Source organism: Acidovorax cavernicola (genome assembly GCF_003581445.1).
On record NZ_QXMN01000007.1, the window covers coordinates 112622 to 161612 of the forward strand.

Below are 48991 nucleotides of genomic sequence, written 5' to 3' on the forward strand. Positions count from 1 at the left end.
CGCGCTGGGCTTCTCGGCCGGCCTGCCGCTGCTGCTGGTGCTGGGCACGCTGAGCTTTCGCCTGCGCGAGGCGGGCATCGACCGCACCACCATCGGCTACCTGAGCTGGGTCGGGCTGGCCTATGGCTTCAAGTGGGTCTGGGCGCCGCTGGTCGACCGACTGCCGCTGCCGCCGCTGACCACGCTGCTCGGACGCCGGCGCGGCTGGCTGCTGCTGGCACAGGGCATGGTGATTGCCGGGCTGATCGGCATGGCGGTGAACGATCCGCGCCTGGGGCTGCAACCGCTGATCTGGTGCGCGCTGCTGGTGGCCTTCGGCTCGGCCACGCAGGACATCGCGCTCGACGCCTTCCGCATCGAATCGGCCGAGACACGCAAGCAGGCCGCGCTGGCCGCCGCCTACCAGACCGGCTACCGGCTGGCGATGATCTGGGCCGGCGCCGGCGTGCTGTGGGTCGCGGCCTGGGCCGAGGTGGTGCCCGCCGTGGCGGCCACCGGCGCGGCGGCCTACCAGAACGGCGCCTGGAAGACGGCCTACCTCGTCATGGCGGCCTCGATGGCGGTCGGCGTGCTCACGGTACTGCTGTCGCCCGAACCCGCGCAGCGCGCGCTGCCGAAGGCGAAGAACGCCGGCGAATGGCTTCGCAGCGTGCTGATCGAGCCGTTTGCCGACTTCATCCGCCGCTATCGGTGGCAAGCGGCGCTGATCCTCGCGCTGATCGCCATCTACCGCATCAGCGACGTGGTGATGGGCATCATGGCCAACCCCTTCTACGTGGACATGGGCTTCACCAAGGACCAGGTGGCCACGGTCAGCAAGATCTACGGCGTGATCATGACGCTGGTGGGTGCCTTCGTGGGCGGCGTGTTGTCGATGCGCCTGGGCGTGATGCGGGTGCTGATGCTGGGTGCGGTGCTGAGCGCCGCGAGCAACCTGCTGTTCGCCTGGCTGGCCACGCGCGGGCACGACCTGACGGCGCTGATCGCGGTGGTGTCGGCGGACAACCTGGCCGGCGGCATCGCCTCGGCGGCCTTCATCGCCTACCTGTCGAGCCTGACCAACATCAGCTACTCGGCCACGCAGTACGCGCTGTTCAGCTCGCTGATGCTGCTGCTGCCGAAGTTCATCGCCGGCTATTCGGGCGCCTTCGTCGACGCCTACGGCTACAGCACCTTCTTCACCGCCACCGCGCTGCTGGGCGTGCCGGTGCTGCTGCTGGTGGCGCTGGCCGCGCGTTCGGCGACCCGCACAGGCGCCGGCGAGCGTCAATAGGGCCTGCGCCCGAGCTGTCATCTATAGGAAACAGCCGACGCAATCGGAGACACAACGCTGGTAGGCTGCGACATTCATTGCGTGAAAATTGCGCTTTTCCGCGTTTTCCTCTGTCGCCGACGCTTTTTCGCCTGTCGCCCGCCCCCACAACCATCGTGCCGTCCCGAATTTCTCCCCTTCAAATCAGCGCCTACACGGCCACCTCGGCCGTCGGCGTCGGCAAGGAAGCGCACGCCGACGCGCTCGCGCACTCGCGCAGCGGCCTGCGTGCCAACGATTTCGGCGATGCGCCGCTGCCGACCTGGATCGGCCGGGTCGACGGCCTGGAAGACGTCCGCCTGCCCGAGTCAGCGATGGCCTGGGACTGCCGCAACAACCGGCTGGCCTGGCTGGGCCTGCAGGCCGACGGCTTCCTCGAGGCGGTCGCAGCCGCGCGCCAGAAGTACGGCGCCTCGCGCATCGCGCTGGTGCTCGGCACCTCCACGGCCAGCATCGGCGAGACCGAGCTGGCCTACACACAGCTCGACGCCGACGGTAATTTCCCGTCGGACCAGCGCCGCCCCGCCGTGCACACGCCGCATTCGCTGGCCATGTTCGTGCAGCAGGTGCTGGGCATCGACGGGCCGAGCGAAACGATTTCCACCGCGTGCTCCTCCAGCGCCAAGGTATTCGCCTCGGCCGAGCGCCTGATCCGCCTGGGCCTGGCCGACGCGGCCGTGGTCGGCGGCGCCGACACGCTGTGCGGCAGCGTGCTGTTCGGCTTCAATTCGCTCGAACTGGTGTCCACCGAGCCCTGCCGCCCCTTCGATGCCGCCCGCAAGGGCATCAGCCTGGGCGAAGCGGCCGGTTTTGCACTGGTCGAGCGCGTGCAAGCTGGCGGTAACGCCTCGCAGCTGCTGGGCTACGGCGAGGCAAGCGACGCGCACCACATGTCGACCCCGCACCCCGAAGGCCTGGGCGCCGAGCGCGCGCTCGACGACGCACTGGCGCGGGCGGGCCTGGCGGCCGACGCCATCGACTACATCAACATGCACGGCACGGCGAGCCAGAAGAACGACGAGGTCGAAGGCGCGCTGGTGGCACGCCGCTTCCCCGCGCGCACGCACGCCAGCTCGACCAAGGGCTTCATGGGCCACACGCTGGGCGCCGCGGGCATCGTCGAGGCCGTGGTCTGCCTGCTGGCGATCGAGCGCGGCCTGATGCCGGGCACGGTCAACACGCGCGCGCTGGACGAGGGCTTCGGCCCGCAGATCAGGCTCGAACCCGCGACGGGCGAGGTGCGCTATGCGCTCTCCAACTCCTTCGGCTTCGGCGGCAACAACTGCGCGCTGGTCTTCGGCAAGGCGGTGGCTGCATGAACTACACGCCCACGCCCCCGACGCTCTACATCGAAGGCCCCGCCTTCTGGACCCCCACGCTGCCCGGCTGGGAGGCCGCGCGCGCGGCCTTCCGCGGCGAAGGCGCGCTGGCCGATCCGCCCGCCAAGCGGCCCTCGCCGCAGGTGCTGGCCCCGGCCGAACGCCGTCGCGCGCCCGACACCGTGGCGCTGGCGCTCGAAGTCGCCGCCGCGGCCATCGCGGGTACGGACCGCAACGCGGCCGACGTGCCCTGCGTGTTCACGTCGGCGCACGGCGACCTGTCGATCAACGACTACATGTGCAGCACGCTCGCGGGCGACCCGAAGATGCTGTCGCCCACCAAGTTCCACAACTCGGTGCACAACGCGGCCGTGGGCTACTGGACCATCGGCACGGGCTGCATGGCGGCCAGCAACGCCGTCTCGGCCTACGGCCACAGCTTTGCCGCCGGCCTGCTCGAAGCAGCGGTGCAGTGCGCGGCCGACCAGATGCCGGTGCTGCTGGTGGGCTACGACGCCCCCACGGTCGGCCCGCTGGCCTCGGTGACCGACAGCCGCGGCCTGCTGGCCGTGGCGCTGGTGATCGCGCCCGAGCGCACGGCACGCACGGTGGCGAGCCTCGACTGGTCGCTGGTCGGCGATGCATCCGGCACGCCGACCGCTCCGCGCTCGGCCGCCGCCGCCACGCTGAAGGACATCAACCCGATGGCCGACGCCCTGCCCCTGTTCGAGGCGCTGGCCCAGGCGCCAGGCAGCGCGGATGCGCCCGTCGACCTGCCGCTGTCGGCCGCGCTGGCCCTGCGACTGCGACTGCGCCTGCAGGCCGCAGGCTGAGCGGACGCGGCCGATCGACACCGCAGCGCGAGGCTCCACAAGGGCTTCGCGCCGGGTTGGAGTGAAATCGCCTCATGGCGCCCGTGGGACTTGCGGGCGTCGCTATGTTTTCCGCAGCATGTCAGGTTGACAGGGTGATGCTGCGTTTACCCAACTTTACGGAGCGTTCAAGCCCGCTTGCTCCCGGTGAACGACCATGAAGCGCATGAGCACCCCCCAACTCCTGATGATCGAAGACGACGCCCGCCTGGCGCAGATGGTGGGCGAGTACCTGACGCAGTCGGGCTTCGCCTTCACCCACGCCGGCGACGGCGCCAGCGGCCTGGAGCAGCTGCAGCAGCACGCGCCCGACCTGGTGATCCTCGACCTGATGCTGCCCGACACCGACGGGCTCGAAGTCTGCCGCCGCATCCGCGCGCTGCCCGGCCCACTGTCGAAGGTATCGGTGCTGATGCTGACCGCCAAGGGCGACCCCATGGACCGCATCATCGGCCTGGAGATCGGCGCCGACGACTACCTGCCCAAGCCCTTCGAGCCGCGCGAGCTGCTGGCGCGCATCCGCGCCGTGCTGCGCCGGCGTAGCGAGAACGCCACCGAGGCCGAGGCCTCGACCGTGATGCGCTTCGGCACGCTCGAGATCGACCGCAACGCGCGCACCGTGTCGGTGGCCGGCGCGCTGGCCGACCTCACCTCCTACCAGTTCGACCTGCTGGTCGCGATGGCCGAGCGCGCCGGCCGCGTGCTCACGCGCGACCAGATCATGGAAGCCGTGCGCGGCCGCGAGCTCGAAGCCTTCGACCGCTCCATCGACGTGCACATGGGCCGCATCCGCGCCGCCATCGAGGTCGATGCCAAGAACCCCAAGCGCATCCTGACGGTGCGCGGCGTGGGCTACGTCTTCGCCAAGCAGCAGGACTAGCCCGGCGATGCTGCGCAGCCTCTACCGCCGCCACCTCTACGTCCGCATCTGGCTCGCGGTGGTCGGCGGCGTGGTCATCCTCACGCTCATGGCCAACTGGATCGTGCGCGTGGCCGCCGAGGCCGAGCGCGAGCGCCTGGCGCCCGTGCCGCGCGAGGTCGTCGTGCTCGACGCGCAGGACCGCACCATCGGCACGGGCAAGGCCATGCGCGTGCCCGGCCAGGGGCTGGAATTCGACGTGACGCTGAGCGACGGCCGCGACCTGACGCTGCGCGTGGCGCCGCGCGAGCGGCCCACCGGCACCGGCGGCTTCGCGCCCTGGCGCACGCCCTTCGGGCTGGGCTGGATGATCGCGCTGGTCGGCGTGGCGGTGGCACTGGGCGTCTACCCCATCGTGCGGCGCATCACCCAGCGGCTCGAAACCTTGCAGCGCGGCGTGCAGCGCTGGGGCGAGGGCGACCTCTCGGCGCGCGTGATCGAGGAAGGACAGGACGAAGTGGCCGATCTCTCCAAGCGTTTCAACGCCTCCGCCGAACGCATCGAACAGCTCGTGCGTTCCCACAAGTCGCTGCTGGCCAACGCCTCGCACGAGCTGCGCTCGCCGCTGGCGCGCATCCGCATGGGCCTGGAGCTGATGGGCGAACAGCCCAACCCCACCGCCCGCGCCGAGATCTCGCGCAACATCGGCGAACTCGACCAGCTCATCGACGAGATCCTGCTGGCCAGCCGGCTCGATGCCAGCGAGGCCGACATGGGCACCATCGAAGCCGTCGACCTGACCGGCCTGGCCGCCGAGGAATGCGCGCAGGTGAATGCCGAACTCGATCTCGTCGAAGGTACAGACAACGCGGCGCTCACCGTGCCGGGCGTGTCGCGCCTGCTGCGCCGCGCGATCCGCAACCTGCTGGAAAACGCGCGCCGCTACGGCGCCGGCGAGATCAGCGTCGAACTCGGCAGCGCGGGCGGCTACGCCACGGTGCGCGTCAACGACCGTGGGCCGGGCGTGCCGCCCGCGCTGCGCGAGCGCATCTTCGAACCCTTCTACCGCCTGCCGGGCGCCAGCGAGCGCAACGGCGGTGTCGGCCTCGGGCTGGCGCTCGTGAAGTCGATCGCGGAGCGCCACGGTGGCTCCGTGCGCTGCGAGGACCGCCCCGGCGGCGGCGCGAGCTTCGTGATTCACCTGCCCGCCAAGGCCAGCGCCGCTTCGCACTGAGTGCCAGCAGACGCACAGGGGCAAGTCAGGTTCGGCTGAGGGGCCGCACCCTAGAATCCCGCCCCTATGCAGAGATCGCACATCGTTCGGCCCGCGGCCATGTTCTGGGGGCTGGTGGTGTTCATGCCGGTCGGCGTCACCTACCTGTCGGCCATCCTGTTGATGCTCACCCTGCTGCTGGCCGGCGGCCTGCGCGAACGCTATGCGCGGCTGCGCGCCAACCCGCTGTGGTGGCCGGTGGTGGCGTACCTGGCCTGGACCTTCATCGTGCTGGCCGTGCGGCCGCACTACCCCGAGACCCCTTCCAACCTGTTCCACGGGCTGCGCATCGCCTTCACCCTGCTGATGGCGATGGCGCTCACGCGCGAGGAAGCGCTGTGGACGCTGCGCGGTTTCCTGCTGATCGCGGCGCTCAACATCGTGCTCATCGTGCTGCACTACGCCCTGGGCCTGCCCGTGCCCGGCGCGCTGCGCGGCGTGGTGATGGAGGTGGGCAACAAGTCGATCAGCAACGCGCTGCTGTTCAGCATCGTCGCGGCCAGCGCGGCGGTCTACGGGCTGTCGCAGATCACGGGGCACCGGCCCTGGCGCGCGCTGGCGGCCTTTGCACTCGTGCTGGGGCTGGGCGTCGTCGTCGCGCTGCCGCTCACGTCGCGCACCTCGGTGCTCGCGCTGCTGCTGGTGATTCCGGTGGTCTGCCTGCACCAGTGGAAGAACCACCTGAAGGCGCTGTCGGCCGCGCTGATCCTGGGTGCCGTGGTGATCGGCGCGGGGCTGTACCAGCTGCCGCAGCTGCAGCAGAAGGTCGAGACCGGCATCGAGGAACTCGAGAAGGCGCAGACCGGCGCCGTGTTCCACGGCAGCTGGATCATCCGCTACTACATGTACCGCGACACCGGCGCCATGATTGCCGACCAGCCGGTCGCCGGCTGGGGCATCGGCGGCTGGACCGACCAGTGGCACAAGCGCGGTCCGGCGCTGTTCGCCGACTCCAACATGCCGCACAACGACTTCCTCTGGATGGGCGCGCAAAGCGGCATCCCGGGCATCCTGAGCCTGCTGGCGATCATGCTCGTCGCCGTCTGGCAGGCGTGGCGCCGGCCCGACATCGCCGGCCGCTACGCACTGGCCGCCACGCTGATCGCGCTCATCGCCTCCAGCGTGAACTCGGCGATGCGCGATGCGCAGATCGGCCTGGCGGTGCTGTGGATCGCGATGGTCTACCTGCGGCTGGCGCAGGAATCGCAAGATCCTGATCCGTGGCGCGGCCTGTGGCCCACGGCCCGGCAAAGCTGAAACAAAAAACCGGCCACGAGGGCCGGTTTCTTTTTTCCGTCTTGCCGCTCAGTGGCGGTTCGACACGGTCTCGCCCGCCTTCAGGCGGTACACCGTGCCGCAGTACGGGCACTTGGCTTCGCCGGTGCGCGCCACGTCGAGGTAGACCTTCGGGTGGCTGTTCCAGAGCTTCATGTCGGCCTTGGGGCTGGGGCAGAACACGCCGCCCTGGTGGTTGAGCTCCTTCGCGAGGAGTTCGACGACTGCATTGGTGGACATGTTTTTTCTCAGACCTTCGTGAGCCAGTGGGCGTACTTGGGATTCTTGCCGTTCACGATGTCGAAGAAGGCCGACTGGATCTTCTCGGTGACCGGGCCGCGCGAGCCGCCGTCGCCGCGGTTGCCGATCTCGATGCGGTCGAGCTCGCGGATGGGCGTGACTTCGGCGGCCGTGCCGGTGAAGAAGGCTTCGTCGGACACGTAGACCTCGTCGCGCGTGATGCGCTTTTGCACCAGCTCGATACCCAGGTCCTTGCAGATGTGCAGGATGGTGTTGCGGGTGATGCCGTTCAGGGCACCGGCCGACAGGTCGGGCGTGTAGACCACGCCGTTCTTGACGACGAAGATGTTCTCGCCCGCGCCTTCCGACACGAAGCCGCTCGCGTCGAGCAGCAGCGCCTCGTCGTAGCCGTCGTCCAGCGCTTCCATGTTGGCCAGGATCGAGTTGGTGTAGTTGCTGACCGACTTGGCCTGCGTCATCGTGATGTTCACGTGGTGGCGCGTGTAGCTGGAGGTCTTCACGCGGATGCCGCGGCGCATGCCTTCTTCGCCGAGGTAGGCGCCCCAGGACCAGGCGGCGACCATGGCGTGGATCTTGTTGCCCTTGGGGCTCACGCCCAGCTTCTCGGAGCCGATCCAGATGAGCGGGCGCAGGTAGCAGCTTTCGAGCTTGTTCTCGCGCACGACCTGCTTCTGGGCTTCGTTGAGCTGCTCCTGCGTGAAGGGGATCTTCATGCGCAGGATCTTGGCGCTGTTGAACAGGCGCTCAGTGTGCTCGGCCAGGCGGAAGATGGCGGTGCTGCCGTCGGCCGTCTTGTAGGCGCGCACGCCCTCGAAGGCGCCGCAGCCGTAGTGCAGCGTGTGGCTCAGCACGTGGATCTTGGCGTCGCGCCAGTCCACGAGTTCGCCGTCCATCCAGATCTTGCCGTCACGGTCGTCCAGCGAGGGGGGGATCGAGCTCATTTCCTGATTCCTTTGGGAGCGGTGTGGGGGTGCGACCCGCGTGGGAAGTCGCAAAAGCTTTCGATTTTACGGCGACGACCGGAATCGGGTGCCCGACAATGGCCGGTTGTGCCAACCAGTGGAAAAAGGGTTCCCGTGTCCGTATTCAAGAACGTCATCGTCTATCGCATCGAACCTGCCTGGTCCCAGACACTGACCGAGGCAGAAGAAGGGCTCGGCAAGCAACGCTTCGTGCCTTGCGGCCCCTCGCAGGAAAAGTCCGCCGGCTGGGTCGAGCCCCGCGGCGAAGCCAACGGCCCGCTGGTCGAATCCATCGACGGCCAGTGGCTGGTCGAGTACATGATCGAAAGCAAGCAGGTGCCCGGCTCGGTGGTGCGCCGCAAGGTCGACGAGCGCTGCGCCCACATCGAGGCCACCACCGGCCGCAAGCCCGGCAAGAAGGAAAAGAAGGAGCTCAAGGAAGACATCACCCTCGAGCTGCTGCCCATGGCCTTCACGCGCAGCGCGCGCGTGACGGTGTGGATCGACAAGGCCGAGAACCGCCTCGTCATCAACTGCGGCAACGCCGCGCGCGCCGACGAAGTGGTCACCAGCCTCGTGAAGTCGCTCGATGGCTTTGCCGTGGCGCTGATCAACACGCAGATCGAGCCGGCCGCCGCCATGGCCAACTGGCTGCTGACGCAGGAGCCGCCGGCTGGCTTCAGCATCGACCGCGAGTGCGAGCTCAAGGCCTCCGACGACTCCAAGGCCGTGGTGCGCTACGCCAAGCACGCGCTGGACATCGACGAAGTCAAGCAGCACATCACCGACGGCAAGCGCCCCACCCGCCTGGCGCTCACCTGGGACGACCGCGTGTCCTTCGAGCTGACGCACGGCATGCTGATCCGCAAGATCACCTTCCTCGAAGGCACGGGCGACGGCGCGGCAGGCGGCAAGAAGGAAGACAACTTCGACGCCGACGTGGCCATTGCCACCGGCGAACTCGGCCAGCTGGTGCCGGCGCTGCTCGACGCGCTGGGTGGCGAAGCGGCGTTCTCGGCGGCACCGCCGGACGAAGCGCCGAAGGCTGCGCCTGCCGCCACCGCGCCTGCGGCGCAGGCCGACACGCCCGAGGAAGAAGACGCGCCGTTCTGAGTGAGGCGACGCGCCCGCGCCGCGTTCAGGCGGCGGGCGTGTCCTCGTCGGCCGGCGTCTCGGGCCGTGTGAGCGTCCAGCTCTGCAACTTGCCGCCGTTGAACACGGCATCGACGTAGGAGCCGCCGGCATCGGTCCAGCGGTACAGCTCGGGCTGCTCGTTCTCGGGCGTGCGCAGTTCGCCGAGCGCGCGCGTCATCGCAATGACGTGCATCAGCGTCACGCCGGGCTTGAGCTTGGCATTGAGCATCACGGAACTCGCCACGGTGCCGATGGGCCGGTCGGCGGCCCGCTTGAGCACCTGCATCGTGCGGTTGAAGTTCATCAGCAGGAACATCACGATCGCGCCGCCGGCGAACGCCACGCCGCCCCATCCGTATTGGCGCCACGACAGGCCGAGGAGAACGACGGCCCCCACGGGCACCAGCAATTTCTGGAAATTCATGGCGCGCATTGTCGCCGCCCGGCAGAAGGCCCCCGCAGGCCGATGCAGTTGCCCCAGGGGTCGCGCACCTGCGCCATGTGCTCGTCGCCCTCGAGCCGCAGCGGGCCGCGGTACAACGCCGCACCGCACGACTGCAGGTGGGCCAGCGCGGCATCGAAGTCGGCGACGTTCCAGTACACGACCGATCCGAAGGCGCCCGCGCCGACCTTCGCGTCGGCTGGCACGAGCTCCAGCAGCACGCCATGGACCGACAGGCACTCGAAGGCCGGCGAACCGATCGACAAGGGCACGGCTTCGAGGAAGGCGTCGGTGTACCAACGCAACGCGGCGTTCACATCGGTGACGTGGACCATGACGGCGGCAATGGGGGGAACGGTGGATTTCATTCGGCGACTGCGGAAAACGGGCCGCGATTGTGCAGCCCCGGCCCCGCCGCAGTAGCGACCGTGGCTACCACCGGGCGCAGAAAGCGGTACTCGCGGCGAAAAGCACAGGGTGCAGCGACGGGTGCGGGCACATTTCGCCGCACGGGCATCTGCCCGGGCCACCGAGATACGCATGAACATCCCGCGTTCCGTCAGTCTGGTTCGACTCACCCTTGCCGCCGCACTCGCGGGCACCGTCCTCAGCGGTTGCTACGTGGTGCCGCTCGGACAACCCGCTCCCGCCGCGCCGTCGCAGCAAAGCTACGCCATCGCACCGGGGCCGGTGTCACAGACCTTCAGCGCGCGGCTCTATCCGTCGAACGCCGAAGCCGCGCGCTACGGCGCCGTCGGAGGCACGGTGACCAACGACATGAACGGCCGTGGCCACTTCAATGCGCAGATCGGCGCCGAACAGTTTCAGGGAGAGGCGACCCGCGTGGCCGGCTCGCGCACGGCCGGGGTGGCGAACGCCACGGGCAGTCGCGGCGGCAACCTGAGTTGCCAGTACACGATGAACTCCGCCACCTTGGGCAGCGGCCAGTGCGTGCTCAACAACGGGCCGGCGTTCACGATGCACATCGGAAGCTAAGCAAAGAACACAGAAGGCCAGGGAGGCCAGGGAAGGTAGGGAGGGTATGCCCGGCGCGTCCACCACGCGCCGGGCATTTTTTATGCGGCCTACCAGTTCACGAGCTGGCGCATCTTGCGTCGCAGCTCGCGTTCGCGCTTCTGCTCGGCGTTCCAGTCGTCGCGGATGGCCAGCGTGACCGACAGCGCCATCAGCAGGATCACGAACGCAAACGGCAGGGCGAACACGATCGTCGCCGTCTGGATCGCCTTGATGCCGCCCGCGAACAGCAGGCTCAGCGCAATCGCCGCCACCAGCACACCCCAGGTGATCTTGACGCGCGCCGGCGGATTCGGATTGCCCTTGGTGCTCATGATGCCCAGCACCAGCGTCGCGGAGTCGCCCGAGGTCACGAAGAACACGAACACCAGCACCGTGGCCACGATCGACAACAGCCCGCCCATGGGCATCGCCTTGAACATCACGAACATGGTGGTCGACACGTCGGCCTTCACCGATTCGACCAGCGGCACGCCCTGGAAGATCTCGAAGTTGAGCGCGGCGCCGCCGAACACCGAGAACCACGCGAAGCCCACCAGCGTGGGCGCGATCACCGTGCCCAGGATGAACTGGCGGATCGTGCGACCGCGCGAGACACGCGCAATGAACAGGCCCACGAATGGCGACCACGCCAGCCACCAGGCCCAGTAGAACAAGGTCCAGTCGGCCACCCACGAGCTGTTGCGGAACGGGTTCATGCGCAGGCTCATGCGCACGAACTCGGCGAGGTACGAGCCCAGCGTGTTGGTGAAAGTCTCGACGATGGCGATGGTCGGCCCCACGACCAGCACCGTGAGCGCCAGCAGCGCCGCCAGCACCAGGTTGCCCATCGACAACCACTTCACGCCGCGCTCGACACCGGTGACCGCCGAGGTGATGAACAGCACCGTCGTCACCACGATGATCACCGCCTGCGTCCAGCGACCGATGTCCGCGCCGAAGGCCGCATGCAGCCCGCTGTTGATCTGCGTCGCGCCCATGCCCAGCGAAGCCGCCACGCCGAAGGCCGTGGCCACCACCGCCAGCACGTTGAAGGCGGGCGACAGCCGCTGCACGAAGCGCCACGGCAGCGCCTCGGTGGCCGAGCTGACCAGCGGCAGCGCCTTGCGACGGAAGCTGAAGAAGGCGATCGACAGGCCGACGATGCCGTAGATCGCCCAGGGGTGCAGTCCCCAGTGGAAGAAGGCGTAGCGCATGGCCACGCCGGCGGCATCGGGCGTGCTGGCGATCACGCCCGGTGGCGGGCTTGCGTAGTGCGAGACCGGCTCGGCCACGCCCCAGAACACCAGCCCGATGCCCATGCCGGCCGCGAACAGCATCGCGAACCAGGCGCCGATGGAAAACTCGGGCTCGTCGTCCTCGTCGCCCAGCTTCAGGTCGCCGAAGCGGCTGAAGGCCAGGAAGACGGCCAGCACCACCAGGCCGAGCACCACCCACAGGTAGAACCAGCCGAAGTTGCGCGTGATGTCGGCCAGCGCGGTGCTGAACACCCGGTCGAGCGACACGGGAGAAATCAGACCCCAGAGCACGACCAGCGCGATCAGGCCGGCAGAGACGATGAGTTGCATGGCGCGGACCCTCCCAGTGAGTTGAATGACGAACCGTCGCGGCGCACTCAGTCTCAATCGAGGCGCCGCACCACCTCCATCGCTTCCTCGATGCGGTCGACCGCGTGAATGGTCAGGCCCTCGATCTCCTTGCTGCCCTTGCGCGGTGCGTTCGCCTTGGGCACCACGGCCACACTGAAGCCCAGCTTGGCGGCCTCGCGCAGGCGCTCCTGGCCGCGCGGCGCAGGGCGCACCTCGCCGGCCAGGCCGACTTCGCCAAAGGCGATGAAGCCCTTGGGCAACGGCTTGCCACGCAGGCTCGACGTGATCGACAGCATCACGGCCAGGTCGGCCGCGGGCTCGCTGATGCGCACACCGCCCACCGCGTTGACAAACACGTCCTGGTCCATGCAGGCCACGCCGGCGTGGCGGTGCAGCACGGCCAGCAGCATCGCGAGGCGGTCGCGGTCCAGGCCCACCGACAGGCGGCGCGGGCTCGGGCCGCCGTTGTCGACCAGCGCCTGGATTTCCACCAGCATCGGCCGCGTGCCCTCGAGCGTCACCAGCACCACGCTGCCGGGCACCGGCTCGGCATGCTGGCTCAGGAAGATCGCGCTCGGGTTGGTCACGCCCTTCAGGCCGCGCTCGGTCATGGCGAACACGCCGATCTCGTTCACGGCGCCGAAGCGGTTCTTGATGGCGCGTACGAGGCGAAAGCTGGAGTGCGTGTCGCCCTCGAAATACAGCACGGTGTCGACCATGTGCTCCAGCACGCGCGGGCCCGCGAGCGCGCCTTCCTTCGTGACGTGGCCCACCAGCACCACCGCCGTGCCGCTGGTCTTGGCGAAGCGCGTGAGGTGCGCCGCGCATTCGCGCACCTGCGCCACCGAACCGGGCGCGGAGGTGAGCTGGTCGGAGTACACGGTCTGGATCGAGTCGATCACCGCGATGGCCGGGCGCGTGGCGTCGAGCGTGGCGATGATCTTCTCCAGCTGGATCTCGGCCAGCACCTGCACCTGCGAGTGATCGAGCCCGAGCCGCTTGGAGCGCAGCGCGACCTGCGAGCCGCTTTCCTCGCCCGTCACGTAGAGCGCGTTCTGCCCCGCACGCTGCAGCGCGTCGACCGCCTGCAGCAGCAGCGTCGACTTGCCGATGCCCGGGTCGCCGCCGATCAGCGTGACCCCGCCCGACACGATGCCGCCGCCAAGCACGCGGTCGAGTTCGTCGAGCCCCGTGGGTGTGCGCGCGACATCGGTCGCCTCGATTTCCGACAGCGTGGTGAGTTCCGACGCGCCCGCGAGCGACGCGAACTGCGTGCCGAAGCGGTTGTTGGCCGGTCCGCTGGCCGCGCCGGCGACCTGTTCGATGAGTGTGTTCCACGCCCCGCAGCTGGGGCATTTGCCGAGCCACTTGGGGCTGGTACCGCCGCATTCACTGCAGACGAAAGTTGTTTTGTCCTTGGCCATGCGCAGAGTTTAGGTGGACCCCACCTCAGCCGATGGCGAATTCGCGCACCAGCAGGTCCGCGAACGCCTGTGCGGCCGGCGACAGCGATCGGCCCTGCCGCGTCACCACCGAGATGTTGCGCGCCACGGTCGGGCGGATCAGTCGCCGCGCGACCAGCCGCTCGTGGTCGGCGTGCGCAAGGATCGACGCCGGCAGCAGCGCCGGGCCGAGCCCGCTGGCCGCCATCGCGAGCGCGGTGGTCAGCAAGGTCACCTCGTAGGCGATGTCCAGCCGCACGCCGGCGCTCGCCGCCGCCACATCGATGCTGCTGCGCACGCCGTAGCCCGGCTTGACCGTGATCAGCGGATGGTCGACCAGCTGCCGCCAGGTGATGCGGTCGGTGCCGGGCAGGCGCAGGTCGCGGTCGGCGACGACCGCGAGGTGATCGTGCAGGAACACGCGCTGGTCGAGCCCCGGGGTGCGCGCCTGCAGCGTGCCGACGCCGAAGTCGACCTGCTCGCCGAGCACCTTCTCCACGAACTGCCCGGGCGCGCAGTCTTCGATCGCAACCTTCACGCCGGGGTGCAGGTCCAGGTAGCGGCGCAAGGCCTTGGGCATGAGCGTCTGCGCGATGGTGGAGGTGGCCGCGATGCGCACGCGCCCGCGCCGTCCCGCCGCCAGCTCGGCCATGCCGGTGCCCAGCGCATCGAGTTCGGCCAGCACGCGCTCCGCATGGCCGATGGCCTCGTTCGCGGCCTCGGTGCGCTGCAGCGAGCGCGTGGTGCGGTCGAACAGGCGCACGCCGAGCCGGTCTTCCAGCTCGCGCAGCAGCACGCTGACCGCCGGCTGCGTCAACGACAGCGCGACCGCCGCGCTCGACAACTGGCCGCTGTGATACACGGCCACGAACGCGCGCAGCTGCCGTACAGAGGGGACGCCACGCATTGATAACGGATTTTTATGAATGGCCATGAAAGTTTCACTTTTTCTGCGGACCGGTTCGGCACTGTAATGGCGCCTCGCAAGAATCCGGAGACATGAATCCATGACAGAGCAATTGAAGGCCCAGGTGCTGATCGTCGGCGCCGGCCCCGTGGGGCTGACGCTGGCGATCGACCTGGCGCAACGCGGCATCGACGTGTTGATGACCGAGATCCGCCACCGCGGCGAACCGCCGAACGTGAAGTGCAACCACGTCGCGGCACGCTCGATGGAAGTGTTCCGCCGGCTGGGCGTGGCACAGGCGCTGCGCGATGCGGGCCTGCCGGCCGACTACCCGAACGACGTGGCCTACCGCACGGCCGTGACCGGCATGGAGCTGTCGCGCATTCCGATCCCCGCGCGCCGCGACCGCTACACCGCCACCGGCGGCCCCGACACTTGGTGGCCCACGCCGGAGCCGCCGCACCGCATCAACCAGATCTACCTGGAGCCCGTGCTGTTCGCGCACGCCGAGGCCACGCCGGGGCTGCGCATCCGCAACCGCACGCGCATCGACGACTTCGAGCAGGACGACGAGGGCACGTGGGCGACGGGCGTGGACCTGGACGACGGGCACGCGGTGCGCATCCGTTGCCTCTACATGGTGGGATGCGACGGCGGCCGCTCGATGGTGCGCAAGAAGATCGGCGCCAGCCTGCACGGCACCGACGTGGTGGGCCGCGTGCAGTCGACGTACTTCCGTGCGCCCGCGCTGCTGGGCCTGCTGAAGCATCCGCCGGCCTGGGCCACGTTCGCGCTGAATCCGCGGCGCTGCGGCAACGTGTATGCCATCGACGGCCGGGAGACCTGGCTGCTGCACAACTACCTGCTGCCCGACGAGACCGACTTCGACTCGATCGACCGCGACTGGGCGATCCGCCAGATCCTGGGCGTGGGCGACGACTTCGAGTACGAGGTGATCTCCAACGAAGACTGGATCGGACGCCGACTCGTCGCCGACCGCTTCCGCGACCGCCGCGTGTTCATCTGCGGCGACGCCGCCCACCTGTGGATTCCGATGGCGGGCTACGGCATGAATGCCGGCATCGCCGATGCGATGAACCTGTCGTGGCTGCTCGCGGGCCGCCTGCAGGGCTGGCTGACTGAAGCGGCGCTTGCAGCGCACGAGGCCGAGCGCCAGCCGATCACCGAGCAGGTGTCGAGGTTCGCGATGAACCACGCGCTCGCACTGCAGCGGCAACGCGAGGGGGTGCCCGAAGGCATCGAGGCGCCCGGACCCGAAGGCGATGCGCTGCGCGCCGCGCGCGGCCAGGCGCTGTACGACCTGAACGTGCAGCAGTACTGCTGCGGCGGCCTCAACTTCGGCTACTTCTACGAGGGCTCGCCGCTCATCGCCTACGACGGCGAAGCCGCGCCCGCGTACACGATGGCCGAGTTCACGCCGTCGACCGTGCCAGGCTGCCGCACGCCGCACCTGTGGCTGGACGACGGGCGCTCGCTGTACGACGCGATGGCCGCGCTGGGCGGCGGTTACACCTTGCTGCGTCTCGATCCCGCAATCGACGTCGCGCCGCTCGAAGCCGCGGCGGCCGCGCGCGGCCTGCCGCTGCGCACGCTGGACATCCGGGCCGCGGACGCCGCGTCGCTCTACGACCGGCCGCTCGTCATCTCGCGCCCCGACCAGCACGTGGCCTGGCGCGGACATGCCGTGCCGGCCGACGCGCTGGCGCTGATCGACCTGCTGCGCGGCGCAGCTGTTCCCGCATCGCAACCTGAAAAAGAAAGAGAGACAAGCCAATGAACCGTCGCCATGCCTTGCGCCACCTGGGCGCCCTGTCCGCAGCCGCTTGCGCGGCCCACCCGCTGTCCGCGCTGGCGCAGGGCGAGAAGCCCGTCACCATCGTCGTGCCCTATGCGCCCGGCGGCACGACCGACATGCTCGGCCGGCTGATCGCCCAGCAACTGGGCACCGCGCTGGGCCGCACCGTGATCGTCGACAACCGGCCCGGCGCCGGCACCGCCATCGGCGCGTCGCAGGTGGCGCGTGCGGCGCCCGACGGCTCGACGCTGCTGGTCGCGACCAGCACCACGCTGGCGATCAATCCATGGCTCTACAAGAAGCTCTCTTACGACCCGGCGAAGGACTTCGCGCCGGTCGGCCTCATCGGCGCCGTGCCGCTGATGGTGGTGGTGCATCCGTCGGTGCCGGCGAACACACTGGCCGAACTGGTGGCGCTCGCCAAGGCGCGGCCCGATGCGCTGAGCTACGGTTCCGCAGGCAACGGCAGCCCGCAGCACCTGGGCGCGGAGATGTTCAAGGTCGCGACCTCGGCGAACATGACGCACGTGCCCTACAAGGGCAGCGCGCTCGCGCTGACCGACCTGCTCGGCGGCCAGCTGCAATTGATGTTCACGGACATCGCACCGGCGCTGCAGCACGTGCGCAGCGGCAAGCTGCGCGCGCTGGCCGTGACGTCGCGCAAACGCCAGCCGACCTTCCCTGCCGTGCCGACCGTGGCCGAGTCCGGCGTGGCAGGCACCGCCGACTTCGAGGCGGTGGCGTGGCAGAGCGTGGTCGCGCCGGCGGGCACGCCCAAGGCCTTCATCGACCGTTGCAGCCAGGAGATCGCGCGCATCGTCGCGCAGCCCGCGCTGCGCCAGAAGCTCGAAGGCGAAGGCTTCGAACCCGCCGCGCCCGGCACGCACGGCGCGGGTGCGCCGGAGCAGCTGGCCGCCTACATCCGCAGCGAAACGGAGCGCTGGGGCCGCGTGATCCGCGCTTCGGGCACCACGATCGACTGACGACATCGAGCCCGCAAGGGTTATCCCGCAGGCGTGCTTTTTCGACGATCATTTAATATATTAAATAATCTCGAAGGGCACAGTTCTTGAGCGCGACTTTCACCCACCGCAACCTCCCGCGCCTGCTGCTGCAGGCGCGCGAAGCCGTCATGGCCCACACGCGGCCCAGCCTGCGCGAGCACGCGCTGTCCGACCAGCAGTGGCGGGTGCTGCGCGTGCTGGGCGAACACGGCGCGGTGGAAACCGGCCGCGTGGCGCGCGAGGCCTTCATCCTCGGCCCCAGCCTCACCGGCGTGCTCGCACGCATGGAACGCGACGGGCTGATCCAGCGTGAGCGCGATCCGGCCGACCAGCGGCGCACCGTGATCGAAGCCACGGCGCACGGACGCAAGCTGGTCAAGCGGCTGTCGACCAGCATCGAGGCGCACTACCAGTGGCTGGAGCAGTCGCTGGGCAAGGAAAAGCTGACACAGCTCTACGGCCTGCTGGACGAGCTGATCGCGCTGGAGCAACCCGAGCCATGACCACGACCTTCCTGCCCAGCGGCACCGTGTACGGCACGCTGCTGAACTTCCGCGCCGAGTTCGACGCGCTCGCGCCGCAGATGACGCAGCCACCCTACAAGGCGCCGCCGCAGGCGCCGGTGCTCTACGTCAAGACGGCCAACACCTGGAGCCCGCACGACAGCGCGATCGCCGTGCCTGCCTCGGTGCCCGAGGTCGAAATCGGCGCCAGCATCGGCATGGTGATCGGCGCCGAGGGCGACATCGAAGGCTTCGTGCTGATGAACGACCTGTCGATTCCCCACGCGAGCTTCTTCCGCCCGCCGGTGAAGTTCAAGTGCGTCGACGGCTTCCTGGGCATCGGCCCGGCGCTGCGCGATGCGCAGTCGGTCGCCGACCCGGCGGACTTCCACGTCGAGGTGCGCATCAACGGCGCGCTGAAACAGTCGCTCGATTTCTCGACGCTCGTGCGCCCCGCCGCGCAGTTGCTGGCCGACGTGAGCGAGTTCATGACGCTGGCGCACGGCGACGTGCTGCTGCTGGGCTGCGGCGCAGGCCGGCCGTTGGCACGCGCGGGCGACCGCATCGACATCTCGGCACCCGGCTTCGAGCCGCTGCACAACACGCTGGTGCAGGAGGCCGCATGAAGCACGCACGCGTCATCTTCGAAGGCCGCGAACACACCGGCACCGCCCATGAATTCAACGGCCAGCCCGACGCCGCCGTGCGGCTGGACGACGGCCGCGTCGTGCCGCAGGAACAGCTCGTGTGGCTGCCGCCGCTTGCGCCCACGGCGCGCCCGCGCACCATCCTCGCGCTCGGCCTGAACTACGCCGACCACGCGAAGGAGCTGGAATTCAAGGCCCCTGAAGAGCCGCTGGTGTTCGTGAAGGGGCAGAGCGCACTGATCGGCCATCGCCAGCTCACGCACCGCCCGACCGGCGTGAAGTTCATGCACTACGAATGCGAACTCGCCATCGTCGTCGGCAAGACCGCGAAGCACGTAAAGCGCGACGACGCCTACGACTTCATCGGCGGCTACACGGTCGCCAACGACTATGCGATCCGCGACTACCTCGAGAACTGGTACCGCCCCAACCTGCGCGTGAAGAACCGCGACACCTGCACGCCGCTGGGCCCCTGGTTCGTCGATGCGAAGGACGTGGCCGACCCGATGGCGCTCGCGCTGCGCACCACCGTGAACGGCACGGTCACGCAGCAAGGCAACACGCGCGACATGATCTTCGACGCGCCTTTCCTCATCGAATACTTCAGCCGCTTCATGACGCTGTCGCCAGGGGACCTGATCCTCACCGGCACGCCCGACGGCGTGGTCGATTGCCAGCCGGGCGACGTGGTCGTCACCGAGATCGACGGCATCGGCGCACTGATCAACACCATCGCCACGCGCTGAGCCCACGCTTTCAAAAACCACGGAGACAAACCGCCATGACGACCGCCACCACCAGGACCTTCCGCCTTGCCGCCGCCCTCGCGGTGGCAGGTGCCGCGATGACGATGCTCGCGCCCGCCGCCACCGCGCAGACGGCCTCGCCTCCGGCCTACCCGACCAAGCCGGTGCGCTGGGTCGTCGGCTACCCGGCCGGCGGCGGCACCGACTTCCTCGCGCGCACCGCCGGCGCGCAGCTCTCGCAGCAGCTCGGCCAGCCGGTGCTGGTGGACAACCGCCCCGGCGCCGGCGCGATCATCGCGTCGGAAAACGTGGCGCGTTCACCGGGCGACGGCTACACCGTGTTCTCGGCCGACAACGGCGTGCTGGTCTACAACCCCGCGCTCTACAAGAAGCTGCCCTACGACGCCGAGAAGGACTTCGCGCTGATCGGCATGATGGGCCGCTCGCCGCTGATCATCACGGCCGCACCGGGCACGGGCTTCACCGACGCCAAGGCGCTGATCGCCGCGCTCAAGGCCTCGCCGGGCAAGTACAGCATCGCCACGCCGGGCACCGGCAGCCCGCACCACCTGGCCTACGAGTTGTTCCAGCGCGAGGCCGGCGTCTCGATGCTGCACGTGCCCTACAAGGGCGGCGCGCCCGCGCTGCAGGACCTGATGGGCAACCAGGTGCCGCTGATGATGCTCGACCTGCCCAGCGGCATCAGCGCCGTGAAGGCCGGCAAGGTCGTGCCGCTGCTGGCGATGTCGGCCGAGCGCGTGCCACAACTGCCGCAGTTGCCCACGGCCAAGGAACTCGGCTATGCCGTCGAGGCCTACACCTGGCAGGGGCTGGTCGCGCCCACCGCCACGCCCAAGGCCATCCAGGCGCGCCTGGGCACCGACCTGCTCAAGAGCATGAACGACGCGGGCGTGAAGCAGAAGCTCTACGACGCCGGCTGGGAGGCACGCCCCACCGACGCCGCCGACATGGGCCGCCTCGTGGAGTCCGAACGCAAGAAGTGGCACGCGCTGATCAAGGCGCGCGACATCAAGCTCGATTGATGCCGCCCATGCCCTCGACCCCTCACGCCATCGGTCGCCGCGCCCTGCTGCAGGGCGCCGCCGCCTTCGCAGCACTCCCGTCGCTCGCCCGCGCGCAGGCGCCCGCGGCCTGGCCCGCCAAGCCGGTGCGCATCGTCGTGCCGTTCACGCCGGGCGGCACCACCGACTTCGTGGCGCGCCTGGTCGGCGTCGAGCTGGCGAAGGCGCTGGGCCAGCCGGTGATCGTCGAGAACAAGCCCGGCGCGGGCACGGTGATCGGTGTCGATGCGGTCGCCAAGTCGGTGCCCGACGGCCACAGCTTCGTGTGCGTCGCCAACAGCTTCACCGCCAACCAGACGCTGGTGCGCAAGCTGCCCTACGACACGCTGAAAGACCTGCGACCGGTCGCGCTCATGGGCATGTCGGAGCACGTGCTCGCCACCCATCCGGCGAGCGGCCTGAAGACACTCGCCGACCTGCGCACCCTGGCCAAGGCCAAGCCGGGCACGCTGAGCTTCGCCTCCTTCGGCAACGGCACCTCGGCGCACCTGTCGGGCGAGATGCTCAAGCTGCAGATGGGCCTGGACCTCGTGCACGTGCCCTACAAGGGCCAGGGTCCGGCGCTCGCCGACCTGCTCGGCGGACAGGTGACGGTGATGTTCGGCAACTGGCCTGAGTTCCGCGGCCATGTGCAGGCCGGCAAGCTGGTGGCGCTGGGCATGGCGACCGCGCAGCGCTCGCAGTACGCGCCCGCCATTCCCACGCTGGCCGAGCAGGGCGTGGCCATCGAGTCCAACTCGTGGAACGGCCTGCTGGCCCCGGCCGGCACGCCGGACGCCGTGGTGCAACGCATGAACGCCGAAGTCAACCGCGCGCTGGCTTCGCCGGCCGTAACCGAGGCCTTCCACAAGGGCGGCATCGCGTCGCTGTCGGGCACGCCGGAACGCTTCGCGGACTTTATCCGCAGCGAGATCGCGAAGTACGGCGACGTGATCCGCAAGGCCAACATCCAGCTCGAGAGCTGAACCATGAGCCTGTACGCCATGCAGAAATTCCTGTTCGCGCTGAACCGCGACGCCGAGGTGCAGCGCCGCTATGCCGAAGGCGGCGACGCGCGCGACGTGCTGCTGGCCGGCTACGACCTGAACGACGAGGAGCGCGAGGCCATCGCCAGCGGTGACATCGGCAAGCTCTACGTCCTCGGTTGCAACGGGCAGCTGCTGATGCACTTCGCACCGCTGCTGGGCATTCCGTGGGCCGACTACCTCGAAGCCATGCGCGAGGGCGTGCGCAAGTACGGACCGGTGCGCGCGGGCATCTATGCAATGACAACCGGCACCGACGAGAAAGTGGCTGGCGTATGAGCCTCGTATTCGCAGGCGTGTGCAGCCACGCCCCCGGCATCACCGGCCGCGCCCATCTGGCCGACCCGGCCGTCAAGGACGAGTTCCACGCGCAGTTCCACCGCTTCGGCGCGGCGATGCGCGCCACGAAGCCCGATGCGGTGATCGTCATCGCCGCCGAGCACTTCGCGAACTTCTTCATGAACAACATGCCGGCCTATGCCATCGGCATGGCCGACAGCTACGAGGGTCCGATCGAAGACCCGAAGTGGCTGGGCATCGAGAAGCACACCATCCCCGGCGACGCCGCGCTGTCGCAGCGCCTGATCCGCGAGGTGATGCAGACCGTGGACGTGGCCTACGCGGAAGAATGGAAATTCGACCACGGCATCATGGTGCCGCTGAACTTCCTGACGCCGGACTTCGACACCAAGGTCATCCCCGTGAACATCAACTGCCAGGGCCCGCCGCTCACGCCACTGCACCGCGCGTGGGCCTTCGGCGAAGCCTTGCGCCGCGCCTGCGACAAGGCCCCCGAGCGCATCGCGCTGGTGGGCACCGGCGGCATCTCGCACTGGCCGGCCACGCCCGACTCGGGCAAGGTGAATGCCGATTGGGACGCCGAGTTCATGCGCCGCTGGTGCGCCAATGACCGCGAGGCGCTGCTCTCGCCCACCGACTACGGCGACGAAGCCACCTACCGCGAAGCGGGCCAGGGCGGCTTCGAGATCCGCACCTTCCTGAGCGTGGCCGCGGCCGCGCGCGGCAAGGGCGAGATCTTCCACATGAAAGCCATCCCGATCTTCGCGGTGACCTGCACGGCCGCCGTCATGTCGGTGGAATGAACGAAGGAACCTCCCCATGCCCCACCTGGTGATCCTCTACACGCCCAACATCGAGGCCGAGACCGACATGCCGGCGCTGTGCCGCGCGCTGGCCGACACCATGCTCGCGCAGCGCGACGAGAACGCCAAGCCCGTGTTCCCCACGGGCGGCACGCGCGTGCTGGCCTACCCGGCCGCGCACTACGCGGTGGCCGACGGCCGCGCCGACTACGCCTTCGTGTACCTGAACCTGCGCATGGCCTCGGGCCGCTCCGAGGCGGTGAAGAAGAAAGCCGGCGACGACCTGCTGGCCGTCGTGCGCACGCATTTCGAACCGGTCTTCACGCAGCGCCACATCGGCATCACACTGCAGATCGACGAAGCCCCCGGGCAGGTGTATGACGGCAAGCACAGCAACCTGCACCCCCTGTTCAACAAATCCTGACGATCACCGAAGAAGAAGCCCCATGCTGTCCACCGCCACCATCGCCCAACTGGCCGCAGAACTGCACGAGAGCGAGAAATCGCGCGTGCAGGTCGAGCATTTCTCCAAGCGCTTTCCCGAGATGACCATCGAGGACGGCTATGCCGTCTCGCGCGAGTGGGTGAAGCACAAGATCGCCGAAGGCCGCATCGTGAAGGGCCACAAGATCGGCCTGACCTCGCGCGCCATGCAGCAGGCCAGCCAGATCACCGAGCCCGACTACGGCACGCTGCTGGACGACATGTTCTTCGAACAGGGCGCCGACATCCCGTTCACGCGCTTCATCGCGCCGCGCATCGAGGTCGAACTGGCCTTCGTGCTCGGCAAGAAGCTGCAGGGCCCGAACGTCACCATCTTCGACGTGCTGGCCGCCACCGACTACGTGGTGCCCGCCATCGAAATCATCGACGCGCGCATCGAGCAGTTCGACCGCCACACCAAGGCCATGCGCAAGGTGTTCGACACCATCGCCGACAACGCGGCCAACGCCGGCATCGTGCTCGGCGGCCGGCCGGTGAAGCCTGACGCGGTGGACCTGCGCTGGGTCAGCGCGCTGCTCTACAAGAACGGCGTGATCGAGGAATCGGGCGTGGCCGCGGCCGTGCTCAACCACCCCGCCACCGGCGTGGCCTGGCTCGCGAACAAGCTCGCGCCCTGGGACGAATGCCTGGAGGCCGGCGAGGTGGTGCTGGGCGGCTCGTTCACGCGCCCCACCAACGCCGTGCCCGGCGACACCTTCCATGCCGACTACGGTCCTCTGGGCTCCATCGCCTTCCGTTTTGTCTGACGAGTTTTTCATGCACACCCCACTCAACACTTTCAAGCAAGCCCTTCAAGCAGGCCAGCCGCAGATCGGCCTGTGGGTCGGCCTGGGCGACGGCTATGTCGCCGAGCTGCTGGCCGGCACCGGCTACGACTGGCTGCTGGTCGACGGCGAGCACGCGCCCAACGACGTACGCTCGGTGCTCGCGCAGCTGCAGGGCATTTCGAGCGCGTGGTCGGCGCAGCCCGACACGGCGCGCTCGCACCCGATCGTGCGCCTGCCCACCGGCGACACCACGCTGATCAAGCAGTACCTGGACATCGGCGCGCAGACGCTGCTGGTGCCGATGGTCGACACCGCCGAGCAGGCCGCGAAGCTCGTGCAGGGCATGCGCTATCCGCCCGAAGGCATCCGCGGCATGGGCAGCGCGCTCGCGCGCGCCTCGCGCTGGCAGGCCTACCCGAACTACCTGCACGAAGCCAACGCGCAGACCTGCCTGCTGGTGCAGGCCGAGACGGTCGAGGCCATGAAGAACCTCGATGCCATCGCGGCGACACCGGGCGTGGACGGCGTGTTCATCGGGCCGGCCGACCTGTCGGCCTCGATGGGCTTCGTGGGCCAGCCCAACCACCCCGAGGTGCAGGCCGTGATCGCCGATGGCGTCGCGCGCATCCGCAAGGCCGGCAAGGCGGCCGGCATTCTGTCGACCACCGAGGAACAGGCGCGCAAGTGGCTCGCGGCCGGTGCGCTCTTCGTGGCGGTGGGTGTGGACACCATCCTGCTCGCGGCAGCCGCCAGGCAGTTGCTCGCGAAGTACAAGGCCGCACCGGGCGCGCAGACGCCCAACGGCTACTGATTCATCACTCGATCAGTCACTCAAGGGAGTCATCCGATGCAACGCACCACCTTCGCGGCGCTGGCCGCGGCCGCCGCCCTCTTTCTCACCGCCTGCGCGCCCATGGGCGCTGGCAAGCAGGGCACCACCGCGCAGCAGGAAGCCAACCGCCAGACGGTGCTCGCCTTCTACGAGAAGGGCCTGAACCAGAAGGACGCCGATGCGGCCCTGCAGTACGTAGGCAACCGCTACGTGCAGCACAACCCCACGGCAGCCGACGGCCCCGAGGGCTTTCGCAAGTTCGTCGCCTTCCTGCGCGAGAAGTTTCCGAACTCGAAGAGCGAGATCAAGCGCAGCTTCGTCGACGGCGACTACGTGATCCTGCACGTCAACGCAGTGCGAGAGCCAGGCACGCGCGGCAGCGCCATCGTCGACATCTTCAAGCTGGAGAACGGAAAGATCGTCGAGCACTGGGACGTGGTGCAGCCCGTGCCAGAGACCGCTGCGAACAAGAACGGCATGTTCTGACCTCCTGAGTTCCTGAATCCCAGCCAGCCAACGCCAGCCGATGACCACGCCCACCGATCCGAACAGCAAGCGCTTCCGCTCCGCCACCATCCGCGAGGGCACCATCCGCGCGACCACGCGCAGCTTCCTGCACGCGCTGGGCCAAGACGATGAGGACATCGCGCGCCCGCACGTCGGCGTGTTCCACACGGGCGGCGAAATGAGCCCGTGCAACCTCAATCTGCGCGAGCAGGCGCAGCACGCCAAGACCGGCATCTACGCGGGCGGCGGTACGCCGCACGAATGCCCGGTGGTGTCGGTGAGCGACGGGCTCACGATGGCGCATTCGGGCATGCGCTTCTCGCTGATCTCGCGCGAACTCATCGCCGACAGCGTGGAAGCCTCGACGCGCGGCCACCAGTGGGACGGCATCTTCGCCATCGGCGCCTGCGACAAGAACCTGCCGGGCCTGATGATGGGCATGGTCCGCTGCAACGTGCCCAGCGTGTTCGTGCACGGCGGCTCGGCGCTGCCGGGCCAGATGCCCGGCCCCGACGGTCGCGACCTCAACGTGGTCGACACCTACGAAACCATCGGCAAGGTGCTGGCCGGCACGGCCACGCACGACGAGCTCGACGCGATGAGCCGCGCCTGCCTGCCCACGGCCGGCGCCTGCGCGGGGCAGTTCACGGCCAACACGATGGGCATGGTGTCGGAAGCGCTGGGCCTCGCACCCGTCGGCTCGAGCATGGTACCCGCCGTGTTCAGCGAACGCGCGCCGCTGATGCGCCGCGCCGCGAAGCAACTCATGAAGGCCGTGATGGGCGATGGCCCGCTGCCGCGCGACGTCGTCACGCGCAAGGCGCTGGAGAACGCCTGCGCCGTGGTGTCGGCCACGGGCGGCTCCACCAATGCCGCGCTGCACCTGCCGGCGATTGCGCACGAGGCGGGCATCAGGTTCCACCTCGACGACGTGGCCGAAGTTTTCGCACGCACGCCACTCATCGCCGACCTGCGCCCGGGCGGCCAGTACCTCGCGCGCGACGTGTACTACATCGGCGGCGCCGGCGTGATCCTGCGCACGCTGATCGAACAGGGCTTCCTGCATGGCGACGCGCTCACCTTCACTGGCCGCACGCTGGCCGAGGAAGTCGCCGACGCCAACGCACCCGACGGCCGCGTGGTGCGCGATCCGTCCAACCCGATCACGCGCGACGGCGGCCTGGCCGTGCTCAAGGGCAACCTCTGCCCCGACGGCGCACTGCTCAAGACGGCAGGATTGAAGACGCTGGTGCATCGCGGCCCGGCACGTGTCTTCAACTCGGAAGAAGAAGCGCAGGCAGCGGTGCAGAACCGCCGCTACGAAGCGGGCGACGTGATCGTCATCCGCAACGAAGGCCCCAAGGGCAGCCCCGGCATGCGCGAGATGCTGGGCATCACCGCGCTGCTCTACGGCCAGGGCATGGGCGACAAGGTGGCGCTGCTGACCGACGGGCGTTTTTCGGGCGCCACGCGCGGCCTGTGCATCGGCTACGCAGGGCCCGAGGCGGCCGACGGCGGACCGATCGCGGTGCTGCGCGACGGCGACATGGTGGCCATCGATGCGCGCGCCGAAGCACGCAGCATTTCGGTCGAACTGACGGCCGAGGAAATCGCCGCGCGCCTGGCCCGACGTGAGGTAAACGCGGGGGTGGCGCAGGGTGGTTTGTTGGAAAAATACGCGCTCACCGTGCGCCCTGCCCACCAGGGCGCCGTGACCCACTCGGGCGCGGTCACCTGGCTGCGCGACGAGTCGTGATCCCTCCTTCACCACCACCGAAAAGAGAGACAGCCATGACCTTCACCCGCCGCCACATGCTGCAGACCACCGGCGCCTCGGCGCTGCTCGCGAGCATCGGCCAGCACGCCTTCGCACAGGCCGCCGCGCTCGAGAACGCGACCATCGTCACCGGCTTCGCGGCCGGCGGCACCTCGGACACCACGTGCCGCCGCATCGCGCTCAAGCTGAGCCCCGACTACGCCAAGACCGCCGTGGTCGAGAACCGCACCGGCGCGGGCGGCCAGATCGCCGTGAGCTACGTGAAGGGCCGTCCGGCCGACGGCACCACGATCCTGCAGACGCCCACGTCGATCCTCACGATCTATCCGCACATCTACAAGAAGCTGCCCTACGACCCGATGGTCGACCTCACGCCCGTGAGCCTGGCCTGCATCTTCGACTTCGGCTTCGCGGTCGGCCCGGCCGTGCCGGCCACCGTCAAGACGGTGCCCGAGTTCCTCGCGTGGGCCAAGGCCAACCCGGCCGGCGCCAACTACGGCTCGCCGGCCGCGGGCTCCACGCCGCACTTCATCGGCGCGCTGCTGGGCAAGCAGGGCGGTGTCGAGCTCAAGCACGCGGCCTACCGCGGCACGCAGCCGGCCATGCTCGACCTGCTGGGCGGCAACATCTCGGCGGTGTCGGGCCCCATCGGCGACATCACGCAGCACCTGCAGTCGGGCAAGGTCCGCATCCTGGGCGTGTCGGGTGCCAAGCGCAGCCGCTTCGCGCCGGACGTGCCCACCTTCGGCGAGCAGGGCATCAAGAACATGGCGCACAGCGAATGGTTCGCCTTCTTCCTGCCGGCCAAGGCCTCGCCCGAACTCGTGGCGAAGCTGAACACGTCGATGAAGAACGCGCTGGCGCAGAAGGACGTGATCGACGGCCTGGGCACCTTCGGCCTGGAAGCGATGTCTTCCACGCCTGCCGAGCTGGCCGATCTGTTGAAGAAGGACACCGCCAAGTGGGCGCCGATCGTGAAGGAAGTCGGCTTCACAGCGGAAGGTTAAACACATGAAGGAACTGCCATGAACACACTCGCCACCGCGCCTTCGGCGCTGGTCCATCCCTCGATCCATCCCGACGAGCGCGCCGCGCGCGAAGAGCTCGCAGCTTGCTACCGCGTCTTCGCGATGCTGGGCTGGACCGAGATGATCTACAACCACATCACGGTGCGGCTGCCCGACAGCGTCACCGGCGGCGAGAAGCAGTTCCTCATCAACCCCTTCGGCCTGCACTACAGCGAAGTGACGGCCAGCAACCTGGTGAAGATCGACCTGCAGGGCAAGGTGCTCGACGGCTCGACCTACCCGGTGAACCCGGCCGGCTTCGTGGTGCATGCCGCCATCCACGACGGCCTGCCCGGCGCGCACTGCGTGATGCACACGCACACCACCGCCGGCGTGGCCGTCGCCTGTCTGCAGGGTGGCCTGCAGCAGACCAATTTCTATACCGCGCAGCTGCACGGCATGGTGGCGTACCACGACTTCGAGGGCATCACGATCCATGCCGACGAAGGCCCGCGCCTGCTCAAGAGCATCGGCGACCGCAACGCGGTGATCCTGCGCAACCACGGCCTGCTGGCCTGGGGCCAGACGCTGCCGCAGACCTTCGCAATCTTGTGGACGCTGCAGCGCGCCTGCGAGATCCAGATGGCGACCTTCTCGATGGGCGCGGCCATTCCGGTGAGCGAGGAGATCGCGCAGCGCTGCACGCGCGATGCGCTGCAGTTCAGCCCCGAGCACGGCGCCGGGCAGGACGTGTTCAACGCGCTCGTGCGCCAGGTCGATCGCATCGACGCCAGCTACAAGAACTGACCCCATGAAGATCTGCATCTACGGCGCCGGCGCGATCGGCGGATGGATCGGCGTCGGCCTCGCGCAAGCGGGCGAACGCCTCAACGTGGTGGCGCGCGGCGCCACGCTCGACGCGCTGCAACGCGACGGCCTCTCGCTGATGCGCGGCGACGTGCGCACGCGCGTGCCGGTGAACGCGGTGGCTGACCCCGAGACCCTCGGCGTGCAAGACCTCGTGGTGATCGCCGTGAAGGCGCCCGCGCTGGCCGGCGTGGCCGAACGCATCGGGCCGCTGATCGGGCCCGACACCCTCGTGCTGGTGGCCATGAACGGCGTGCCGTGGTGGTTCCTGGAAGGCGGCTTCGGCGGCGAGATCACGGGCCACCGGCTCGCGGCCGTCGACCCCGAAGGCCACATCGCGCGCGCCATTCCGGCGCGCAACGTGATCGGCTGCGTGGTGCATGCCAGCTGCTCGCTCGACGGGCCGGGCGTGGTGCGGCACCACTTCGGCAACGGGCTGATCGTGGGTGAGCCTTCGGGCGAAGCCACGCCGCGCGTGCAGAAGCTGGTCGCGCTGCTCAAGAGCACGGGCATCGACACCACGCTGTCGCCGCAGATCCAGAAGGACGTGTGGTTCAAGCTGTGGGGCAACATGACGGTGAACCCGATCAGCGCGCTGACCGGCGCGACCACCGACCTGATCATGGGCGACGACTACGTGCGCGGCTTCATCTCGGCCGTGATGCTCGAGGCCAAGGAGATCGGCCGGCGCATCGGCATCGAAATCACGCAAAGCCCCGAAGACCGGCACGAGGTCACGAAGAAACTCGGCGCCTTCAAGACCTCGATGCTGCAGGACGTGGAAGCCGGCCGCTCGGTGGAACTCGACGCGCTCGTCACCGTGGTGCGCGAGCTGGGCGAGCTGACCGGCGTGGCCACGCCGTTCACCGATGCGCTGCTGGGGCTGGCGCGGCTGCGCACGCGGCAGCTCGGGTTGTACTGAACGCGGGAGCGTTGCCCCGAGCGCCAGGCGTTCAGCTCAGCCCGCCAGCCCGACGTACACGTTCTGCACGTCGTCGTTCGCGTCGATCGCCGCGAGGAAGGCCTCGACCTCTTCCAGGTCCTCGGCGCTGAGGGTGGCGGGGTCGACCGGGTTCTTGGGCCGGTAGCCCAGCTTGGCCGACAGCACGGTGAAACCCTGGGCCGGCAGTGCGCGGCTCACGAGGTCGAGGTCGGCGGGTTCGGTCAGGAACAGGCTGGTGCCCTCTTCGGCGCCGGGCTCGAAGTCTTGTGCGCCGGCTTCGATGGCGGCCACTTCGGCGTCGGCGTCCTTGGTGGCGGGCTCGGCCTCGATCATGCCGAGGTGGTCGAAATCCCACGAGACCGAGCCGGAGGTGCCGAGCTGGCCCTTGCGGAAGAGCACGCGCATTTCAGGCGCGGTGCGGTTCACGTTGTCGGTCAGGCATTCGACCATCACGGCCACGCGGTGCGGGGCGAAGCCCTCGTACATGACGTGGTCGAAGTGCACCGATTCGCCCGTGAGGCCGGCGCCCTTCTTGATGGCGCGGTCGAGCGTGTCCTTCGGCATCGAGACCTTGCGGGCCTGTTCGACGACCAGCCGCAGCCGCGCGTTCGAGCCCGGGTCGGCGCCGTTGCGCGCGGCCATCATGATTTCCTTGGCCAATTTGCCGAACAGCCGGCCCTTGGCGTTCGCGGCCACGTCCTTGTGCTTGGCTTTCCATTGCGCGCCCATGTCTGCATTCCTTGGTGTTGTGTGGGGCGGCGAAACGCCGCAGCCCCCGAGGATGCCACGAGCCGCTGGCCCCGGACAGCGGGGGCCCTTCCGCCGTCAGGGACGCCACTTCTGTTCGCCCGCCTCCGGCACCAGGCTGACCCACAGGGCCGCGCCCACGATCAGCAGCCCGCCGGCCCAGCCCCAGGCGCCGATGCGTTCGCCCAGCACCAGGGCCGCGATGGCCGCGCCGAACACCGGCTCGCTGCCCATGAGCAGCGACACCCGGCTCGGGCTGCTGCGCGAGGCCGCATGGTTCTGCGCGAAGAAGGCGAACACGGTGCACAGCAGCACGAGGTAGGCCATGCCCCACCAGAAGGCGGCTGTGGCGGGCGGCAGGTGCCAGGCGCCGCCGCCGGCCACGGACAGCAGCGACAGCGCCGCCGCGCCCAGCGCCATCACGCCGGACTGCACGGCCGTGAGCGTGAGCGCCGGCAGGTTGTGGCGGCCCGCCAGGCGACGCGTCAGGCAGACCATGACGGCGCGCAGGAAGGCGGCGGCGAGCATGAGCGCGTCGCCCCACCCCATCGACAGGTCGGCGAGCGAAGGCGCCGAGAGCAGCGCCGCGCCCACGGCCGAGAGTCCGGCCGCCCAGAACACGCGCCGCGCCGGACGCCGGCCCAGCAGCCACCATTCGACGAAGGGCGTGATCGCCACGCACAGGCTGATGAGGAAGGCGGCGTTGCTCGCCAGGGTCAGCGAGACACCGAAGGTCTCGCACAGGAAGATGGCGAGCAGGTTGGCGCCCAGCAGGCCGCCCACGGCGAGCCCCTGGCGCCACTGTGCGTCGGACCACAGCGGCCGCAGCGCGGGCAGCAGCACGAGAAACGTGAGGCCGAAGCGCAGCGCGACGAATTCGAGCACGGGCAGCTGCTGCGTCGCCTGCTTGGCCACCGCGTAGCTGCCGCCCCAGACCGCCGCCACGAGCAGCAGCATGAGTTCGGCGGGGCCGAAGCCGGCCGGCCACGACCCTCGCCACCAACGGCGCCCCGCCGGGACCGCCCCCTGCAACACCTTTGAATCCATACTGTCTGCCCGCGACCCGGAGCGCCTGAAAGAAAAAGAGAAGGCGCATTGTTCCGGGCCGAACCAGGGCCGCACAGCCGTCGGCCGGAACAGGACTGTTGCGTGGTGGGAACGAATTCATTTCTCAAGGTGCTGCCCGAGATGGTGACCTTCATGCGGGTCGCCGAACTCGGCAGCTTCTCGGCCGCCGCCGACCTGCTGGGCATCACGCCCTCGGCCGCGAGCCGGCAGGTGAAGCGGCTCGAACAGGAGATCGGCGTGCAGCTGCTGCAGCGCACCACGCGCCAGCTGCGGCTCACCGAGCCCGGCGTCGAGGCCTTCGCGCGCTGCCGCGAACTGGTGGCGGCGGCGCAGGGTGCGATGGACATCGGTGCGCAGTTCGCCCGCGCACCGGCCGGCCGCGTGCGCCTGAGCGCGCCGAAGGCCTTCGCGCGGCACGTGCTGCACCCGCACCTGCTCGACTTCCTGCGCCAGTACCCGGCGGTGGACGTGCAGCTGATCGTGGCCGACCGCGACATCGACCCGATCCGCGAAGGAGTGGACCTCGTGGTGCGGCTGACCACGGCGCCGCCCGAGGGGCTGGTGGCGCGGCGGCTGATGGCGGCCGAGCACATCCTGTGCGCCACGCCGGCCTACCTGGCGCGTCACGCGGCCATCACGCACCCGCACGACCTGCGCGCGCACAGCTGCCTGTCGCTGGGCGAGCACGAGCGCGACAACCACTGGCGTTTCCGAAAGGAAGGCGAGGACGACGCCAAGGTGGAGATCGAAGTGGCGGTGGACGGCCGCTATGTCTGCAACCACAGCGAAATGCGGCTCGGCGGCGCGCTCGCGGACCTGGGCGTGGCCTGCGTGCCGACCTTCACGGCGCGCGAGGCGCTGGACGACGGCCGCGTGATGCGCGTGCTGTCCGACTGGACGCTGCAAGGCAACTACCAGGGCCAGGCCTGGCTGCTGTACCCGCCGAACCGCTACCTGCCGCCCAAGTGCCGGGTGCTGGTCGAGCACCTGCTCAGCGCGGTGCCTTCCCCGTGAGCACGCGCACGGCCTCGGGCAGCGAGTGGACCTGCGGCATGAAATGATCGATGAGCGCGCCCAGCGCCACCGCGCAGACCACCGCGCCCAGGAGCGGCTTCCAGGTGAGCCGCACCGCCGCCATGAGCCAGCCCTCGCGCGCCACGCGCACCGCGGCGCGCGCCGACACATAGGAGAAGGCGACCTCGATCGCCACGGCCAGCAGCGCGTCCCAGCTGAAGTACAGCAGCACGAGCGAGCCCGCGCCCAGCACGACGGCCAGGCACAGCAGGAAGATGGCGAGCACCGGCACGACGATGATGGCGCCCTCGTCGGCGCCGCCCGCGGCATCCAGCGCGCCACTGGCCACGTCCGAGAGCACGCTGCCACCGTCGGTGCCATCGGGCACGCAGCCATGGTCGTCCGGGCCGTCGGAGCTGATCCCCAGGTCATCGGGCGCCTCGATCTCCGTGCGCCTCTCGACCAGCCGCTGCGCCCACCAGCGCAGCACGCACAGATACCCCAGGTAGCCCACGCCCAGCGTGACGAGGTAGCGCACGGCCAGCGAGTCGACCTGCAGCAGGTGCATCTGCAGCGCCGACACGCCCCACATCAGCAGCAGCGTGAAAGTGCCGATCAGCAGCCCGTGCGTGCGCAGGCTGTGGTTGCGGTGCAGGTCGCGTTCGACCTGGCTTTCCCACAGGCGCACGGAGCGCCAGTTGGAAAGAACCTTCATTCGTCGGCGGGCGCGAAGGGCACCCGCTGCGCGACCGCGCACATGAGTTCGTAGCCGACGGTGCCGGCGGCCTGCGCCACCTCGTCGATGGGCAGCACCGCGCCGGTCAGGGCCGAGCGGCCCCACAGCGTGACTTCGGCGCCGAAGGCCGCGTCGGGCACGGGCGTGAGGTCGACGGTGATCATGTCCATGCTCACGCGGCCCACCATGCGAGTGCGCACGCCGTTCACCAGCACCGGGGTGCCGGTGTCGCAGTGGCGCGGGTAGCCGTCGGCATAGCCGACCGCCGCGATGCCGATGGTGAGCGGGCCCTCGGCCGCGAAGCGCGAGCCGTAGCCGATGGTGTCGCCGGCCTTCAGCGTCTGCACGGAGATGAGGCGGGTCGACAGCGTCATGGTCGGCTCCAGCCCCCAGTGCGCCGCGTCATGGGCGGGAAAGTCGGGCGCGCTGCCGTACAGCACGATGCCGGGGCGCACCCAGTCGCCGCGCGTGCGCGGTGCATGGCGCAACGTGGCGGCGCTGTTGGCGATGGAGCGTTCGCCCGGCAGGTCGCGCGTGACGCGCTCGAACACCTCGAGCTGGTGGTCGATGCCGCGCGGGCCGTCGGCGTCGCTGAAATGCGTCATGAGCGAGATTTCGTCGACCTGCGTGAGCGCGTTCAGGCGCGTCCAGGCCGAGCCGAAGCGCTCGGGCGTGAAGCCCAGGCGGTTCATGCCGGAGTTCATCTTCAGGAACACGCGCTGCGGCTTCAGGGTCTTGTGGGCCGCGAGCATGTCGATCTGCTCGTCGCAATGCACCGAATGCCACAGGTCCAGGCGCGAGCACAGCTCCAGGTCGCGCGCGTCGAACACGCCTTCCAGCAGCAGCACCGGGCCTCGCCAGCCCAGCGCGCGCACGCGCTCGGCCTCGGCCAGGTCGAGCAGCGCGAAGCCGTCGGCGCCGCGCAGGCCTTCATAGACGCGCTCGATGCCGTGCCCGTAGGCATTGGCCTTGACCACCGCCCAGACGCGGGCGTCGAGGGCCGAACGGCGGGTCCGGTCGAGGTTGTGGCGCAGGGCGGCGGTGTGGACGGTGGCAAGAATGGGGCGCGGCATGGGGGTGCTCGGGTGAATGCGGACCACGTTTTAGCATCTTCGGGAATGGGGTTGAAACCGGTGGGGATGCCTCATTTCGTGTCGCACCCCCGTGCTATAACCGCCCATTCGCGTCAGACGCGACACATTTTCGACACTTTCTAACTACCGCCAGCAGCTCCTCTGGCCAGCCAGCCCATCGATGAAGCGCGGTTTTTACACGATCATGTCGGCCCAGTTCTTTTCGTCACTGGCCGACCAAGCGCTTTTCGTCGTTGCCGTCGATCTCATGCGAAGTTCGGGTGCCCCCGAATGGCAGCGGGCCGCCCTGGTGCCGATCTTCGCGGTCTTCTATGTGGTGCTGGCCCCGCTGGTGGGCGCCTTTGCCGACGCGCTGCCCAAGGGCAAGGTGATGTTCATCAGCAACGCGATCAAGGTCGTGGGCTGCCTGATGATGCTGTTCGGCTCGCACCCGCTGCTGTCGTATTCCATCGTGGGACTGGGCGCGGCGGCGTATTCGCCGGCCAAGTACGGCATCCTGACCGAGTTGCTGCCGGCGTCCCAACTGGTCAAGGCCAACGGCTGGATCGAAGGGCTGACCATCGCCTCGATCCTGCTGGGCATCGTGCTCGGGGGCATGCTGGTGGGCCATGCGGTGTCCAGCCAGCTCTTGCTGATCGACCTGCCATTCATCGACACCGGCATCGACTCGCCGGCCGAGGCCGCCATTGCGGTGCTGATCTTCGTCTACGTGCTGGCCGCCTGGTTCAACACCCGCATCCCGCACACGGGCGTCGAGATGCGCCCGCTGCGCTCGAACCCCGAGCAGAGCCTGGCGCGCAACCTGGCCGGCCTGCTGCCCGACTTCTGGCATTGCAACGCCCGCCTGTGGCGCGACCGGCTGGGCCAGATCTCGCTGGCGACCACCACGCTCTTCTGGGGCGCCGGCGGCAACCTCAAGTACATCGTGCTGGCCTGGGCCGCCGTGGCGCTCGAATACAACACCACCCAGGCCTCGGCGCTGACCGGCGTGGTGACCATCGGCACGGCCGTGGGCGCCATCGTGGCCTCGATGTACATGCGGCTGGACATGGCCACGCGCGTGATCCCCATGGGCATCGCGATGGGCCTGATGGTGATCTGCATGAACTTCATCGGCAACGTCTGGCTGGCGGTGCCCTTCCTCATCATGCTCGGCGGCCTGGGCGGCTTCCTGGTGGTGCCGATGAACGCGCTGCTGCAGCACCGCGGCCACAACCTGATGGGCGCCGGCCGCTCCATTGCCGTGCAGAACTTCAACGAGCAGGCCTGCATTCTTCTGCTAGGCGGCTTCTACAGCGTGTGCACGGGCCTGGGCCTGTCGGCCTACGGCGCGATCAGCGCCTTCGGGTTGGTGGTGGCCGGCTGCATGTGGATCATCAAGCGCTGGCACGAGAGCAACCTCAAGAAGTATCCTGAGGAAGTCGAGCACCTCCTGGCCATCGCCCGCAGCGACAAGCACCACTGATTTCGCGCGACCGCGTTGGTGCAATGGCCGGCGCGCCGAGCGCCCCCAATCCAACGCCCCATGCCCGCACTTGCCCTGATGTTCAACGCCTTCGTGTGGGGCGTTTCGTGGTTCCCGTTCCGCCAGGTGGCAAGCTTCGGGCTGCACCCGCTGTGGACCACCTGCCTGGTCTACCTCGTCATCGCCGCGGCCATGGGCCTGCTGCGCCGACACGCCTGGAAGGGCTTCGTTGCGTTCCCGATGCTGGCGGCGCTGGGCCTGGCGGCCGGCTTCACCAACGTGGGCTTCAACTGGGCCGTGACGCAGGGCGACGTGGTGCGCGTGGTGCTGCTGTTCTATCTGATGCCGCTGTGGAGCGTGCTGCTGGCCTGGCTGCTGCTGGGCGAGCGGCCGACGGGCGGCTCGCTGGTGCGGGTGGCGCTGGCACTCGCCGGCGTGGTGGTGGTGCTGAAGGCACCGGGTACCGACTGGCCGGTGCCGTCGAGCCTGCCAGACTGGCTGGGCGTGGCGGCGGGCTTCGGCTTTGCCGTGACCAACATCGTGCTGCGCCGTCTGCGGCATGCACCGGGCGAATCGCGCGCGTTGGCGATGTTCTGGGGCTGCACCGTGGTGGCGGGCGTCGCGGCGCTCATCGGCACCGCGTTCGGTGGCATCCAGTCGCCGCTGCTCGCGTCGTCCGGCTGGCTCGGCTGGGCCGCGGTGCTGGGCACGGGCTTCATCATCGCCAACGTGTGCCTGCAGTACGGCGCGCCGAAGCTCGCGGCCAGCGTCACCTCGGTGATCATGCTGTCGGAGGTGCTGTTCGCAAGCGTGTCGTCGGTGGCGCTGGGCGCGGCCACGATGGACGCACGCATCCTGATCGGCGGCGCGCTGATCGTGCTGGGCGCGGTCTGGGCGGCGTTTGCGCGAACCCCCACGCCGCGCGATGATCGCGTTTCCGCGTCCACCTGAGGAACCCTCCCATGACCAGCGTCTACGACTTCCAGGCCACCCGCATCGACGGCAAGCCGGTGAAGCTCTCGACCTTCCGCGGCCAGGTGCTGCTGATCGTCAACACGGCGAGCAAGTGCGGGTTCACGCCGCAGTTCGAGGGGCTGGAAGCGCTGCACGAGAAATACGCCGACCAGGGTCTCACGGTGCTGGGCTTTCCCTCCAACCAGTTCGGCGGCCAGGACCCGGGAAGCAACGAGGAAATCGGCGCCTTCTGCATGACCAACTACGGCGTGAGCTTCCCGATGATGGAGAAGATCGACGTCAACGGCAGCGGCGCCCTGCCGCTGTACCAGTGGCTCACCAAGGAAAAGCCCGGCCTGCTGGGCAGCACCGCCATCAAGTGGAACTTCACCAAGTTCCTGGTGGGCCGCGACGGCGCGGTGCTCAAGCGCTACGCGCCGCTGGACACGCCGGCCTCGCTCACGCGCGACATCGAGGCGGCGCTGGCGGCCACCTGAGCCGCAGCCCGGGGTCAGAAGCGGAAGTCGGCCGTCTTCGGCCCGCCGCCGACCGTCACGGTCTGGCTTTTCGTCTCGCCCTTCGGCGTGCTCACGTCGATCACATAGCGCCCCGCCGGCACGTCGATCAGGCACACCGGCCCGGTGGCGGTGAAGGCCATCGCGGCAGACGAGTTCGCATCGCCGCCCTTGATGGCGACATTCAGGTTGGCCAGGTAGGCGCCGTCGGCGCGCGCGAACAGCAGCGCCAGCGGATGGTTCTTCATGGCGGCGCGCATCGCGGTCGACTCGTCGGAGCCGATGCCGCCGCACACATAGCGCGTGGTGCCGATGCCCTGCCAGGGCGGCAGGGCCGACGGCGGCTGCTGCGCCTGTGCGGCGAAGGTGCCCGTGGCGCAGACGGCGGCCAGCAACGCACGGCGCAACGGAAAGGCGGAAACGAAGGACATGGCGCGAACTCCTTGCAGCTTCATCGGTTCGCCATGATGCGCCCCGAACGCGCCGGGCGCACGTCGGACGGCAACGTACCCTGCCGTGCGCGCGAACCCTACCCTGCCGGCGGCTGCAGCGCCGTGTCGAGCAGTTCCACCCAGTGCCGCACGGGCGTCTCGCCGCTGCCGCTTTGCAGGTGCGTGATGCAGCCGATGTTGGCCGAGGCGATGGTGGTGGGCTGCAGCTGCTTCAGGTGACCCAGCTTGCGATCGCGCAGCGGGTACGCCAGCTCGGGCTGCAGCACCGAGTACGTGCCGGCGGAGCCGCAGCACAGGTGCGATTCGTTCATGGCCACGCGCATGTCGAAACCGAGCGCGCGCAGGTGCGTCTCGACACCGCCGCGCAACTTCTGGCCGTGCTGCAGCGTGCAGGGCGGGTGGTACGCCACCACGCCCTCGGGCGCGCGCACGCGGCCCTGCAGCACGGGCACGAGATCGGGCAACAGCTCGCTCAGGTCGCGCGTGAGCGCGCTGATGCGCGCGGCCTTCGCGGCATAGGCCGCGTCGTGCTGCAGGATGTGGCCGTACTCGCGCACGGTGACGCCGCAGCCCGAGGCGTTCATCACGATCGCCTCGACCTCGCCGTGTTCGACGAAGGGCCACCACGCATCGATGTTGGCGCGCATCTGCGCCTTGCCGCCGTCCTGGTCGTTGAGATGGAACTTCACGGCGCCGCAGCAGCCGGCCTCGGGCGCGATCACGGTCTGGATGCCCGCCGCGTCGAGCACCCGCGCGGTGGCGCTGTTGATGTTGGGCATCATCGACGGCTGCACGCAGCCCGCGAGCATCAGCACCTTGCGCGCATGCGTGGCGGTGGGCCACTGCCCAGCGTTTTGCTTCGCGGGCACCTTGGCCTTCAGTGCCTCGGGCAGCAGCGCGCGCACCGACTGGCCCAGCTTCATCGAGGGGCCGAACAGCGGCGACGGCAGCGCCTCCTTGAGCATCCAGCGCGTGGTCGACTCCATGGCGGGGCGCGGCACCTTCTCGTCGACGATCTTGCGGCCGATGTCGACCAGGTGGCCGTACTGCACGCCGCTCGGGCAGGTGCTTTCGCAGTTGCGGCAGGTCAGGCAGCGGTCCAGGTGCAGCTGCGTGCTGCGCGTGGGCGCCTGGCCTTCGAGCACCTGCTTGATGAGGTAGATGCGCCCACGCGGCCCGTCGAGCTCGTCGCCGAGCAGCTGATAGGTCGGGCAGGTGGCGGTGCAGAAGCCGCAGTGCACGCACTTGCGCAGGATGGCTTCGGCTTCGCGGCCCGCGTCGGTGTCGCGGAATTCGGGGGCTAGTTCGGTTTGCATCGCGGGGTGTCGTTTGTTTTTTTATTGGTCGCTGGCGAAGAGCCGGCCGCGGTCGAAGACCCCGTGCGGATCGAACTCCTGCATCAGCGCGCGATGGATGCGCGCCACCGGTGCGCTCAGTGCGTCGAAGCGCGGCACGCGGCAGTCGGCGGCTTGCGCTGCCGGCACGCGAAACAGCGTGGCATGCCCACCTGCCGCGCGCGCGGCTTCGCGCACACGTGCAGCTTGTTCGGGTGGCGCGAGGTACCAGCGCTGCCCACCGTGCCACTCGACCAGCGGCGCGGCGCAGCCTTCGATGGCGATCGCCGGCGCGGTCTGCGGCACCGAGAGACGCCACAGCGCGAGCGGGCCGGTCTCGTCCAGCGCGAACCACGGCATGCGCTGGTCGCGCAGCGCGGCCCAGCCGGCGGCGGCGCGCACTGGGTCCTGGCGCTCGCCACCGAGTTGCGCGCAGGCCGCGTCGACCGCCGCCACGGCGCCGCGCAAGCGCAGGCGCAGCACGCCGGTGCCTTCATGTTCGAACCAGCTGCTCGCGTTCAGCGGCAGCGGGCGTCCGCCCCATTCGTTGAGCAGGCGCAGCGCATCGGCCTGCGTGCAGGCGAAGGCGAGCGTGGCTTCGGCAGGCGCCACGGGCAGCACCTTGAGGCTCACTTCGGCGATCACGCCGAGCGTGCCGAGCGAACCCGCCAGCACGCGCGAGACGTCGTAGCCGGCGACGTTCTTCATCACCTGGCCGCCGAAGCTCAGCACCTCGGCGCGGCCGTTGATGAGCGTGGCGCCGAGCACGTAGTCGCGCACCGCGCCCACGCTGGCGCGCGCCGGGCCGCTCAGGCCGGCGGCGACCATGCCGCCAACTGTTCCACCGGTGTTACCGCCATCCGCGAAACACGGCGGCTCGAACGGCAGGCACTGGCCCTGCTCGGCGAGCGCGGCCGCGAGGTCGGCCAGCGGCGTGCCGGCACGCACGGTGACGACCAGCTCGCTGGGCTCGTAGCTCGTGAGGCCACTGAGCGCGCGCAGCTCGAGCACCTCGCCTTGCGGCGGCTGGCCGTAGAAGCCTTTGGTGCCGCCGCCATGCAGGCGCAGCAAGGTGGCGTCGGCCGCGGCAGCGCGCACGCGCTCCACGACCTGCTGGAGGGCGGTGTCCATGTTCGTCATCGAATTCTCAGAATCTCGGCAGGTCCGGATGCGGCAGCCGGCCGCCGCGCACCACTTCCTTGCCGTACTCGGCGCAGCGCTGCAGCGTGGGGATCACCTTGCCGGGGTTGAGCAAACCGGCGGGGTCGAAGGCGCGCTTGATGCCGAACATCTGCTCGTTCTCGGCGGCGGTGAACTGCACGCACATGCTGTTGAGCTTTTCCACGCCCACGCCGTGCTCGCCCGACACCGTGCCGCCCATCGCGACACTGGTCTCCAGGATGTCGGCGCCGAAGAGTTCGCAGCGGTGCAGCTCATCGGGGTCGTTGGCATCGAACAGCACCAGCGGGTGCAGGTTGCCGTCGCCCGCGTGGAAGACGTTGCAGCAGCGCAGGTTGTACTTCTTCTCCATCTCCTGGATCGCCAGCAGGATGTCCGCGAGGCGCTTGCGCGGGATGGTGGAGTCCAGGCACATGTAGTCGGGGCTGATGCGGCCCGACGCCGGGAAGGCGTTCTTGCGGCCGCTCCAGAATTTCATGCGCTCGTCTTCGCTGGTGCTCACGGCGATGGCGGTGGCGCCACAGCCACGCAGCACGTCGGTCATGCGGCCGATTTCCTCTTCCACCTCTTCCGGCGTGCCGTCGGATTCGCACAGCAGGATCGCAGCGGCGTCGAGGTCGTAGCCGGCATGCACGAAGTCTTCGACGGCGGCGGTCATGGGCTTGTCCATCATCTCCAGCCCGGCCGGGATGATGCCCGCCGCGATCACGGCCGCGACCGCGTCGCCGGCTTTGCGCACGTCGTCGAAGCTGGCCATGATGCAGCGCGCCAGCTGCGGCTTGGGCACGAGCTTGACGGTGACCTCGGTGGTCACGGCCAGCATGCCCTCGCTGCCGATGGCCAGCGCGAGCAGGTCGAGCCCCGGCGCATCGAGCGCCTCGCCGCCGAACTCGATGGGCTCGCCCTCGGCCGTGAAGCCACGCACGCGCAGCACGTTGTGCAGCGTGAGGCCGTACTTCAGGCAGTGCACGCCGCCCGAGTTCTCGGCCACGTTGCCTCCGATAGTGCAGGCGATCTGGCTCGACGGGTCGGGCGCGTAGTACAGGTTGAAGGGCGCGGCGGCCTCGCTGATGGCGAGGTTGCGCACACCGCACTGCACGACGGCCGTGCGGCTCACCGGGTCGATCTTCAGGATGCGGTTGAACTTGGCGAGCGACAGCGTCACGCCCATTTCATGCGGCATGGCGCCGCCCGACAGGCCGGTGCCCGCACCGCGCGCCACCACGGGCACGCCGAGTGCGTGGCAGGCCTGGAGCACGGCTGCCACCTGCGCTTCGGTCTCGGGCAGCGCCACCACCAGCGGGCGCTGGCGGTAGGCCGTGAGGCCGTCGCACTCGTAGGGCGTGGTGTCTTCGGCATGCCAGATCAGCGCATGCGCGGGCAGGTGGGCCTGCAGCGCCCGCACCACCTCGGCCTGGCGCTGTGCCTTCGACAGCTGCGCGTGCTGGCCGGCCGTGACGGGAGCATTCATGGAAACCAAACTTTCAGCGGACGACCATCAGGGTGAATGGCCACACATAGGCCTGCATCGTCACGTACAGGCCGACCAGCGATGCCAGCGCGATCGAGTGGAAGAACACGTAGCGCAGGATGTCGCCCTCGTGATTGAACCACCGCGTGGCGGTGGAGGCCACCACGATCGACTGGGCGTCGATCATCTTACCCATCACACCGCCCGAGCTGTTGGCCGCGCCCATGAGATTGGGGGAGAGGCCCAGCTGGTCGGCCGCGACCTTCTGCATGCCGCCGAAGAGCACGTTCGAGGCGGTGTCGGAGCCCGTCATGGCCACGCCGATCCAGCCCATCAGCGTGCCGAAGAACGGATACAGCACGCCGGTGTTGGCGAACGCCAGGCCCAGCGTGGTATCGGTGCCCGAGTAGCGCGTGAGCGTGCCCAGTGCGAGCATCAGCACGATGGTCATGAGCGAGTAGCGCACCATCCACAGCGTGCGGAAGAAGGTGCGCACGATCTCCAGCGGGTTGTACTTCATGAAGAAGGCGCTCACGATCGCCGACAGCAGGATGCCGGTGCCCGTGGCCGACAGCAGGTTCAGCACGTAGACCGCGCCTTCCTTCGTGGGCGCCGTGACCACCGGCGGCATCTTCTCGATCAGGTTGTGCAGGCCGCCCATCGGGAACGAGGGCGCGAAGACGCCGTTGAGCGCGGTCTTCACCGAGGGCAGGCCCCAGACGAAGACGAACACCGACAGGATCACCCACGGCATCCACGCGCGCACCAGCGCCTCGCGGCTGTGCACGACGATGGCCGCCGGCGGCTTGGCCTCGTGTGCGCTCACGTCCTTGCCGCGCAGCGAGGGTGAGCGCCAGACATTCTTCGGCTGCCACACGCGCAGGAACAGCACGAGGCTGGCCATCGACACGATGGCCGCAATGATGTCCACCAGCTCGGGGCCGATGAAGTTCGAGACCAGGTACTGCGGCACCGCGAACGACACGCCCGTGACCAGGATGGCGGGCCAGACTTCCATCATCGCCTTGCGTCCCGCGAAGGCCCAGATGAGCCAGAAGGGCACCAGCAGCGAGAAGAACGGCAGTTGCCGGCCGATCATCGCGGTGACTTCCATCAGGTCGTAGCCGTGCACCTTGGCCAGCGTGATGACCGGCGTGCCGAGCGCGCCGAAGGCCACCGGCGCGGTGTTGGCGATCAGCGAGAGGCCCGAAGCGGCCAGCGGCGAGAAGCCCAGGCCGATCAGGATGCCGGCCGTCACGGCCACCGGCGTGCCGAAGCCCGCCGCGCCCTCGAAGAAGGCACCGAAGCAGAAGGCGATCAGCAGCAGCTGGATGCGGCGATCCTCGGTGATGCCCGAGAGCGAGTCCTGCAGCACCTTGAAGCTGCCGTTCTGTTCGGCCAGCTGCTGCAGGAAGATGATGTTCAGCACGATCCAGCCGATCGGCAGCAGGCCGGTGAAGCCGCCGAAGAGCGCCGCGCGCCCGGCCATGTCGGCCGGCATGCCGTAGGCGAACACGGCCACCGCGATGGCGGCCAGCAGGCCCAGGCCGGCGGCGATGTGGGCCTTGATGTGGAAGAAGCCGAGGCACGCGAGCATCACCACCACCGGGATCGCGGCGAGCGCGGTGGAAATGATCATGTTGCCGAACGGGTCGTAGATCTGCTGCCAGGTCATGCGTTGTCTCCGGGGAGGCTGTTGTTGTGCCCCGCACTCTAGGGAGAAGCGCGTCGTCCGGATTGAAGGTTTTTTGCCTGGACCTTGATAAAAATTTGTCGGCCGGGCGTGTCGGACGGTGCCGGGCCCGCGAACAGCGGGCACCGGTCACAGCTGTGCTCAGTGCAGCGTCTGCACGATCCAGTCGACGAAAGCGGCGCACTCCCAGCGCTCCAGCGTGCCCGGCTGCCAGCAGATGTAGTGGCGGTGCGGCGAGGGCACGGGCCGTTCCGACAGCGCCACCAGCCGCCCCGATTCGAACCAGGCGGCGCCCAGCTTCTGTCGCACCAGCGCCACGCCGAAGCCGCTCGCGGCCGCGTCGTAGACCAGCCCCAGGTCGTTGAACTGCGAGCCCAGGTGCGGCTCGGGCTGGTCGATGCCGCAGCTTGCGAACCAGGTGCTCCAGGGTTCGAGCGGGCTGCGGATCAGCCGCGCGCTGGCGATCTCGGCCGCGGTGCGAAAGCCGTCGAAGGGTCCGAACTCGTTGAGGTAGCTCGGGCTGCAGGCGGGCACCACGTCCTCGCCGATGAGCAGGCGGTGCTCGCAGTCGGCGTACGCGCCGATGCCGTAGCGCACCTGCAGGTCGGTCTGCTCGGCGGTGACGTCGAGCAGCGGAATCGACACATGCAAGGCCAGCTCGATGTCGGGGTAGATGTTGCGAAAGAGCTCCAGCCGCGGCATCAGGAACTGGCGGCTGAAGGTGGGCGTGACGGCCACGCTCAGGCGCGGCGCACGCAGCGCCGCGTCACGGCTGCCGGGCGTGGCCTGCTGCAACGCGGCCAGGCCGGTGCGCACGTTCGCAAGGTAAGCGGCGCCGTCGGCCGTGAGGCTGAAGTCGCTGCGACCGAAGAGCTTGAAGCCCACGTGCGCCTCGAGCTGGCGGATGCGGTGGCTCACGGCGCTGGCCGTCACGCACAGCTCGTCGGCCGCACGGCCCGCATGCCGCAGCCGCGCGACGGCCTCGAAGGTCAGCAGGCACTGGATCGGGGGGATGTGGAGCAAGGCCATCCGCGGCAGATGCCCTACTCAGTCTTCGAAGAAATTCACCGGCAGGCCCGGCGTGTCGACGCGCATCGCGAGCACGGTGCCCGAAGCCGGGCGCTGCGCCAGCTCGTCGGCCGGGCGGCCCTTGCGTCCGCTGGTGACGAACAGGGTGCGCAGGTCGTCCCCACCGAAGCAGGGCATGGTCGGACATTGCACGGGCACCGCGATGGCGGCCACGCGCTCGCCCGAGGGCGCAAAGCGCAGCAGCTGTGCGCCTTCGAACATCGCGACCCAGTAGTGGCCGCTGGCATCGACAGTGGCGCCGTCGGGTCGGCCGTCGTAGTGCGGCGCGGGCGTGCCGGGCACCCAGCCCGTGGGCTTGGCGTCGAACTGCTGGAACACGCGCACATGCGACAGCGTGTTGGCCTCGGCATCCCAATCCCAGGCGCGCACCACGTGCGCGGCGGTGTCGGCCCAGTAGAGCGTGCGGTTGTCAGGCGAGAACGCCAGGCCGTTGGCGGTGGTGACGTGCTCCAGCATCGAGCTGATGGTGGGCGAGATGTCGGTGTCGGGGCGGGCGTCGAAGCAGTAGAGCGCGGCGTTGGCGCGGTCTTTGGCTTCGTTGAGCGAGCCGCTCCAGAAGCGGCCGAGCGTGTCGCACTTGCCGTCGTTGAAGCGCATGGTGCGCACGTCGTGCTCCACGCGCGCCATCGCGACCAGCTCGCCGCCCCATTCGCGGGCGCGGTAGATGCCGTCGCGCAGCGCGATCACGAGGCCGCCGCTGCGTGCCGGCGCCATGCAGCCGGGTTCGGTGGGCAGGGCCCAGCGCTCGACCGTGGCGGTAGGCGAACCGATCTCGCCGCGCGTGCGCAGCACGGTGCGGCCCGGAATGTCGAGCCAGTAGAGCGCGCGTTCGTGCGGGTGCCAGAACGGCGATTCACCCAGGTCGCAGAGGCTGTCTTCGATGGAGGTCCACATGGTGGGGCGATTGTGCGCCCGCCCGCGCGGGCGCCGCGCAAAAAAAAGCCCGCTGACGCCGAGGCGCTCGCGGGCTGAACATCCAAAGGAGACTCGCCTGAAAAATCTTGTTCTTTACAGCCGTGCCATGCCGGCGGCCTTATCGGGAAACACCGCGGAACCGGCTTTGCCGGGCCGCTGGTGTTGCCCCCTGCAAGGGGGTAGGAGAAGCGACACGCAGTGCGCGAAGCTTGGGGGGTTTACCTGTTGTAAGCCGTTTCGCCGTGTGACGAGATGTCGAGGCCTTCGCGCTCTTCTTCTTCCGACACACGCAGGCCGAGGGTCAGGTCGGCGATCTTGTAGGCGATGAACGCCACGATGCCGGACCACACGATGGTGAACAGCACGCTCTTGACCTGGATCCAGACCTGCGCGCCCATCGAGAAGGTGTCGGGCGTCAGGCCGCCGGTGCCGCCCAGGCCCTTGGCTGCGAACACACCGGTCAGGATGGCACCCAGGATGCCGCCCACGCCGTGCACGCCGAACACGTCGAACGCGTCGTCCGCGCCCAGCATGCGCTTGAGGCCACCCACGCCCCACAGGCAGACCAGACCGGCCAGCAGGCCCATCACGATCGAGCCCATCGGACCGACGAAGCCGGCGGCCGGCGTGACGGCCACGAGACCGGCGACGGCGCCCGAGGCAGCGCCCAGCATCGAGGCCTTGCCCTTGTGCAGGCTCTCACCCAGGATCCACGACAGGGCCGCGGCGGCGGTGGCGAGCACCGTGTTCACGAAGGCCAGGCCTGCAGCGGCGTTGGCAGCACCTGCCGAGCCGGCGTTGAAGCCGAACCAGCCGACCCACAGCAGCGAGGCGCCGACCATGGTGAGCGTGAGCGAGTGCGGCGTGAAGGCTTCCTTGCCGTAACCCACGCGCTTGCCGACCATGTAGGCACCGACCAGACCGGCGATACCGGCGTTGATGTGCACCACGGTGCCGCCCGCGAAGTCGAGCGCGCCGTCCTTGCCCAGCAGGCCGCCGCCCCACACGATGTGGGCCATGGGCACGTAGCTGAAGGTGAACCACAGCACCGAGAACAGCAGCACGGCCGAGAACTTGGCGCGCTCCGCGAAGGCGCCGACGATCAGCGCCACGGTGATGGCCGCGAAGGTGCCCTGGAAGGCGAAGAACACGTATTCGGGAATCGTGGTCAGCGCGCCGAAGGTCTCCTGCGTGATGCCCTTCATGAAGATCTTGTCGAAGCTTCCGAAGAAATTGCCGTCGCCCGTGAAGGCCAGGCTGTAGCCGTAGATGGCCCACAGGATGCTGATCAGCGAGAAGATCACGAAGACCTGCATCAGCACCGACAGCATGTTCTTGGAGCGGCCCAGGCCGCCGTAGAACAGCGCCAGGCCGGGGATGGTCATCAGGATCACGAGCAGGGTCGAGGTGAGCATCCAGGCGGTGTCGCCGGAGTCGACCTTGGGCGCAGGTGCCGCAGCCGGTGCAGCGGGCGCTGCCTCGGCGGCTGCGGGTGCTGCAGCCGCGGGAGCCGCAGCAGGAGCGGGCGCGGCAGCGGCGGGTGCCGATGCAGCGGGTGCCTCAGGGGTGGCGGCGGGTGCCTGGGCCAGCGCCGAAGTGCCGGCGACGAAGACGCTCAAGCCGAGCGCCAGAGAGACAAGAAGTTTATTCATAGTCGTTGTTCTTTCGGGCCAGGACTCGATCAGAGGGCTTCGCGGCCCGTTTCGCCGGTGCGGATGCGCACGACCTGCTCGAGGTTGTAGACAAAGATCTTGCCGTCGCCGATCTTCCCGGTGCGCGCGGCGCCCTCCACCGCCTCGATCACGCGGTCGACCAGCTCGTCGGAGATGGCCGCCTCGATCTTCACCTTGGGCAGGAAATCGACCACGTACTCGGCGCCGCGGTACAACTCGGTGTGGCCCTTCTGGCGACCGAAGCCCTTCACTTCCGTGACGGTGATGCCCTGCACGCCGATGGCCGAGAGTGCTTCGCGCACCTCGTCGAGCTTGAACGGTTTGATGATGGCTGTGACCAGCTTCATGATGAGTTTCTCCTTCTGGATGGATGAAAGGTGGCGCGGCAGCATGGGCCGCGCCTGGTTGTTGTGTCGATTACAGCGTCTTCGTCAGCGTGAGGATGAAGCGTGCCTTGTTCGGCGAGTAGGTCGTCTGGCCGAAGGTGCCGAAGTCGGGGATCTCGATGCCCGGGTAGGCCACGGCCACATAGGACGACTTCTTGTTGGCGCCCTGCACCGAGCCGGTGAGCGTGAGGCCGCTGCCGAAGTCGTAGGTGGCGCCGATGTTGTAGTCCACGTAGCTCTTGTAGCCCAGGCTGCGGATGTCGCTGGACATGTTGGTGTAGCCGACGGCCGCCTTGAAGGTGACCTTGGGCACGATCTCCTTGCTGTACGACAGGTTCAGGTAGCCGGTGTTGCGGCCCTTCAGGCCCGAGCCCGTCTTGGCGCCTGCGTAGCCGAAGTAGTCCTTGGAGACGGTGTGCGAGTACTTGGCGGTGAAGGAGCCGATGGTCTCGTGCGCGTAGGTGGCGCCCACGTACAGCTCGGTCGTGTTGCCGACAGAGTTGCCCGGGTAGATGTAGGTCAGCGCACCGACGTCCATGTCGACCGGGCCGGCCTTGAACTTGTAGCCGCCGTAGATATCGCTCTCGATGCTGTTGCCCTTGAGCCAGTTGACGCTGGAGTTCCAGTTGCCGATGTAGAAGCCGCTGTCGCCGAAGGCGTAGTCGAAGCCGCCCTGGATGGCAGGCTTGAAGCCCTTGGTCTTGGCGTAGTCGTTCTTGCCGATCATGTCCTGGTCCTGGCCGCGGAACTTGTAGTTCGTGGTCAGCGAGACATTGCCCGTGAGCAGGGGCGCGGGCGCCGGTGCCGCGGCGTCGGCGGCCTGGGCCATGGCGGCGCCCGAGGCGGTCAATGCAGTGGCCAGAACGATCAGCGCCTGGGCGGCGGTACGGTGCGTCATCAGGGAACTCCTCGCAAGTGTGTTGTTGGACCTGAGCACCCTCAAAGCAGGGAGCGTGCCAAAGTGCACAAATACCGCTGCGGCCAGAGGGCGCGGGGGTCCGGCCATGAGCGCCAAATCGTTACAAGCCCTGTTTCCGGCAGTTGCACACGCTTGCACGCTGCACGGTCGTGGGCCTGCATGTCGCAGGCGCACCAACTTGGGGAGAGGGAGAAAAATGAGTCTGTCTTTGGTGCAAAGCCGCGCCTTGCTCGGCCTGGAGGCGGCCGCTGTCACGGTCGAGGTGTCGGCTATATGAATGGTGCTAACTGTTAGTCAGCCAGATTTCCCAATGGAAACAAGCCGCTAACGACTTTTGGTGGGTATTCCTGTCCGCGCCGAAGTAGAACTGAGCCACCGCGCCGCTTGAATCGTGAGCCAGGGGTGGAAGCCGACGCAGCAATGGTCGGCTGTGGATAAGTGTATGTCTTGCCTTGTTCTGTGACCTCCTTTCGCT

At 68.8% G+C, this 48991-nt stretch carries 50 protein-coding genes (1 of these 50 only partly in view); 29 read left to right on the forward strand and 21 right to left on the reverse strand.

The window, feature by feature from the left end:
• From D3H34_RS08960 to D3H34_RS08985, 6 genes are all read left to right on the forward strand, one after another.
• Positions 1–1273 carry the 3' portion of an AmpG family muropeptide MFS transporter gene (locus D3H34_RS08960; RefSeq protein ID WP_119553098.1) on the forward strand. 122 nt of this gene lie to the left of the window's left edge, so 1273 of the gene's 1395 nt are visible here — the last part of the coding sequence; the start codon falls outside the window, past its left edge; its stop codon occupies positions 1271–1273.
• A gap of 155 nt (positions 1274–1428) precedes the next feature.
• Positions 1429–2631 (forward strand): beta-ketoacyl-[acyl-carrier-protein] synthase family protein, encoded by a 1203-nt coding sequence (locus D3H34_RS08965; protein ID WP_205736697.1) that lies wholly within the window; start codon positions 1429–1431, stop codon positions 2629–2631.
• A complete protein-coding gene (locus D3H34_RS08970) occupies positions 2628–3464 on the forward strand; it encodes a beta-ketoacyl synthase chain length factor (protein WP_119553099.1) in 837 nt (278 codons plus the stop codon). Before D3H34_RS08965 ends, D3H34_RS08970 begins: the two co-directional genes overlap by 4 nt.
• A 196-nt stretch (positions 3465–3660) precedes the next feature.
• Positions 3661–4383: a response regulator transcription factor gene (locus D3H34_RS08975; RefSeq protein WP_056583888.1), complete on the forward strand. Its 723-nt coding sequence runs from the start codon at positions 3661–3663 to the stop codon at positions 4381–4383.
• 7 nt (positions 4384–4390) lie between these two features.
• On the forward strand, positions 4391–5596 hold the full coding sequence (locus D3H34_RS08980; RefSeq protein WP_119553100.1) for an ATP-binding protein: 1206 nt from the start codon (positions 4391–4393) through the stop codon (positions 5594–5596).
• Between the two features lie 66 nt (positions 5597–5662).
• Positions 5663–6892 (forward strand): O-antigen ligase family protein, encoded by a 1230-nt coding sequence (locus tag D3H34_RS08985; RefSeq protein ID WP_119553101.1) that lies wholly within the window; start codon positions 5663–5665, stop codon positions 6890–6892.
• 48 nt (positions 6893–6940) lie between these two features.
• On the opposite strand, the gene D3H34_RS08990 is transcribed toward D3H34_RS08985, so the two are convergent.
• Together D3H34_RS08990 and D3H34_RS08995 are read right to left on the reverse strand one after the other, a co-directional pair.
• Positions 6941–7150 (reverse strand): zinc-finger domain-containing protein, encoded by a 210-nt coding sequence (locus D3H34_RS08990; protein WP_119553102.1) that lies wholly within the window; start codon positions 7148–7150, stop codon positions 6941–6943.
• Between the two features lie 8 nt (positions 7151–7158).
• A complete protein-coding gene (locus tag D3H34_RS08995) occupies positions 7159–8112 on the reverse strand; it encodes a branched-chain amino acid transaminase (RefSeq protein WP_119553103.1) in 954 nt (317 codons plus the stop codon).
• 135 nt (positions 8113–8247) lie between these two features.
• On the opposite strand from D3H34_RS08995, the gene D3H34_RS09000 reads away from it, so the two are divergent.
• Positions 8248–9246 carry a recombination-associated protein RdgC gene (locus D3H34_RS09000; RefSeq protein WP_119553104.1) on the forward strand — a complete coding sequence of 333 codons (999 nt, stop codon included), beginning with the start codon at positions 8248–8250 and terminating at the stop codon, positions 9244–9246.
• Between the two features lie 25 nt (positions 9247–9271).
• Here the strand turns inward: D3H34_RS09000 and D3H34_RS09005 are convergent, their stop codons facing one another.
• A complete protein-coding gene (locus D3H34_RS09005) occupies positions 9272–9700 on the reverse strand; it encodes a glycerate kinase (RefSeq protein ID WP_119553105.1) in 429 nt (142 codons plus the stop codon).
• The gene (locus D3H34_RS09010; protein ID WP_205736698.1) at positions 9688–10077 is read right to left on the reverse strand and encodes a VOC family protein; all 390 of its coding nucleotides are present in this window, start codon (positions 10075–10077) and stop codon (positions 9688–9690) included. The genes D3H34_RS09005 and D3H34_RS09010 overlap by 13 nt, the downstream gene beginning before the upstream one ends.
• A gap of 172 nt (positions 10078–10249) precedes the next feature.
• Between D3H34_RS09010 and D3H34_RS09015 the strand changes: the two genes are divergently transcribed.
• Complete coding sequence (locus D3H34_RS09015) at positions 10250–10705, forward strand: hypothetical protein (RefSeq protein ID WP_119553107.1); 456 nt, start codon at positions 10250–10252, stop codon at positions 10703–10705.
• Positions 10706–10794: 89 nt separating this feature from the next.
• Here D3H34_RS09015 and D3H34_RS09020 read toward each other — a convergent pair whose 3' ends face one another.
• The 3 genes from D3H34_RS09020 to D3H34_RS09030 are packed head-to-tail and all read right to left on the reverse strand — an operon-like array spanning position 10795 to position 14682.
• Complete coding sequence (locus tag D3H34_RS09020; RefSeq protein ID WP_119553108.1) at positions 10795–12312, reverse strand: BCCT family transporter; 1518 nt, start codon at positions 12310–12312, stop codon at positions 10795–10797.
• Between the two features lie 53 nt (positions 12313–12365).
• Positions 12366–13757: a DNA repair protein RadA gene (gene radA / locus D3H34_RS09025; RefSeq protein ID WP_119553109.1), complete on the reverse strand. Its 1392-nt coding sequence runs from the start codon at positions 13755–13757 to the stop codon at positions 12366–12368.
• 25 nt (positions 13758–13782) lie between these two features.
• A complete protein-coding gene (locus D3H34_RS09030) occupies positions 13783–14682 on the reverse strand; it encodes a LysR family transcriptional regulator (protein WP_286185555.1) in 900 nt (299 codons plus the stop codon).
• Positions 14683–14782: 100 nt separating this feature from the next.
• On the opposite strand from D3H34_RS09030, the gene D3H34_RS09035 reads away from it, so the two are divergent.
• The 17 genes from D3H34_RS09035 to D3H34_RS09115 all read left to right on the forward strand — a co-directional run bounded on the left by D3H34_RS09035 (position 14783) and on the right by D3H34_RS09115 (position 29791).
• Positions 14783–16480 (forward strand): FAD-dependent oxidoreductase, encoded by a 1698-nt coding sequence (locus tag D3H34_RS09035; RefSeq protein ID WP_119553111.1) that lies wholly within the window; start codon positions 14783–14785, stop codon positions 16478–16480.
• Positions 16477–17481, forward strand: a complete 1005-nt coding sequence (locus D3H34_RS09040; protein ID WP_119553112.1) for a Bug family tripartite tricarboxylate transporter substrate binding protein — start codon at positions 16477–16479, stop codon at positions 17479–17481. The genes D3H34_RS09035 and D3H34_RS09040 overlap by 4 nt, the downstream gene beginning before the upstream one ends.
• 86 nt (positions 17482–17567) lie before the next feature.
• The gene (hpaR, locus tag D3H34_RS09045) at positions 17568–18005 is read left to right on the forward strand and encodes a homoprotocatechuate degradation operon regulator HpaR (RefSeq protein WP_119553113.1); all 438 of its coding nucleotides are present in this window, start codon (positions 17568–17570) and stop codon (positions 18003–18005) included.
• Positions 18002–18631, forward strand: coding sequence for a fumarylacetoacetate hydrolase family protein (locus D3H34_RS09050; protein WP_119553114.1), 630 nt, complete (start codon positions 18002–18004; stop codon positions 18629–18631). Before hpaR ends, D3H34_RS09050 begins: the two co-directional genes overlap by 4 nt.
• Positions 18628–19398, forward strand: coding sequence for a fumarylacetoacetate hydrolase family protein (locus tag D3H34_RS09055; protein WP_119553115.1), 771 nt, complete (start codon positions 18628–18630; stop codon positions 19396–19398). Before D3H34_RS09050 ends, D3H34_RS09055 begins: the two co-directional genes overlap by 4 nt.
• Before the next feature lie 35 nt (positions 19399–19433).
• Positions 19434–20441: a Bug family tripartite tricarboxylate transporter substrate binding protein gene (locus D3H34_RS09060; protein ID WP_119553116.1), complete on the forward strand. Its 1008-nt coding sequence runs from the start codon at positions 19434–19436 to the stop codon at positions 20439–20441.
• Between the two features lie 29 nt (positions 20442–20470).
• Positions 20471–21445 (forward strand): tripartite tricarboxylate transporter substrate binding protein, encoded by a 975-nt coding sequence (locus tag D3H34_RS09065; protein ID WP_119553151.1) that lies wholly within the window; start codon positions 20471–20473, stop codon positions 21443–21445.
• 3 nt (positions 21446–21448) lie between these two features.
• Positions 21449–21784 (forward strand): aromatic ring-opening dioxygenase subunit LigA, encoded by a 336-nt coding sequence (locus D3H34_RS09070; protein WP_119553117.1) that lies wholly within the window; start codon positions 21449–21451, stop codon positions 21782–21784.
• Positions 21781–22608, forward strand: a complete 828-nt coding sequence (locus D3H34_RS09075; protein WP_119553118.1) for a DODA-type extradiol aromatic ring-opening family dioxygenase — start codon at positions 21781–21783, stop codon at positions 22606–22608. Before D3H34_RS09070 ends, D3H34_RS09075 begins: the two co-directional genes overlap by 4 nt.
• Positions 22609–22624: 16 nt before the next feature.
• Positions 22625–23032 carry a 5-carboxymethyl-2-hydroxymuconate Delta-isomerase gene (locus tag D3H34_RS09080; RefSeq protein WP_119553119.1) on the forward strand — a complete coding sequence of 136 codons (408 nt, stop codon included), beginning with the start codon at positions 22625–22627 and terminating at the stop codon, positions 23030–23032.
• A 22-nt stretch (positions 23033–23054) separates the two neighbouring features.
• Complete coding sequence (gene hpaH, locus D3H34_RS09085) at positions 23055–23858, forward strand: 2-oxo-hept-4-ene-1,7-dioate hydratase (protein ID WP_119553120.1); 804 nt, start codon at positions 23055–23057, stop codon at positions 23856–23858.
• A gap of 10 nt (positions 23859–23868) precedes the next feature.
• Positions 23869–24690, forward strand: a complete 822-nt coding sequence (gene hpaI, locus D3H34_RS09090) for a 4-hydroxy-2-oxoheptanedioate aldolase (protein ID WP_119553121.1) — start codon at positions 23869–23871, stop codon at positions 24688–24690.
• A 36-nt stretch (positions 24691–24726) separates the two neighbouring features.
• Complete coding sequence (locus D3H34_RS09095) at positions 24727–25197, forward strand: nuclear transport factor 2 family protein (protein ID WP_119553122.1); 471 nt, start codon at positions 24727–24729, stop codon at positions 25195–25197.
• A 40-nt stretch (positions 25198–25237) separates the two neighbouring features.
• Positions 25238–26974, forward strand: coding sequence for a dihydroxy-acid dehydratase (ilvD, locus tag D3H34_RS09100; RefSeq protein WP_119553123.1), 1737 nt, complete (start codon positions 25238–25240; stop codon positions 26972–26974).
• Between the two features lie 35 nt (positions 26975–27009).
• Positions 27010–28002 (forward strand): Bug family tripartite tricarboxylate transporter substrate binding protein, encoded by a 993-nt coding sequence (locus D3H34_RS09105; RefSeq protein ID WP_119553124.1) that lies wholly within the window; start codon positions 27010–27012, stop codon positions 28000–28002.
• A gap of 18 nt (positions 28003–28020) precedes the next feature.
• Entirely contained in the window at positions 28021–28809 is a 789-nt protein-coding gene (locus D3H34_RS09110; RefSeq protein ID WP_119553125.1) for a class II aldolase/adducin family protein, read from the forward strand.
• Positions 28810–28813: 4 nt separating this feature from the next.
• A complete protein-coding gene (locus tag D3H34_RS09115; protein ID WP_119553126.1) occupies positions 28814–29791 on the forward strand; it encodes a 2-dehydropantoate 2-reductase in 978 nt (325 codons plus the stop codon).
• A 36-nt stretch (positions 29792–29827) separates the two neighbouring features.
• On the opposite strand, the gene D3H34_RS09120 is transcribed toward D3H34_RS09115, so the two are convergent.
• Positions 29828–30541, reverse strand: a complete 714-nt coding sequence (locus D3H34_RS09120; protein ID WP_119553127.1) for a YebC/PmpR family DNA-binding transcriptional regulator — start codon at positions 30539–30541, stop codon at positions 29828–29830.
• Between the two features lie 96 nt (positions 30542–30637).
• A complete protein-coding gene (locus D3H34_RS09125) occupies positions 30638–31516 on the reverse strand; it encodes a DMT family transporter (RefSeq protein WP_286185558.1) in 879 nt (292 codons plus the stop codon).
• Positions 31517–31711: 195 nt separating this feature from the next.
• On the opposite strand from D3H34_RS09125, the gene D3H34_RS09130 reads away from it, so the two are divergent.
• Entirely contained in the window at positions 31712–32641 is a 930-nt protein-coding gene (locus tag D3H34_RS09130; RefSeq protein WP_119553152.1) for a LysR family transcriptional regulator, read from the forward strand.
• On the opposite strand, the gene D3H34_RS09135 is transcribed toward D3H34_RS09130, so the two are convergent.
• Both D3H34_RS09135 and alr read right to left on the reverse strand, forming a co-directional pair.
• Entirely contained in the window at positions 32619–33356 is a 738-nt protein-coding gene (locus D3H34_RS09135; RefSeq protein WP_119553129.1) for a hypothetical protein, read from the reverse strand. The two genes, D3H34_RS09130 and D3H34_RS09135, sit on opposite strands and share 23 nt — an antisense overlap.
• Positions 33353–34450, reverse strand: coding sequence for an alanine racemase (gene alr, locus D3H34_RS09140; protein ID WP_119553130.1), 1098 nt, complete (start codon positions 34448–34450; stop codon positions 33353–33355). The genes D3H34_RS09135 and alr overlap by 4 nt, the downstream gene beginning before the upstream one ends.
• 181 nt (positions 34451–34631) lie before the next feature.
• Between alr and lplT the strand changes: the two genes are divergently transcribed.
• Genes lplT through D3H34_RS09155 form a run of 3 tightly spaced genes read left to right on the forward strand, consistent with a single transcriptional unit; the run spans position 34632 to position 37387 of the window.
• The gene (gene lplT / locus D3H34_RS09145; RefSeq protein ID WP_119553131.1) at positions 34632–35936 is read left to right on the forward strand and encodes a lysophospholipid transporter LplT; all 1305 of its coding nucleotides are present in this window, start codon (positions 34632–34634) and stop codon (positions 35934–35936) included.
• Between the two features lie 60 nt (positions 35937–35996).
• Positions 35997–36887, forward strand: coding sequence for a DMT family transporter (locus D3H34_RS09150; protein ID WP_119553132.1), 891 nt, complete (start codon positions 35997–35999; stop codon positions 36885–36887).
• A gap of 11 nt (positions 36888–36898) precedes the next feature.
• Positions 36899–37387, forward strand: coding sequence for a glutathione peroxidase (locus D3H34_RS09155; RefSeq protein WP_119553133.1), 489 nt, complete (start codon positions 36899–36901; stop codon positions 37385–37387).
• A 14-nt stretch (positions 37388–37401) separates the two neighbouring features.
• On the opposite strand, the gene D3H34_RS09160 is transcribed toward D3H34_RS09155, so the two are convergent.
• The 10 genes from D3H34_RS09160 to D3H34_RS09205 form a co-directional block, all read right to left on the reverse strand.
• Positions 37402–37836, reverse strand: a complete 435-nt coding sequence (locus D3H34_RS09160) for a carboxypeptidase regulatory-like domain-containing protein (RefSeq protein ID WP_119553134.1) — start codon at positions 37834–37836, stop codon at positions 37402–37404.
• Positions 37837–37934: 98 nt separating this feature from the next.
• Positions 37935–39173 carry a glycolate oxidase subunit GlcF gene (gene glcF, locus D3H34_RS09165; RefSeq protein WP_119553135.1) on the reverse strand — a complete coding sequence of 413 codons (1239 nt, stop codon included), beginning with the start codon at positions 39171–39173 and terminating at the stop codon, positions 37935–37937.
• Positions 39174–39194: 21 nt separating this feature from the next.
• Positions 39195–40322, reverse strand: a complete 1128-nt coding sequence (glcE, locus tag D3H34_RS09170) for a glycolate oxidase subunit GlcE (RefSeq protein WP_119553153.1) — start codon at positions 40320–40322, stop codon at positions 39195–39197.
• A gap of 16 nt (positions 40323–40338) precedes the next feature.
• The gene (locus tag D3H34_RS09175; RefSeq protein WP_119553136.1) at positions 40339–41841 is read right to left on the reverse strand and encodes an FAD-linked oxidase C-terminal domain-containing protein; all 1503 of its coding nucleotides are present in this window, start codon (positions 41839–41841) and stop codon (positions 40339–40341) included.
• A gap of 13 nt (positions 41842–41854) precedes the next feature.
• Entirely contained in the window at positions 41855–43516 is a 1662-nt protein-coding gene (locus tag D3H34_RS09180; protein WP_119553137.1) for an L-lactate permease, read from the reverse strand.
• Between the two features lie 159 nt (positions 43517–43675).
• Positions 43676–44563, reverse strand: a complete 888-nt coding sequence (locus tag D3H34_RS09185) for a LysR substrate-binding domain-containing protein (protein ID WP_119553138.1) — start codon at positions 44561–44563, stop codon at positions 43676–43678.
• 18 nt (positions 44564–44581) lie between these two features.
• Positions 44582–45517 (reverse strand): SMP-30/gluconolactonase/LRE family protein, encoded by a 936-nt coding sequence (locus tag D3H34_RS09190; protein WP_119553139.1) that lies wholly within the window; start codon positions 45515–45517, stop codon positions 44582–44584.
• A gap of 239 nt (positions 45518–45756) precedes the next feature.
• Positions 45757–47190 (reverse strand): ammonium transporter, encoded by a 1434-nt coding sequence (locus D3H34_RS09195; RefSeq protein WP_119553140.1) that lies wholly within the window; start codon positions 47188–47190, stop codon positions 45757–45759.
• A 29-nt stretch (positions 47191–47219) separates the two neighbouring features.
• Entirely contained in the window at positions 47220–47558 is a 339-nt protein-coding gene (gene glnK, locus D3H34_RS09200; RefSeq protein ID WP_056583732.1) for a P-II family nitrogen regulator, read from the reverse strand.
• A 70-nt stretch (positions 47559–47628) separates the two neighbouring features.
• Positions 47629–48495, reverse strand: coding sequence for a TorF family putative porin (locus D3H34_RS09205; RefSeq protein WP_119553141.1), 867 nt, complete (start codon positions 48493–48495; stop codon positions 47629–47631).
• Between the last annotated feature and the right edge of the window lie 496 nt (positions 48496–48991).

Excerpts from the sequence above, each read along its gene's own strand:
- D3H34_RS09080 (WP_119553119.1), top strand. The coding sequence starts at position 22,625 with ATGCCCCACCTGGTGATCCTCTACACGCCCAACATCGAGGCCGAGACC.
- glcF (WP_119553135.1), bottom strand. The coding sequence starts at position 39,173 with ATGCAAACCGAACTAGCCCCCGAATTCCGCGACACCGACGCGGGCCGC.
- glnK (WP_056583732.1), bottom strand. The coding sequence starts at position 47,558 with ATGAAGCTGGTCACAGCCATCATCAAACCGTTCAAGCTCGACGAGGTG.
- D3H34_RS09160 (WP_119553134.1), bottom strand. The coding sequence starts at position 37,836 with ATGTCCTTCGTTTCCGCCTTTCCGTTGCGCCGTGCGTTGCTGGCCGCC.
- D3H34_RS09005 (WP_119553105.1), bottom strand. The coding sequence starts at position 9,700 with ATGCGCGCCATGAATTTCCAGAAATTGCTGGTGCCCGTGGGGGCCGTC.
- D3H34_RS09015 (WP_119553107.1), top strand. The coding sequence starts at position 10,250 with ATGAACATCCCGCGTTCCGTCAGTCTGGTTCGACTCACCCTTGCCGCC.
- D3H34_RS09040 (WP_119553112.1), top strand. The coding sequence starts at position 16,477 with ATGAACCGTCGCCATGCCTTGCGCCACCTGGGCGCCCTGTCCGCAGCC.
- D3H34_RS09095 (WP_119553122.1), top strand. The coding sequence starts at position 24,727 with ATGCAACGCACCACCTTCGCGGCGCTGGCCGCGGCCGCCGCCCTCTTT.
- D3H34_RS09175 (WP_119553136.1), bottom strand. The coding sequence starts at position 41,841 with ATGAATGCTCCCGTCACGGCCGGCCAGCACGCGCAGCTGTCGAAGGCA.
- hpaI (WP_119553121.1), top strand. The coding sequence starts at position 23,869 with ATGCACACCCCACTCAACACTTTCAAGCAAGCCCTTCAAGCAGGCCAG.
- D3H34_RS09120 (WP_119553127.1), bottom strand. The coding sequence starts at position 30,541 with ATGGGCGCGCAATGGAAAGCCAAGCACAAGGACGTGGCCGCGAACGCC.
- D3H34_RS09185 (WP_119553138.1), bottom strand. The coding sequence starts at position 44,563 with ATGGCCTTGCTCCACATCCCCCCGATCCAGTGCCTGCTGACCTTCGAG.
- D3H34_RS09155 (WP_119553133.1), top strand. The coding sequence starts at position 36,899 with ATGACCAGCGTCTACGACTTCCAGGCCACCCGCATCGACGGCAAGCCG.
- D3H34_RS09195 (WP_119553140.1), bottom strand. The coding sequence starts at position 47,190 with ATGAATAAACTTCTTGTCTCTCTGGCGCTCGGCTTGAGCGTCTTCGTC.
- alr (WP_119553130.1), bottom strand. The coding sequence starts at position 34,450 with ATGCCGCGCCCCATTCTTGCCACCGTCCACACCGCCGCCCTGCGCCAC.
- D3H34_RS09190 (WP_119553139.1), bottom strand. The coding sequence starts at position 45,517 with ATGTGGACCTCCATCGAAGACAGCCTCTGCGACCTGGGTGAATCGCCG.
- D3H34_RS09010 (WP_205736698.1), bottom strand. The coding sequence starts at position 10,077 with ATGAAATCCACCGTTCCCCCCATTGCCGCCGTCATGGTCCACGTCACC.
- D3H34_RS09180 (WP_119553137.1), bottom strand. The coding sequence starts at position 43,516 with ATGACCTGGCAGCAGATCTACGACCCGTTCGGCAACATGATCATTTCC.
- D3H34_RS09075 (WP_119553118.1), top strand. The coding sequence starts at position 21,781 with ATGAGCCTCGTATTCGCAGGCGTGTGCAGCCACGCCCCCGGCATCACC.
- D3H34_RS08970 (WP_119553099.1), top strand. The coding sequence starts at position 2,628 with ATGAACTACACGCCCACGCCCCCGACGCTCTACATCGAAGGCCCCGCC.
- ilvD (WP_119553123.1), top strand. The coding sequence starts at position 25,238 with ATGACCACGCCCACCGATCCGAACAGCAAGCGCTTCCGCTCCGCCACC.
- D3H34_RS09110 (WP_119553125.1), top strand. The coding sequence starts at position 28,021 with ATGAACACACTCGCCACCGCGCCTTCGGCGCTGGTCCATCCCTCGATC.
- D3H34_RS09205 (WP_119553141.1), bottom strand. The coding sequence starts at position 48,495 with ATGACGCACCGTACCGCCGCCCAGGCGCTGATCGTTCTGGCCACTGCA.
- D3H34_RS09125 (WP_286185558.1), bottom strand. The coding sequence starts at position 31,516 with ATGCTGCTGCTCGTGGCGGCGGTCTGGGGCGGCAGCTACGCGGTGGCC.
- D3H34_RS09115 (WP_119553126.1), top strand. The coding sequence starts at position 28,814 with ATGAAGATCTGCATCTACGGCGCCGGCGCGATCGGCGGATGGATCGGC.
- D3H34_RS09055 (WP_119553115.1), top strand. The coding sequence starts at position 18,628 with ATGAAGCACGCACGCGTCATCTTCGAAGGCCGCGAACACACCGGCACC.
- D3H34_RS09050 (WP_119553114.1), top strand. The coding sequence starts at position 18,002 with ATGACCACGACCTTCCTGCCCAGCGGCACCGTGTACGGCACGCTGCTG.
- D3H34_RS08990 (WP_119553102.1), bottom strand. The coding sequence starts at position 7,150 with ATGTCCACCAATGCAGTCGTCGAACTCCTCGCGAAGGAGCTCAACCAC.
- D3H34_RS08985 (WP_119553101.1), top strand. The coding sequence starts at position 5,663 with ATGCAGAGATCGCACATCGTTCGGCCCGCGGCCATGTTCTGGGGGCTG.
- D3H34_RS09150 (WP_119553132.1), top strand. The coding sequence starts at position 35,997 with ATGCCCGCACTTGCCCTGATGTTCAACGCCTTCGTGTGGGGCGTTTCG.
- D3H34_RS09135 (WP_119553129.1), bottom strand. The coding sequence starts at position 33,356 with ATGAAGGTTCTTTCCAACTGGCGCTCCGTGCGCCTGTGGGAAAGCCAG.
- D3H34_RS09020 (WP_119553108.1), bottom strand. The coding sequence starts at position 12,312 with ATGCAACTCATCGTCTCTGCCGGCCTGATCGCGCTGGTCGTGCTCTGG.
- D3H34_RS08980 (WP_119553100.1), top strand. The coding sequence starts at position 4,391 with ATGCTGCGCAGCCTCTACCGCCGCCACCTCTACGTCCGCATCTGGCTC.
- radA (WP_119553109.1), bottom strand. The coding sequence starts at position 13,757 with ATGGCCAAGGACAAAACAACTTTCGTCTGCAGTGAATGCGGCGGTACC.
- D3H34_RS09070 (WP_119553117.1), top strand. The coding sequence starts at position 21,449 with ATGAGCCTGTACGCCATGCAGAAATTCCTGTTCGCGCTGAACCGCGAC.
- hpaH (WP_119553120.1), top strand. The coding sequence starts at position 23,055 with ATGCTGTCCACCGCCACCATCGCCCAACTGGCCGCAGAACTGCACGAG.
- D3H34_RS09035 (WP_119553111.1), top strand. The coding sequence starts at position 14,783 with ATGACAGAGCAATTGAAGGCCCAGGTGCTGATCGTCGGCGCCGGCCCC.
- lplT (WP_119553131.1), top strand. The coding sequence starts at position 34,632 with ATGAAGCGCGGTTTTTACACGATCATGTCGGCCCAGTTCTTTTCGTCA.
- D3H34_RS09060 (WP_119553116.1), top strand. The coding sequence starts at position 19,434 with ATGACGACCGCCACCACCAGGACCTTCCGCCTTGCCGCCGCCCTCGCG.
- glcE (WP_119553153.1), bottom strand. The coding sequence starts at position 40,322 with ATGGACACCGCCCTCCAGCAGGTCGTGGAGCGCGTGCGCGCTGCCGCG.
- D3H34_RS09030 (WP_286185555.1), bottom strand. The coding sequence starts at position 14,682 with ATGCGTGGCGTCCCCTCTGTACGGCAGCTGCGCGCGTTCGTGGCCGTG.
- D3H34_RS08995 (WP_119553103.1), bottom strand. The coding sequence starts at position 8,112 with ATGAGCTCGATCCCCCCCTCGCTGGACGACCGTGACGGCAAGATCTGG.
- D3H34_RS09105 (WP_119553124.1), top strand. The coding sequence starts at position 27,010 with ATGACCTTCACCCGCCGCCACATGCTGCAGACCACCGGCGCCTCGGCG.
- D3H34_RS08975 (WP_056583888.1), top strand. The coding sequence starts at position 3,661 with ATGAAGCGCATGAGCACCCCCCAACTCCTGATGATCGAAGACGACGCC.